At 55.6% G+C, this 55,159-nt stretch carries 63 protein-coding genes and 1 tRNA gene (2 of these 64 only partly in view); 38 read left to right on the forward strand and 26 right to left on the reverse strand.

All coding sequences use genetic code 11. The annotated features are described in order from the left end of the window. Positions 1–213, reverse strand: partial view of a dipeptidase gene (locus tag MWU51_RS09025; RefSeq protein WP_247036542.1) — the start only. The gene continues 849 nt to the left of window position 1, outside the view; the window shows 213 of its 1,062 coding nt (coding positions 1–213); it begins with the start codon at positions 211–213; its stop codon lies off the left edge, out of view. A gap of 115 nt (positions 214–328) precedes the next feature. Between MWU51_RS09025 and MWU51_RS09030 the strand changes: the two genes are divergently transcribed. The 6 genes from MWU51_RS09030 to MWU51_RS09055 all read left to right on the forward strand — a co-directional run bounded on the left by MWU51_RS09030 (position 329) and on the right by MWU51_RS09055 (position 4,888). Next, positions 329–1,237, forward strand: coding sequence for a LysR substrate-binding domain-containing protein (locus tag MWU51_RS09030; protein ID WP_247036544.1), 909 nt, complete (start codon positions 329–331; stop codon positions 1,235–1,237). A gap of 135 nt (positions 1,238–1,372) precedes the next feature. Continuing rightward, a complete protein-coding gene (locus MWU51_RS09035) occupies positions 1,373–2,143 on the forward strand; it encodes a DUF1538 domain-containing protein (RefSeq protein ID WP_247036546.1) in 771 nt (256 codons plus the stop codon). Continuing rightward, positions 2,140–2,922, forward strand: coding sequence for a DUF1538 domain-containing protein (locus MWU51_RS09040; RefSeq protein ID WP_247036548.1), 783 nt, complete (start codon positions 2,140–2,142; stop codon positions 2,920–2,922). Before MWU51_RS09035 ends, MWU51_RS09040 begins: the two co-directional genes overlap by 4 nt. Further along, positions 2,919–3,272, forward strand: a complete 354-nt coding sequence (locus tag MWU51_RS09045) for a P-II family nitrogen regulator (protein WP_247036551.1) — start codon at positions 2,919–2,921, stop codon at positions 3,270–3,272. Before MWU51_RS09040 ends, MWU51_RS09045 begins: the two co-directional genes overlap by 4 nt. Next, a complete protein-coding gene (locus MWU51_RS09050) occupies positions 3,269–3,679 on the forward strand; it encodes a CBS domain-containing protein (RefSeq protein ID WP_247036553.1) in 411 nt (136 codons plus the stop codon). Before MWU51_RS09045 ends, MWU51_RS09050 begins: the two co-directional genes overlap by 4 nt. A gap of 198 nt (positions 3,680–3,877) precedes the next feature. Beyond that, the gene (locus MWU51_RS09055; protein ID WP_247036555.1) at positions 3,878–4,888 is read left to right on the forward strand and encodes a PAS domain-containing protein; all 1,011 of its coding nucleotides are present in this window, start codon (positions 3,878–3,880) and stop codon (positions 4,886–4,888) included. A 28-nt stretch (positions 4,889–4,916) separates the two neighbouring features. On the opposite strand, the gene MWU51_RS09060 is transcribed toward MWU51_RS09055, so the two are convergent. The 5 genes from MWU51_RS09060 to MWU51_RS09080 form a co-directional block, all read right to left on the reverse strand. Continuing rightward, positions 4,917–5,522, reverse strand: a complete 606-nt coding sequence (locus MWU51_RS09060; protein ID WP_247036557.1) for an exopolysaccharide biosynthesis protein — start codon at positions 5,520–5,522, stop codon at positions 4,917–4,919. 138 nt (positions 5,523–5,660) lie between these two features. Continuing rightward, positions 5,661–5,819 carry a DUF1328 domain-containing protein gene (locus MWU51_RS09065; RefSeq protein ID WP_091430782.1) on the reverse strand — a complete coding sequence of 53 codons (159 nt, stop codon included), beginning with the start codon at positions 5,817–5,819 and terminating at the stop codon, positions 5,661–5,663. 64 nt (positions 5,820–5,883) lie between these two features. Beyond that, positions 5,884–6,699, reverse strand: coding sequence for a mechanosensitive ion channel domain-containing protein (locus MWU51_RS09070; protein ID WP_247036558.1), 816 nt, complete (start codon positions 6,697–6,699; stop codon positions 5,884–5,886). A gap of 9 nt (positions 6,700–6,708) precedes the next feature. Next, complete coding sequence (locus MWU51_RS09075; RefSeq protein ID WP_247036559.1) at positions 6,709–7,824, reverse strand: hypothetical protein; 1,116 nt, start codon at positions 7,822–7,824, stop codon at positions 6,709–6,711. A 94-nt stretch (positions 7,825–7,918) separates the two neighbouring features. Further along, positions 7,919–8,383 carry a CreA family protein gene (locus MWU51_RS09080; protein ID WP_247036560.1) on the reverse strand — a complete coding sequence of 155 codons (465 nt, stop codon included), beginning with the start codon at positions 8,381–8,383 and terminating at the stop codon, positions 7,919–7,921. A 172-nt stretch (positions 8,384–8,555) separates the two neighbouring features. On the opposite strand from MWU51_RS09080, the gene MWU51_RS09085 reads away from it, so the two are divergent. The 4 genes from MWU51_RS09085 to nhaA all read left to right on the forward strand — a co-directional run bounded on the left by MWU51_RS09085 (position 8,556) and on the right by nhaA (position 12,926). Continuing rightward, positions 8,556–9,944, forward strand: coding sequence for a mechanosensitive ion channel family protein (locus MWU51_RS09085; protein WP_247036564.1), 1,389 nt, complete (start codon positions 8,556–8,558; stop codon positions 9,942–9,944). Between the two features lie 3 nt (positions 9,945–9,947). Beyond that, positions 9,948–10,754, forward strand: coding sequence for a formate/nitrite transporter family protein (locus MWU51_RS09090; RefSeq protein WP_247036565.1), 807 nt, complete (start codon positions 9,948–9,950; stop codon positions 10,752–10,754). A gap of 95 nt (positions 10,755–10,849) precedes the next feature. Next, positions 10,850–11,026: a PLD nuclease N-terminal domain-containing protein gene (locus tag MWU51_RS09095; RefSeq protein WP_247038783.1), complete on the forward strand. Its 177-nt coding sequence runs from the start codon at positions 10,850–10,852 to the stop codon at positions 11,024–11,026. 64 nt (positions 11,027–11,090) lie between these two features. Then, a complete protein-coding gene (gene nhaA / locus MWU51_RS09100; protein ID WP_247036567.1) occupies positions 11,091–12,926 on the forward strand; it encodes a Na+/H+ antiporter NhaA in 1,836 nt (611 codons plus the stop codon). 22 nt (positions 12,927–12,948) lie between these two features. On the opposite strand, the gene MWU51_RS09105 is transcribed toward nhaA, so the two are convergent. Further along, the gene (locus MWU51_RS09105) at positions 12,949–13,728 is read right to left on the reverse strand and encodes a response regulator (protein WP_247036568.1); all 780 of its coding nucleotides are present in this window, start codon (positions 13,726–13,728) and stop codon (positions 12,949–12,951) included. Between the two features lie 116 nt (positions 13,729–13,844). Here MWU51_RS09105 and MWU51_RS09110 point away from each other — a divergent pair, with 116 nt between their 5' ends. The 6 genes from MWU51_RS09110 to MWU51_RS09135 all read left to right on the forward strand — a co-directional run bounded on the left by MWU51_RS09110 (position 13,845) and on the right by MWU51_RS09135 (position 17,225). Continuing rightward, positions 13,845–14,015, forward strand: a complete 171-nt coding sequence (locus MWU51_RS09110) for a NepR family anti-sigma factor (RefSeq protein WP_247036569.1) — start codon at positions 13,845–13,847, stop codon at positions 14,013–14,015. Then, a complete protein-coding gene (locus MWU51_RS09115; RefSeq protein ID WP_247036570.1) occupies positions 14,012–14,563 on the forward strand; it encodes an RNA polymerase sigma factor in 552 nt (183 codons plus the stop codon). Before MWU51_RS09110 ends, MWU51_RS09115 begins: the two co-directional genes overlap by 4 nt. Then, complete coding sequence (locus MWU51_RS17140) at positions 14,560–16,131, forward strand: histidine kinase dimerization/phosphoacceptor domain -containing protein (RefSeq protein WP_247036572.1); 1,572 nt, start codon at positions 14,560–14,562, stop codon at positions 16,129–16,131. Before MWU51_RS09115 ends, MWU51_RS17140 begins: the two co-directional genes overlap by 4 nt. Positions 16,132–16,232: 101 nt before the next feature. Beyond that, entirely contained in the window at positions 16,233–16,427 is a 195-nt protein-coding gene (locus MWU51_RS09125) for a CsbD family protein (protein WP_247036574.1), read from the forward strand. A 99-nt stretch (positions 16,428–16,526) separates the two neighbouring features. Next, positions 16,527–16,982, forward strand: a complete 456-nt coding sequence (locus MWU51_RS09130) for an MgtC/SapB family protein (protein WP_247036576.1) — start codon at positions 16,527–16,529, stop codon at positions 16,980–16,982. Positions 16,983–17,060: 78 nt separating this feature from the next. Then, a complete protein-coding gene (locus tag MWU51_RS09135) occupies positions 17,061–17,225 on the forward strand; it encodes a hypothetical protein (RefSeq protein ID WP_247036577.1) in 165 nt (54 codons plus the stop codon). Positions 17,226–17,315: 90 nt separating this feature from the next. Here the strand turns inward: MWU51_RS09135 and MWU51_RS09140 are convergent, their stop codons facing one another. The 9 genes from MWU51_RS09140 to MWU51_RS09180 all read right to left on the reverse strand — a co-directional run bounded on the left by MWU51_RS09140 (position 17,316) and on the right by MWU51_RS09180 (position 22,777). Further along, entirely contained in the window at positions 17,316–18,401 is a 1,086-nt protein-coding gene (locus MWU51_RS09140) for an AI-2E family transporter (protein WP_247036579.1), read from the reverse strand. Position 18,402: 1 nt separating this feature from the next. Next, positions 18,403–19,356 (reverse strand): YihY/virulence factor BrkB family protein, encoded by a 954-nt coding sequence (locus MWU51_RS09145; protein ID WP_247036581.1) that lies wholly within the window; start codon positions 19,354–19,356, stop codon positions 18,403–18,405. A gap of 16 nt (positions 19,357–19,372) precedes the next feature. Further along, positions 19,373–20,206 (reverse strand): hypothetical protein, encoded by an 834-nt coding sequence (locus tag MWU51_RS09150; protein ID WP_247036583.1) that lies wholly within the window; start codon positions 20,204–20,206, stop codon positions 19,373–19,375. Beyond that, entirely contained in the window at positions 20,196–20,588 is a 393-nt protein-coding gene (locus tag MWU51_RS09155; protein ID WP_247036585.1) for a phage holin family protein, read from the reverse strand. The genes MWU51_RS09150 and MWU51_RS09155 overlap by 11 nt, the downstream gene beginning before the upstream one ends. Beyond that, positions 20,588–21,031, reverse strand: a complete 444-nt coding sequence (locus MWU51_RS09160) for a hypothetical protein (protein WP_247036587.1) — start codon at positions 21,029–21,031, stop codon at positions 20,588–20,590. The genes MWU51_RS09155 and MWU51_RS09160 overlap by 1 nt, the downstream gene beginning before the upstream one ends. A gap of 117 nt (positions 21,032–21,148) precedes the next feature. After that, the gene (locus tag MWU51_RS09165; protein WP_247036589.1) at positions 21,149–21,328 is read right to left on the reverse strand and encodes a PLDc N-terminal domain-containing protein; all 180 of its coding nucleotides are present in this window, start codon (positions 21,326–21,328) and stop codon (positions 21,149–21,151) included. Between the two features lie 96 nt (positions 21,329–21,424). Then, on the reverse strand, positions 21,425–21,883 hold the full coding sequence (locus MWU51_RS09170; RefSeq protein WP_247036591.1) for a host attachment family protein: 459 nt from the start codon (positions 21,881–21,883) through the stop codon (positions 21,425–21,427). A 98-nt stretch (positions 21,884–21,981) separates the two neighbouring features. After that, a complete protein-coding gene (locus MWU51_RS09175; protein WP_247036593.1) occupies positions 21,982–22,452 on the reverse strand; it encodes a hemerythrin domain-containing protein in 471 nt (156 codons plus the stop codon). A 76-nt stretch (positions 22,453–22,528) separates the two neighbouring features. Then, positions 22,529–22,777, reverse strand: a complete 249-nt coding sequence (locus tag MWU51_RS09180) for a hypothetical protein (protein WP_247036594.1) — start codon at positions 22,775–22,777, stop codon at positions 22,529–22,531. A 231-nt stretch (positions 22,778–23,008) separates the two neighbouring features. Between MWU51_RS09180 and MWU51_RS09185 the strand changes: the two genes are divergently transcribed. Together MWU51_RS09185 and MWU51_RS09190 are read left to right on the forward strand one after the other, a co-directional pair. Continuing rightward, a complete protein-coding gene (locus MWU51_RS09185) occupies positions 23,009–24,535 on the forward strand; it encodes a phospholipase D-like domain-containing protein (RefSeq protein ID WP_247036596.1) in 1,527 nt (508 codons plus the stop codon). Positions 24,536–24,681: 146 nt separating this feature from the next. Next, positions 24,682–26,298 carry a GMC family oxidoreductase gene (locus MWU51_RS09190; RefSeq protein ID WP_247036598.1) on the forward strand — a complete coding sequence of 539 codons (1,617 nt, stop codon included), beginning with the start codon at positions 24,682–24,684 and terminating at the stop codon, positions 26,296–26,298. Between the two features lie 374 nt (positions 26,299–26,672). Here MWU51_RS09190 and MWU51_RS09195 read toward each other — a convergent pair whose 3' ends face one another. Then, entirely contained in the window at positions 26,673–27,251 is a 579-nt protein-coding gene (locus tag MWU51_RS09195; RefSeq protein ID WP_247036600.1) for a hypothetical protein, read from the reverse strand. Positions 27,252–27,614: 363 nt separating this feature from the next. Here MWU51_RS09195 and MWU51_RS09200 point away from each other — a divergent pair, with 363 nt between their 5' ends. Further along, on the forward strand, positions 27,615–28,214 hold the full coding sequence (locus MWU51_RS09200) for a hypothetical protein (RefSeq protein ID WP_247036602.1): 600 nt from the start codon (positions 27,615–27,617) through the stop codon (positions 28,212–28,214). Positions 28,215–28,544: 330 nt separating this feature from the next. Here the strand turns inward: MWU51_RS09200 and MWU51_RS09205 are convergent, their stop codons facing one another. The 7 genes from MWU51_RS09205 to MWU51_RS09235 all read right to left on the reverse strand — a co-directional run bounded on the left by MWU51_RS09205 (position 28,545) and on the right by MWU51_RS09235 (position 32,805). Further along, positions 28,545–29,066 carry a hypothetical protein gene (locus tag MWU51_RS09205; RefSeq protein ID WP_247036604.1) on the reverse strand — a complete coding sequence of 174 codons (522 nt, stop codon included), beginning with the start codon at positions 29,064–29,066 and terminating at the stop codon, positions 28,545–28,547. 29 nt (positions 29,067–29,095) lie between these two features. Continuing rightward, on the reverse strand, positions 29,096–29,605 hold the full coding sequence (locus MWU51_RS09210; RefSeq protein ID WP_247036605.1) for a helix-turn-helix domain-containing protein: 510 nt from the start codon (positions 29,603–29,605) through the stop codon (positions 29,096–29,098). Then, complete coding sequence (locus MWU51_RS09215) at positions 29,598–29,912, reverse strand: hypothetical protein (protein WP_247036607.1); 315 nt, start codon at positions 29,910–29,912, stop codon at positions 29,598–29,600. The genes MWU51_RS09210 and MWU51_RS09215 overlap by 8 nt, the downstream gene beginning before the upstream one ends. 183 nt (positions 29,913–30,095) lie before the next feature. Beyond that, positions 30,096–30,305: a MerR family transcriptional regulator gene (locus MWU51_RS09220; protein ID WP_247036609.1), complete on the reverse strand. Its 210-nt coding sequence runs from the start codon at positions 30,303–30,305 to the stop codon at positions 30,096–30,098. 120 nt (positions 30,306–30,425) lie between these two features. Then, entirely contained in the window at positions 30,426–31,385 is a 960-nt protein-coding gene (locus MWU51_RS09225) for a hypothetical protein (protein WP_247036611.1), read from the reverse strand. Further along, the gene (locus MWU51_RS09230) at positions 31,378–32,580 is read right to left on the reverse strand and encodes a site-specific integrase (RefSeq protein WP_247036613.1); all 1,203 of its coding nucleotides are present in this window, start codon (positions 32,578–32,580) and stop codon (positions 31,378–31,380) included. Before MWU51_RS09230 ends, MWU51_RS09225 begins: the two co-directional genes overlap by 8 nt. A 135-nt stretch (positions 32,581–32,715) precedes the next feature. Next, positions 32,716–32,805 (reverse strand) — tRNA-Ser (locus MWU51_RS09235). Between the two features lie 200 nt (positions 32,806–33,005). On the opposite strand from MWU51_RS09235, the gene MWU51_RS09240 reads away from it, so the two are divergent. From MWU51_RS09240 to arsJ, 19 genes are all read left to right on the forward strand, one after another. Next, positions 33,006–33,863 carry an SPOR domain-containing protein gene (locus MWU51_RS09240; RefSeq protein WP_247036615.1) on the forward strand — a complete coding sequence of 286 codons (858 nt, stop codon included), beginning with the start codon at positions 33,006–33,008 and terminating at the stop codon, positions 33,861–33,863. Positions 33,864–33,911: 48 nt separating this feature from the next. Further along, on the forward strand, positions 33,912–35,111 hold the full coding sequence (locus MWU51_RS09245) for a D-alanyl-D-alanine carboxypeptidase family protein (RefSeq protein ID WP_247036617.1): 1,200 nt from the start codon (positions 33,912–33,914) through the stop codon (positions 35,109–35,111). Positions 35,112–35,118: 7 nt separating this feature from the next. Then, positions 35,119–35,757 (forward strand): dTMP kinase, encoded by a 639-nt coding sequence (gene tmk / locus MWU51_RS09250; protein ID WP_247036619.1) that lies wholly within the window; start codon positions 35,119–35,121, stop codon positions 35,755–35,757. Beyond that, positions 35,754–36,884 (forward strand): DNA polymerase III subunit delta', encoded by a 1,131-nt coding sequence (locus MWU51_RS09255; protein WP_247036621.1) that lies wholly within the window; start codon positions 35,754–35,756, stop codon positions 36,882–36,884. Before tmk ends, MWU51_RS09255 begins: the two co-directional genes overlap by 4 nt. A 15-nt stretch (positions 36,885–36,899) precedes the next feature. Continuing rightward, positions 36,900–37,703, forward strand: a complete 804-nt coding sequence (locus MWU51_RS09260) for a TatD family hydrolase (protein WP_247036623.1) — start codon at positions 36,900–36,902, stop codon at positions 37,701–37,703. Next, entirely contained in the window at positions 37,703–38,515 is an 813-nt protein-coding gene (locus tag MWU51_RS09265; protein WP_247036625.1) for an MBL fold metallo-hydrolase, read from the forward strand. The genes MWU51_RS09260 and MWU51_RS09265 overlap by 1 nt, the downstream gene beginning before the upstream one ends. Continuing rightward, a complete protein-coding gene (locus MWU51_RS09270) occupies positions 38,512–39,453 on the forward strand; it encodes an AEC family transporter (protein ID WP_247036627.1) in 942 nt (313 codons plus the stop codon). The genes MWU51_RS09265 and MWU51_RS09270 overlap by 4 nt, the downstream gene beginning before the upstream one ends. 154 nt (positions 39,454–39,607) lie before the next feature. Then, a complete protein-coding gene (pcaF, locus tag MWU51_RS09275; protein WP_247036629.1) occupies positions 39,608–40,810 on the forward strand; it encodes a 3-oxoadipyl-CoA thiolase in 1,203 nt (400 codons plus the stop codon). Positions 40,811–40,812: 2 nt separating this feature from the next. Beyond that, positions 40,813–41,805: a 1,2-phenylacetyl-CoA epoxidase subunit PaaA gene (paaA, locus tag MWU51_RS09280; RefSeq protein WP_247036631.1), complete on the forward strand. Its 993-nt coding sequence runs from the start codon at positions 40,813–40,815 to the stop codon at positions 41,803–41,805. An 11-nt stretch (positions 41,806–41,816) separates the two neighbouring features. Further along, the gene (paaB, locus tag MWU51_RS09285) at positions 41,817–42,101 is read left to right on the forward strand and encodes a 1,2-phenylacetyl-CoA epoxidase subunit PaaB (RefSeq protein ID WP_247036633.1); all 285 of its coding nucleotides are present in this window, start codon (positions 41,817–41,819) and stop codon (positions 42,099–42,101) included. Beyond that, positions 42,101–42,862, forward strand: a complete 762-nt coding sequence (paaC, locus tag MWU51_RS09290) for a 1,2-phenylacetyl-CoA epoxidase subunit PaaC (protein ID WP_247036635.1) — start codon at positions 42,101–42,103, stop codon at positions 42,860–42,862. The genes paaB and paaC overlap by 1 nt, the downstream gene beginning before the upstream one ends. Beyond that, positions 42,862–43,323: a 1,2-phenylacetyl-CoA epoxidase subunit PaaD gene (gene paaD, locus MWU51_RS09295; protein ID WP_247036637.1), complete on the forward strand. Its 462-nt coding sequence runs from the start codon at positions 42,862–42,864 to the stop codon at positions 43,321–43,323. The genes paaC and paaD overlap by 1 nt, the downstream gene beginning before the upstream one ends. Before the next feature lie 20 nt (positions 43,324–43,343). Next, positions 43,344–44,408, forward strand: coding sequence for a 2Fe-2S iron-sulfur cluster-binding protein (locus MWU51_RS09300; RefSeq protein WP_247036638.1), 1,065 nt, complete (start codon positions 43,344–43,346; stop codon positions 44,406–44,408). A 23-nt stretch (positions 44,409–44,431) separates the two neighbouring features. Beyond that, a complete protein-coding gene (locus tag MWU51_RS09305; protein ID WP_247036639.1) occupies positions 44,432–45,190 on the forward strand; it encodes a Phenylacetic acid catabolic protein in 759 nt (252 codons plus the stop codon). Positions 45,191–45,227: 37 nt separating this feature from the next. Continuing rightward, a complete protein-coding gene (gene paaZ / locus MWU51_RS09310) occupies positions 45,228–47,255 on the forward strand; it encodes a phenylacetic acid degradation bifunctional protein PaaZ (protein WP_247036641.1) in 2,028 nt (675 codons plus the stop codon). Between the two features lie 6 nt (positions 47,256–47,261). Beyond that, on the forward strand, positions 47,262–48,047 hold the full coding sequence (locus tag MWU51_RS09315) for a hypothetical protein (protein ID WP_247036643.1): 786 nt from the start codon (positions 47,262–47,264) through the stop codon (positions 48,045–48,047). A 69-nt stretch (positions 48,048–48,116) separates the two neighbouring features. After that, positions 48,117–48,962: a helix-turn-helix domain-containing protein gene (locus MWU51_RS09320; protein ID WP_247036645.1), complete on the forward strand. Its 846-nt coding sequence runs from the start codon at positions 48,117–48,119 to the stop codon at positions 48,960–48,962. After that, complete coding sequence (locus MWU51_RS09325; protein ID WP_247036647.1) at positions 48,959–49,957, forward strand: ArsJ-associated glyceraldehyde-3-phosphate dehydrogenase; 999 nt, start codon at positions 48,959–48,961, stop codon at positions 49,955–49,957. Before MWU51_RS09320 ends, MWU51_RS09325 begins: the two co-directional genes overlap by 4 nt. Continuing rightward, positions 49,954–51,228: an organoarsenical effux MFS transporter ArsJ gene (gene arsJ, locus MWU51_RS09330; RefSeq protein ID WP_247036649.1), complete on the forward strand. Its 1,275-nt coding sequence runs from the start codon at positions 49,954–49,956 to the stop codon at positions 51,226–51,228. The genes MWU51_RS09325 and arsJ overlap by 4 nt, the downstream gene beginning before the upstream one ends. Positions 51,229–51,283: 55 nt before the next feature. Here the strand turns inward: arsJ and MWU51_RS09335 are convergent, their stop codons facing one another. Together MWU51_RS09335 and MWU51_RS09340 are read right to left on the reverse strand one after the other, a co-directional pair. After that, positions 51,284–54,661 carry an error-prone DNA polymerase gene (locus MWU51_RS09335; RefSeq protein WP_247036651.1) on the reverse strand — a complete coding sequence of 1,126 codons (3,378 nt, stop codon included), beginning with the start codon at positions 54,659–54,661 and terminating at the stop codon, positions 51,284–51,286. Continuing rightward, positions 54,658–55,159, reverse strand: partial view of a DNA polymerase Y family protein gene (locus MWU51_RS09340; RefSeq protein ID WP_247038785.1) — the final stretch only. Its footprint extends 977 nt past the window's final position; the window shows 502 of its 1,479 coding nt (coding positions 978–1,479); its start codon lies off the right edge, out of view; its stop codon occupies positions 54,658–54,660. The genes MWU51_RS09335 and MWU51_RS09340 overlap by 4 nt, the downstream gene beginning before the upstream one ends.

Genomic DNA, 55,159 nt, shown 5'->3' on the forward strand with positions numbered 1-55,159 from the left:
CTCCTCCATCTTGAAGTCCGCATCGACCGGAGACGGAATGTAAACGGCAAAAAACCCACCTCCAAAACCACCTGCTCGGGCGCGTGGAATGTCGATGGCACCATCGCGACCAGTCAAGAAGGTTTGTGCAGCGGCTTTACCGCCACCGCGATAAAGCTTCAGCAAAACGTCGTTATGCCCATCAAACACCAAAGGTGTGGTTTGGCCGCTCACGTGTGATTTCCCCCAAGGCAACACCGCGCCAGCTTATGTCAGAGTTTCTCATAGACGAGAGAAATCTTCATGATATTTTCTCATAAGGTGATTACACTTATGAAGAGAGAGCCTTATGCCGACCAAATCCTGGCATAGTTTGCCCGAATATCAGGCCCTTCGCGCCTTGATGGAAAGCGGTACGACATCAAAAGCGGCGGTCAGACTAGGCTTATCGCAATCCGCAGTCAGCCGTTCCATAGCCAGCCTTGAAGCCCGCACAGGCCGAATCCTTTTTGAGCGTGAGGGGGGACGTTTGCGCCCCACCAGCGAAGCAGTGCAGATGAACCGGCGGCTGGATCCGTTGTTCGAGGCGTTAGACCGGATCGACGGCCACCCCGAAATGGCCCGCGAAACCCTGCGCCTGATCGCGCCCCCGACTTATGCCCACCGCTTCCTAGTGCATCACATTGCGACCTTTCTGAAAACCAACCCGCATTTCTATGTCAGCCTTGATGTGGCTCCGTCCGAAGATGTCATTCGCGGCATCCTCGACCGGCGGTTTGATTTGGGTGTCAGCGGGGTTGAGCTGTCGCGGAACGGTGTGAAACTGACCCCTTACCGGTCTGCCAGCGCGGTTTGTGCAATGCCACATGATCACCCACTGGCAGACAGGCCGATCATCCACCCTGCCGACCTGCATGAACAGTCGGTTGTGGCCTTGACGCACCGCCACGCCCGGCGCGCGCAGCTGGATAAGGTGCTGCAAGCACACCGCAGCACGCCCCGCATTGTGGCCGAGGCCTCAACGTCGTTTGCGGCGGTTGATCTGGCAAAAGAAGGGCTGGGGCTAACCATCGTGAACCCGTTCCCCATCGTGCAATACCGATCCGATGATGTTGTCTTTCGCCCTTTTGCCTCGCAGATCGAATACCGCAGTTATTTCGTGTCCTCAGACGACAGACCCACCTCCAGCGTCGCACGCGCCTTTATGAGGCACCTCAGATTGCACACTGCAAAGGACCCCTTCTCGAAAAAGGCGTGAATGCCGAAATTGGGACACACCAAGCTGATCGCAAACCACTTGGGCGAGAACCGAATTGTATGCCGGTTGGCTTGGTTCTAGTATTAGGTCAGCATGAAACGGTGACAGAGGTCGCGGTCTGACAGGCCCGCCTGCTTGATCCACGCATTTGGCAGGAACCCGTTGCTGGAAGAAATAAAATCCCTTGCGTATCTGACACTTGGCACCGCCCGTGATCTGGCGCCCATCGTTGGCGTCGTGGCAATGTTTCAATTTCTGATCCTGCGGCAACCCATGGATGATGTGGGCGAAAAGCTAATTGGGCTTCTGTTTGTCATGGCCGGGCTGGCAATCTTCATTCGGGGGTTGGAACTTGCGTTGTTTCCCATCGGAGAATCTCTTGCAGATGCCTTCGCCAACAAAGGCAGCCTGTTCTGGCTTTTGACCTTTGCCTTCTCGTTGGGATTTGGCACCACAGTGGCAGAACCAGCCCTGATCGCCGTCAGCCGCGAAGCGGCAAGGGTCATGTCCGACATCGGGGCCGTTGGCCCAACCAAGGGCGAGCAGACCAGCTATGCCGATGCGTTGCGATATACGGTTGCTGCGGCTGTTGGATCGTCCCTTGTTATCGGCGTAATGCGGATATTGCTGGGCTGGCCGATCCATTATCTGATCATCGGGGGTTATGTTCTTGTCGTGATCATGACCGCTTTTGCCCCGGCCGAGATCATCGGCATCGCCTATGACAGCGGCGGCGTAACGACATCGACTGTAACCGTGCCCCTGACCACCGCGCTGGGGGTCGGTCTGGCCAGCGTCATCAAGGGTCGCAACCCGATGATCGACGGCTTTGGACTGGTCGCTTTTGCCAGCCTTCTGCCCATCGTTTTCGTGCTGGGCTTCGGGATCGTGGGGTCAATGCGATGATCCACGAATTGCTGATCACTTTCGTTGCGACCATCAAAGATGTGCTGCCGATCCTTGCCGTCCTGATCTTTTTTCAGGCCGTCGTGCTGCGCAGGCCTGTGCCGCATCTGCGCAATGTTCTGGTGGGTGGTGTCTATGTCGTGCTGGGTCTGGGACTATTCCTGTTTGGCTTAAAAGAGGCGCTGTTCCCGCTGGGCGAAGCCATGGCCCGCCAGTTGACCGACCCTGCCTTTCTGGTCGATCCCACGGATTGGACCGCACATGGCTGGACGTATCTGTTCGCCTTCGCCATTGGGTTTTCCACCACGATCGCCGAACCATCCCTGATTGCCGTCGCCATCAAGGCTCGCGAAGTATCTGGCGGAACAGTGAGGGAATGGGGACTTCGTATCGCGGTTGCGACCGGCGTGGCCCTGAGCCTTGTGTTCGGTACCTATCGGATCGTCACGGGAACCCCGCTCTATATGTATATGATTGTGGGCTATGCGGTCGTTATCGTGCAGACCATGTTTGCGCCAAAGAACATCGTGCCACTGGCCTATGACAGCGGTGGTGTCACGACATCGACTGTAACTGTGCCGTTGGTGGCAGCCCTTGGACTTGGGCTGGCCTCGACCGTGCCGGGCCGCAGTCCGGCCCTTGACGGGTTCGGATTGATCGCGCTGGCCAGCCTGTTTCCGATGATCACGGTTATGGGCTATGCGCAACTGGTGCAATGGAATGACGCGCGGCGGGCCGAACCGTCTGCGCCAGATGCCAAAACGGAGGACATCGAATGAAGTTCAAACTGATCATCTCGCTGGTGCAGGATGCCTATACGGACGTCATTGTTGACGCTGCCCGCAGTGCTGGCGCCACCGGGGCCACGGTTATCACAAGCGTGCGTGGTGAAGGGTTGGAGAAGAAGAAGACCTTTCTGGGCCTGACGGTAGCCGGGCAGCGGGATATGGCGCTGTTTTTGGTCGAGGAACACCTTGCCGCCAATATCCTTGAAACAATCTGTGTTGCGGGCGAGTTCTTAAAGGAACCCGGGCGCGGCGTGGTCTTCCAGATCGACATCGAAGACGCAATCGGGCTTGAAACACAGGTGAAAGCCCTGAAAGCATCGTTAGAGAAGGACGAATTATGAGCCAGCCGGAAGAAATCCGCGTCCGCGACGCCGTACGGCAAGACCCACATATCATCAACGGCTTGGCATCGGTTGCTGAAGCCTTACAGATCATTGAAACATCCGGACATAACACGTTGGTCATCGAAAAGCGGTCGCCTGATGACGAGTTCGGCGTCCTGACAATCAGCATGATCGCGCGTCAGGTTTTTGCCAAAAACCGCGCACCTAAACGGGTCAGTGTTTACGAGGTGATGGAGAAGCCCGCGATCAACATCTCTGGGAACATGCAGGCTCGATATGCCATCCGATTGCTGACACGGCTAAACATTGATGTCGCATTGGTGGTTGAAGATGATGTGCTGCTGGGCACGGTGGGCCTGCGCGAACTGACATTGGCCGAGGCCGCTTCTGTGGTATCCAACTGACCCGACTGAAAGGGTTGACTCGACGAAGTGATTGACCCAATAGCGATTTCCGGCACAACTTCTAACACGGGAAATTTCATCCACACCGCAATTAATCGCGACGACGTTGAGTGATACGCGTCGCCTTGTCTTACACAATTTTGCACACCGCTTCCCAATTGGGAAAAGGTAAGCATTGCAAACAGAACAGGCCGTTTGATGTCCCGAACATATGATGATTCCTGGTTGCGTAAGAACCTGTCCGAACTTCCATATGCCACTTGCCTGACCGACCCGAACCTGCCGGACAATCCATTGGTGTTCGTCAACGATCTGTTCTGCGATCTGACCGGATACTCTCGCGAACAGTTGCTTGGAAAGAACTGCCGTCTTCTGCAAAGCCTCGCAACTGACCAAGATGAAATTTCACGCATGCGCGACGCAATTGGAAAAGGCAGAGAGATTGCAGCTGACCTTCTAAACACTCGCGCGGACGGCAGCACCTTCTGGAACAGATTGTCGATCAAACCCATCTACGACGATGACGGCACATTGCAGCGGTTCACCGGCGTTCTTATGCAGATCGAAGACAGCCCCATCGAAACGCTGCTGGAAGCACAGCGCCAATCCGAAACTGCCATCACCGAACTGCACCACCGGTTGAAGAACCACCTGTCACTTATTCACTCGTCCGCGCGGCTTCAGATCCGCGAAAGCGGCGAGAATGAAGGGTTGCTGGCGATCATGAACCGCATCCAATCCCTCCAAACACTCTATGCCGGGATGGAACAGGGAAGCGAAGCACCGGCCGAACTCGACCGGGTCGATCTGTTCGCCCACCTTTCCACGATTTGCGAAGCGATTACTGACCTTGAGGAGCGCATCAATTTTGAGTGTGACATCCCTGCGGAGCCAATCGAAGTCAGCATTGATACAGCCACGCAATTGGGAATGATGGTTGCGGAGCTTGTCACCAACGCGATGCAACACGCCTTTGGTGACACCGAGGGTACGATCACGTTGCTAGGTCAGGTCACAACGAATGGTGTCACCATTACAGTCGCCGATGATGGTCGCGGCATGACCGGCACTGAATCCGATGCTCTTGGTTCAGGTTTGGGCGGCAAAATACTGCACCAGATGGCAAAATCCCTGTCAGCCGAATTTTCAACAGAACAGCGCGACACCGGAACGGCCATTCGGTTGAGCCTTAGTTTGAACGACACATAACATCGCTCGAATAGACCCCGAAGCTGCCTCAGCTAATTAATTGACCGATGGTGATCACCAACACCGCCGTGGTCACCAGCCCGGTCAACCCCAGCAAAGCAAACACGCCATCCTTGCTGATCAGTGAGATGGACAGCAACGCGACGACCGCCGCCAGCAGCGATGATGTCATTGGTACCAGCTCAAGAAACGGCATGGCGGCGCCACACAGAAAGCAGACCGAGTAAAGCAGATAGGAAAACGGTGGAAGTGTCAGCACGGCCATCCGGCGCGTGGTGACGTTTTGCACCCATCTCATTGGTCCCTCAAGGCTAGACAAGGCCGTGTGGAGTTTTTGGCCCGGCATATGACGGCGCAGGATGTAGTCAGGCAGCCATAGTTGCTGACGACCAAGAAGCAACTGAGCCGAAACGATCGAAATCAGCAGGCCACAGACCGACGACAACCCCGGCACACCACTTAATGGCGTGACAATGACCAAACTGACAAACAACAAAATCGGCGTGAAAGACGCCACACCCAAATGGTCGATCATTGCCCCGATCGACCTTCCCTTTTGATCACGCAGATCAAGAAGGGTGTCAACAATTTCTGCGATCTGGTTATCGGGGTCAACATCGGGATCGTTTGTCATGCAGCCCCCTGCCTTGGCCGAGCATTTGCGATATCTACAGTGCGATTGCGCGACCACTGACAACAAAAAGCTGCGCACCCAACATGGTTTGAACCGTACCAGAAGACAGGGGCGCGCAGTGTTATTGAGCCGTTTGATTTAGCTGGCCGCACGGCGAAACAGCGTGATCACGAACAAGATCAGGAAGACAAAGAACAATATCTTCGCGATACCAGCAGCCGTACCAGCAATACCGCCAAAACCAAGGAACGCGGCAATCAGGGCGACAACGAGAAAAGTAATGGACCAACCTAGCATGATGTTTCTCCTTTATGTGTTTTCACTTGAAAGAAGAACGTGTGAAAGTCCGTTTGGTTCCCGACTATTCTGGCACGGCCCCAAAATCCGGCGTTGAGATGATCTTGATATCGGCATTGATCAGGGCGTCACGCCCACGTGTCGTCAGGTCTGTCGTGAAGTTGAACTGGTCCCGCAACTCGAACGGATAGGCTTTCAATCGCACACGGGTGGCGTAAACCTCATTGTGCATGATCACCTTCACAGGCCGCGCCCAGTCAAGATAGGGGCTGGTGTGGGCGACATCCGTCAGAATTTCGATGATCCCAGCTGTCGACCGATCCGGTGCAACCATGAACTCGGCGATGCACATCAGGGTTTTTGACCCATCGTTGGCGTTAGAGATGTTTTCGGACCAGATACGGGAATGTGGAATGGTGACAACGTCATCATCAGCGGTTCGAATCTTGACCGAGCGGGTGTGAATATCAATCACTTCGCCATAATCACTACCGATGAGTATCCAGTCACCGGAACGATAGGGACGCTCGAATATCGCCACGATACCCGCCACTGCACTGGTGGCCCAATCCTTGATTGCAAACCCCAACGCCACACCGACAGTGCCCAACACCAGCACGAAATTCTTCAGCGTGACATTGAAAACCATCGGAATGATCAAGACCACAGCGACGGCGAACAAGGTAACCCGTGCCAACGGGATCAGGTTCAAGGCCAGCAAACGAAACTGTGCAGGCAAATGCTCGGCGACGCGCGGCACAACAGAGCGCAGTGTTTGATAGAGCAGAAAACAAAGGACGATGACCAGCGCGATCTGCACAAACGTCCAGCTGGTCACTTCGTTGAACAGTCGGGTCAGATCGTAATTCTCAGCGTTCATCGCAACATCCTAAATCTGATCAAGAGGCAAGCCGGCTTCGGACAGAATGCGCCGCACATGCGGATAGGCCGACTGCCGGATAGATATCTTCCCCGCATCGTCGTCCACCAAACCGACCCGGCCCAGTGCAGAAGCAAGCCCCACCGGCAACGTCATCGGAAGCACCGCGGCCAGGTCTTTTATGGTTAGCGGGCCATGGATCAGTAACGCATGTAACATGAAGTGGCTGATCCGCTCGATCCGCGCGGGCAATTGAGGCAAGATCGGGTCCTGCAACCAAGTCGCTGTATCTTCTGCTTCGCTACCGTCTGCATCGTCATCAACACCTTCCGCGGCGACCTCGCGATTCACTGCGGCATCCAGCAGCCCGATCGCGGCCCATGGACAGCCGCACGCCCGCGCGGCAAGAGTTTTCAGATAAGGATCCTTGATCTCGCCTTCGGCATCTTTGGGCAGGATGCTTTCACCTGACTCGGCAGACTTAAACTCAACCTCGCTCATGTAGGTTCTCACTAGTTCTGCCAAGGCTTTGTCATTGAACGGTGCAAAGCAGCGCGCATCCGATACGACCGCCTCGATGTCAGAGGTCTGTGAGAGATAGGTCCAGGTCCAACTCGACACCCCCAGGAGCACCTTGCGTGACGTGCCATTCAGCTCTGACAAATATGCGCGCATCGCGGCCCGTCCTTCAAGGTTCCGCCGAACCAAAGATGAAATGTCCGGGACGATCAGAGCGCCCTTCCCGGCTGGAACTGCGGCCGCCTCGGCCAATTCCAAACCCCGATCTGTCGCCCAATCGCCGAGCAGGTTTTGCGGCACACTTGGCTGCATCACGAAAGCATATACGGGATGCGATCCATCCGTATGCCGCGCCCAATCCAAATAGAACTTGTCTAAACAATCGAACTGATGTGTCCGCAAGGCGTCCCAAAGCGCATCAGGGATCAAGGTTTCTGAAACAAGTTCCAGATCGTCCGGCAAGAGGTCGGATTTCCCCTTGTCCAGCACTCGTAGCCTTTCCAAAATCCGACGATAGCCGTCCTTCAACGAACTGGTAGCAGGCGCTCGCGGCCAGTCATACCTGCCAACGGGCACAAGTTCAGTGGGAAGCAAGGATGATGTCATTCGGCAACCTGTGAGACTGGGATCGGGGCGCACTTGATGAGTGTGCGATACGTGCTTGAAAATGCAAGGCCTTCCTGGGCAGGTATGATGAGTCTCACGGACTGTAGAGCGGCACCGTTGAGATCGACATTTTTGCTGATCCACTTTCGACCTCGCGCGCGTGTGCGATGTAGATCAGAACCTGATTGGCATCATCAAAGATGCGTTTCACGCGCAGACTTTTCAAAATAATCGACATGCGTTGGCTGAAAACGTCTTCGCCTTCGTCACTGCGATCTATGTCACCAACTATAATTGGTCCCGTCTGACGGCACGATATTGCGCTGTTTGACGGGTCTTCGAACCAATTACCATTCGACAAACGATCAACCAACCCACGTTCGAAATAGGCGATATGGCAGGTAACGCCCTCGACATCCGGGTCTTTGATCGCTTCAATAATGATGTCATTTCCCAGCCAATCGACGTCGACATTCCCCACCTGATCAGCGCGTGCAGGGGAAATCTCTGCAAGGCTCAACAGACACAGGCAAAGCAGGACGTATCTATACAATTTCATGGGCTTGGTCACCTTTTTTAATGCACATCTTTCACTACACCTGGAAAGAGTTTAACCGAAAAGCAACCAAGACCCCACAACGTAGCGAACGTTAACTCCAAAAAAGACATCGCCCTTGGGAACCATTCAGGTCATCCTGCGTTCTTAAACGAAGGAAATTTTAGGATATTCCATGGGGAAGACTTTCATACGGGTATTGGCCTTTGCTCTGATACTGGGCGCCTCATTGCCCGCCGGTCCTGTGTTGGGCCAAGCCAGCAGTGAAGGAATAGATGATGGGATTGAAACCGAAGTCGTCGATACAGACCAGACCATCTCGGTCATCGAAAGCGTACGTGATGACCAGATTGCCGCGCGCATTCAGGCTATCCTGAAAGCGACCGGATGGTATGAAGGCGTTCAGGTCGAAGTGCAGGATGGGATCGTCTTTCTGGACGGCACTGCGACCTCGTCCAAGCGGCAGGACTGGGCACGTGATCTTGCAGCAAAAACCGACGGCGTGGTTGCTGTCGTCAACCGATTGGCAGTGGCGCAGGATACTGATTTCTCGATAGATCCGGCAATCTCGGAGCTGCGCAGCTTGTGGGATAAAACAGTCGCTGCCGCACCGCTGATCCTTTTGGCGTTCTTGATCCTGCCCCTGGCGTTGTTTCTATCAACGGGCGTCGCACGGTTGGCGCGATGGGTATTGAAAAAACGACTGGGATCGCCCTTTTTGCGCGACGTGACCGCGCGGTTCATCGCTTTGCCGGTGTTTCTTGTCGGGCTGTACATCGTGCTACAAATTGCCGGGCTGACGCAGCTTGCAATCTCGGTTCTTGGGGGGGCAGGTGTGATCGGGATCGTCATCGGTTTTGCCTTCCGCGACATTGCCGAGAACTTTCTGGCCAGTTTGTTGCTAAGCCTGCGACAACCTTTTCGGCGCGGAGATTTTGTGGATGTGGCGGGACACCAAGGCATCGTGCACAGTATGAACACCCGCAGCACAGTTCTGGTGTCTCCGGAAGGAAACCATATTCAGATCCCCAATGCCGCCGTTTTCAAAGCGACTATCGAAAACTTCTCGGCCAGCCCCAGTCGGCGTGGGTCGTTCGAAGTAGGCATTGGTTATGACGCCTCAATCAGCGATGTGCAGGAAATCATTTTGCGTGAATTGGCAGAACATGAAGCCATTTCGAACGAGCCAGAGCCGATGGTTCTTGCCGATACGCTGGGTGCATCCACGGTGATCATCAAGATTTACTATTGGTTTAACGGGGAAACAATTTCACCACTGAAACTAAAATCTGTTCTGATCCGGCGCGTGATGAAAGCACTGACTGATGCGGGTATTAGCATGCCCGATGAAGCCCGCGAGATCATATTCCCGGAAGGCGTCCCGTTGGCACCCCCTCAGACCCCTGACCAATCCACGACGCCCACCGCCGCGATGCCCAAACCCAAACGCGAGCCAGAGCGCACCGCGATAGACGAAGATCTATCGAACGAAGTGGACAACCTTGAACCGCAGATGCAGGTGCAAGTCGAAGGCGACAAAAACAGCAACTTATTGGACAGTTGACACATGACCGAAGAAGAAATCGTCAAAGAGCAGGCCATCGAAGACGCCAGCAAGCTGACCGCAACAACGGTTTACGAAGTGATCCGGCGCAGTGGTGATGAAGAATTGGAACGCAGCAACGGGTCTCTGTTCTGGTCGGGTGTGTCCGCAGGGATCGTTATCAGCTTCTCGGTTCTGGGCGAGGCCGTCTTGCGCACTTATCTGCCGGATACATCCTACAGCTATCTGATCGAGAACCTCGGATACTCACTAGGGTTCGTGATGGTGATCATCGGACGTATGCAGCTTTTTACAGAGAATACGATCACGACCGTCCTACCCTTTCTGCACAGCCCAAGTTGGCACATATTCAACAGGATCGTTGTGCTGTGGGCGATCGTTTTGTTTGCCAATGTGATTGGAGCTTTTGCGATCGCGACCTTCTATGCCTACAGCGGCGCTATCACAGCTGAAATATTGCCCGCAATCGAAGAGCTGTCACGCCATGCCACGGGAATGCCCCCTGCCGAAAGCTTTGCTCGGGCAATTCCGGCGGGCATCCTGGTCGCAGCAATTGTCTGGATGCTACCCGAGGCTGGCGCTTCATCCGTGTCGATCATTGTGCTGTTCACATGGCTGATCGCGGCAGGAGATTTCACCCATATCGTCGCCGGGTCGGTGGAAATGGCTTATCTGATTGTTACCGGCGGGCTTGGGCTGCAACAGGCTGTATGTGGCTTCTTTCTACCGGTTTTGGCGGGCAATGTAGTGGGTGGAACAGTCATTTTTGCAATGCTCGCGTGGGGGCAGGTTCGCCGCGATATCAACTGAATCCTCCAACCCTTGAACTCTGACGCGATGATCTTAGCAATAGGTCATCCCTCTGGAACAGCGCGCTAACAACGAAAGGCCAAGCTATGAACAACATGACCATGAGCCTGGGCGGAGCCGTCGTCTTAGCCCTTGATATATATGCAATATACAGTATCCTGAATTCTCGTTCGTCGTCGCTTTCCAAGGTGCTTTGGACGGTCACTATCTTGCTGCTGCCGATCCTGGGCTTCCTTGCCTGGTTGCTGTTTGGCCCCCGCAGCGTGGATTAACGCAACCGGCAGGATGTTTCATTCTCAGTTGGGTGCTTCACCACTTTAGGATTTAGGCAAAACGATGGTGCTGAACAAAGACTACGACCCTACCCGTGATTTCGTCATCGGCAACGAAACGGCTGCCCGAAGGATTGTCTGGTTCGTTGACTTTACCGACAAACCTACTCGGCGTCTTCGGGACATCATCCTGCGGTTGGCAGATCGGCTATCCCCTGATCAGGTCACAGTTGCCATTCGCTTCACCTATCCTGAAGGCGACAAACGGGCAGATATTGCAGCACGAGCCGCCATCGCAGCCGGGCAGCAAGACCGCTTTTTCGACATGTTCACAACCCTGTTTGAAGCGTCGCCGAAATATACGCGCGCATCTGTCATAAAGCTGGCAAACAAGCTTGGACTGGACCTGCCCCGGTTTGAAGCGGATTTGGACGCGCCTGACGTCGCCCAGCGTATCCAACATGACCGCAATTCACTGTCTAAAGAAGTTCCACCCTCCGCGCCTTACCTGTTCATCGACGGGACGCTCTATCAGGGTGTTTGGGATGAAGTAGCCCTGCTGGAAGCGATCGAGCGTCCACTGGGTGTCCGGCTGGAAGTCGCCGCGTTCCGTTTTATCGACTGGGCCGCATCCGCCGGGATGACGTTGATTGTAGCGACAGTGGCCGCGTTGGTTTTCGTCAATGTCGGGTTTTACGACTTTTTCGACACGCTCAGAAACACATCCATCGGCCTGTTTGCGGGAAGCTGGCGATTGGACCTTAGCCTGCTGGCATGGATTAATGATGCCTTGATGGCTCTGTTTTTCCTTTTGGTCGGGATCGAGATCAAGCACGAGTTCGTCGAGGGCGAATTGTCAAATCGCTCGGCTGCGGCCATGCCGATCATTGCCGCATTGGGCGGCATGCTTGTGCCCGCCGGGGTCTATGCGGCATTGAACTGGGGCACGCCCGAGGTGCACGGTTGGGGCGTCCCGATGGCAACGGACATTGCGTTTACCCTTGGTATCCTGGCGTTGCTTGGCAACCGGGTTCCAACGTCGCTGAAAATATTCGTGTCAGCATTGGCCATCGTGGATGACCTTGGTGCGATCCTGGTGATTGCTGCATTTTATGGGCACGGCTTCCACCTGGTGGCCTTCATCACGGCGTGCGTCATCTTTGCAGCAATGATGGCGATGAATGTCGGTAAAATCTATTGGCGTGCGCCCTATCTGATCCTCGGTGTTGTTCTTTGGTATTTCATCCACGAAAGCGGTCTGCATGCGACCTTGGCGGGTGTTCTGACTGCCGTCGCCCTGCCAAGCCGTGCAAAAGCCAACCGGGCCGCTGTGGCTGCCCAGACCGCCAAATTGTTCGAGCGTGACAAACAGATCGGATCAGAAAACATCGTTGCTGCCCCGACTTTCATGCAGTTGCAGACCATCATGGACCGGCTTGGGGCACCGGGCGTTCATGTGCGGCACGCCCTGGAAAACTGGATCAACTTCCTTGTTCTGCCGCTGTTTGCATTCTTCAACACCGGGCTTCTGATCACTGCAAGCAGCGTGAACTTCACGGCTCCCGAAAGCCTTGGCACGATCCTGGGGCTGGTCGTCGGCAAACCGCTGGGCATCTTTCTGTTTGTCTATGCGGCCGCAAAACTGGGCCTAGGTCGGCTTTCATCAGAAATCAATCTGGTACAGGTTCTGGGTGCAGGGTGTCTGGCGGGGGTCGGCTTCACCATGTCGATTTTCATCGCCAACTCGGCCTTCGCGGGCACTCAGTTGGAATCCGTAAAACTTGCGGTCCTGCTTGCCTCATTGATTGCGGCGGTTCTGGGCAGTGTCATCCTTATCTATGCACACCGCGCGGTTCAGAAAAGTGCCGTAAATGAACCTAAGGAGGCCCCAGCTCCTTGATATCCAGAACGCACTTGACCGGTTATGCCAGCGTTTCGGTTGACGAAAAGAACATCGCCTGAGAAATGGCCGATAGCACCTGTTCCGCGCGGAAAGGTTTTGTGATCAGAAATGCAGGTTCCGGCCGTTCTCCGGTCAGCAGACGTTCTGGAAACGCGGTGATGAAAATCACAGGCACGTCGCCATGCGCAGCCAGCAAATCGTTTACTGCATCAATGCCCGAGCTGTTATCCGCCAGTTGGATGTCTGCAAGGATCAGATCAGGGCGACCGTTTGTGCCAATCTCCATCGCCTCATCGTGCGTTTGCGCCACGCCAAAGATCCGGTGGCCTGCGTCAGATACAATCCCTTCCAGATCCATCGCAATGATAGGTTCATCTTCGATGATAAACACCGCACCGCGTGCGGCTTTGGCCAGCTCGGCCTGACCTATGCGGATCAAAGATTCTGCTTCGGCAGTATCTACGCCGAGAACCTTGGCGACATCTTCTGCCGGAAAGTCCTCCAGTGCGTTCAGCAACACAGCCTCGCGCGCATTTTCGGTCAAAGAAGCCAACCGTTTTTGCGCCTTCGCAGCCGCGCCACGATCAGCATCCGAGACAGGCGCACCCGAGCTTTGCCAGATGGTGTGAAACAACTGATACAGCGCCACTCGCGCGCCTTTCTGGGCGGGGATCGTGTCGGGGTTTGCGATCATCGCCTCTAGCACTGCTGCGGCATAGGCATCCCCGGTTGACTGGCTGCCGGTCAAGGCACGGGCATAGCGGCGCAGATAAGGAATATGTATCGCGATGTGGTCCATTTTTTCACCTTTGCCTGTCTTGTCGAACTTTATTTTCCAGAAACGGGAACCCGTTGGTGTTTTGATCGTTGTGTTTATACTAGGCCGGTAAAATCCGAGATAACAGAGTGAAATCAATGTCCGCTAACAACGCCAACAAAAAACGGTCACAAGAATTGATCGACGAGAACCTCAAGATGGCGTTCAGCGAAACGTTGGATGAAGGCATACCGGATCGGTTCAAGGATTTACTGGCGAAACTGAAAGACACCGCCTCTGACAAATCCTCGGAGGAGCCAAAGAAATGACCCTTCCGGATCCCCGCGATGCTGTGTTGGAGCATATTCCCGCACTGCGCGCCTTTGCTCGCAGTCTGACCAAGGATGCCGTCCGTGCAGATGATTTGGTTCAAGAATGCTTGGTCAAAGCCATTGGCAATTTTGACAAGTTCAAAACCGGCACCAACTTGCGTGCCTGGATGTTCACCATCTTGCGCAATACCTTTTATTCCGAACGTCGCAAAGCCGTGCGGGAGGCTGAAGATCCCGAAGGTGAGATTGTCGGGGCTTTGTCTGTGAAGCCAGATCACGACGGCCACATGCAACTGAACGAATTCAAGATGGCGTTTCAACAGCTCAAGGACGAGCATCGCGAGGCCCTGACCCTGATCGGTGCGCTGGGTCTGTCGTATGAAGAGGCCGCCGAAGCCTGCGAAGTTGCCGTAGGGACAATGAAATCGCGCACCAATCGCGCGCGAAAAGAGTTGGCCCGGTTGATGGAGCTGGACGACGACAAACCAACCGAGCTTACCGACAGTCAAACCCTTTCAATTGTCAATCAATCAGGACACATGTGACCCGCGATCCCCGTATCTTGCTTGGCTCTCTTCGAAGTCGCTTTGTGGCGGTTTACATGATCGTCATGGCGCCGATTGCAGTATTGGCCAGCTATTATCAGCTTAACATCCTGACAGACCGACATGAAGCGCGCGAGATCGCGGCACTTGATGCTATTGAAAGCGCGTTTGCGCCGGTGATTGCGATATTGGTGCAAACTGATCTTTTTCTTGACCTGCTGGGTGGATTAAGCAGTCGCGGCCTATCCGAAGGCGGCGAATGTGACATGGTAATAGACGCCATTTTGCAGGCAAGTTTTCCAATTGCGGCAGTCGGAATTTATTCGGAAGACGAGCAACCGCTTTGTGCACAAGCCATGCAGCGGTCCGGCGTGGGGACGGAAGTTACGTCCGCTCGCATCGTACAATCCCCTCAGATCACAATGACCGACAGCGATATTCTTGCCACAAAGAAGATCGAAGACAACATCATTGCAATCAAAGCAAGTTTACCCAAGGTCGACTTGCCCGACGTCGCCACGGGTTATCTTTTCGTAAACAGAACACCCGACACAGCAACAGGTGCCGATCAAGCCGTCTACCAAGACCTTGGCAATCGTCTTGCAACAGATGCACGCGACATTCTACGCGACCAATCTGACCACGATGTCGCAGCCCTTCCGGTGGCGGCATTCGGTCTACGTCTAATTGCGACGCTGCAACCCGGTGTCGCTGCACCACCCGTTTGGCTGATCATCGTCAACGCTGGTTTTGTGCCATTGCTGTTGCTTACGCTTAGTCTGCTGTTGGCCGATCTGTTGATCCGAAAAATGGCTCTGAACGACATCACTCGTCTGACGCGCGACATGCGGGCTTTTCGGCAAGACCGCGATCTTCCAAAGCTCGGACTTGGCCGCTGGGCCACAAATGAGACCGCAGCCATGCAGGTCGAGTTTTCGGCACTGTCTGATCAGTTGCTACACGAAGAAGCGGAAGCGCAGAACCGACTTCACAACGCCAACATCCTTCAGCGCGAAATTTTTCACCGGGTCGGAAACAACCTTCAAATCATTCAATCCATCCTGCGTCTTTACGAACAGGATACACACACACCTGAAGAACAACAGCTGGTCAATCGGCTGGCCGCCCGCATCCGTGTGATAAATCTGGTTCACAACGCAATGCACCGTACAGTTGACGCACCTGTATTGCCGGTTGGCCTAATCATCAGCAAATTGATACAGGGACTACGACATGAAGGAATAATAGACGCCGATATCGAGATCACGGAGGACTTTCAGAATATCGAGCTTCGTATCAATCGCGTCTATGCACTGTGCTATCTTCTGGTTGAGAAGTTGAAGCGCCTATCCCGATCCGGTGCTCAGCATATACAGATCAGTCTTCTTGAGGATGGCGATCAGGCTGTTTTGACAATCTCGGCTAATGTCAGGGAACTGGCGCGCCCTGATCCCGTCAGCGCACGACTTCGACATATCTATGCCCACGACCTTCAGGCGACAGCGCATTGGCATCACAACGTCAACTCGGTGATCTACAAAGCTCAAATGCCCCGACAGGTGAAATAAATCAATGCTGAGTTTCGAATAAGATTTCTTCGGCCAATGGGAACCAAATCCCGTCTGTCGCGTTGATTTATCAGAAACCGCAACACGTAAGGAGGCACCGCATGAATTGGGACGAAATTCAAGGTAAGTGGAAACAAATCAAAGGGCAGTTGAAGGAACAGTGGGGCGAACTGACCGACGACGAGCTTGATCAGATCGACGGCAATCGCGAGCAGCTTGAAGGCAAGTTGCAGGAAAAATACGGTAAAACAAAAGAAGAGGCGCGCGATGAAGTTGACAAATGGCTGTCGGACTGACGCCCATTGAAAACTCTGCTGCTAATGAACGCTTAAGACAACGGGCGCGGTTTAGACCGCGCCCGATCTGTTTTCAACCCAATCTGCAAGGACGCGTCGATGATTGATTATGAAACATTTGTAATTCGAAGCCTGGTCGCGATGGGGCTTGGGCTGGTGGTGGGCCTCGACCGTGAATTCAAGCACAAACCATTGGGGATGCGTGCTTACATGCTGGTCAGCCTGGGGGCAGCAGCGGTTTGCATGGTGTCACTGAACATCGCATCCGAGGCCGACGCAAAAGGTGTCTCGTTTGATTTGTCACGCGTGGTCAGCGGGATCGTCGGAGGTATCGGCTTTCTGGGTGCCGGCGCGATCATGTCCAACAGAAGCAATGGAAAATTGCGCGGTGTGGGTAGCGGATCGTTGATCTGGGTGGTTGGAATAATCGGCCTTGCCGTCGGATTCGGGTTCGTGATTGAAGCTGCGACCGTCACCCTTTTGTCATTTCTGATCTTGACGCTGGTGGGCTTGCTGCGCGACCGGTTTGACCTGCAAGACCACGAAGACGACTGACATATGGAACAATTTGGCCTGACACACGTTGTCTCTACACACACCGGCGCCGAAAGCGTCAACGCGAAGGAGAGACACATGGCCAAGATCAAACCATCTTACAATCCGCTCGACCTGAAAGGGTCCGAGCAACACCATGACCTGAAGAACCAGCCTGGCGAAAAAGGCGAAAAAGATCATCAGGAGAAGTCTGACATCACGTCAGAAGAGCTTGAAAAGACTGATGACGAAGAAAAGGATTGAACCCTTTCGATTGGACAGATTTACAACAGTTTTATGGGTCCGCATTCAACATGCGGGCCTTTTTTGTTGTGCGATGCTTGTTGCGAGGTCTCAGCTTTCTCGGTCGACGCGCGGATCATCGCTCCGCACATCTTCACCGCCTAGGAAAACACCAATCGCACGGGTTGACGGTGTTTGATCAAGGATCACCTTTGCAGTTATCAAGACTGGCACCGCAATCACCATCCCAACCACCGACCAGATCCACGCAAAAAACGCCACAGCGACGAACACGACGGTCGGATTGAGCTTCAGTTGATTTGAAATCACATAAGGGGTCACAAGCTGCCCCTCGATCGACGTCAGCGCCATATAAGTTGCAAAAATCATGATTGCCGTCCAAGCGTCATCATACACGTTGAAACCCACGATTGAGGCCAGGAGCGCACCAAAGATTGCACCGACATAAGGAATGAAATTCAGCGAGAACGCGATCACCGCGAACATGACGGGGTTGGGCAAACCCCAAGCAGCCATCGCAGCCCCGATAACAATGCCAAGGGTTAAGTTGATCAAGGTGATCCCACCCAAATATTGGCCAAGCTTTCGTTCGATCTGCTGAACCATTGCCACAGCTGCGCGCTTGTCCGAGAACCGTGGCAGGCTTTCCACCAGTTTACGCACGAAAGATGAACCCGACGAAATCAGAAAAAACATCAATACAATGGTCAGTATGATCTGCCCCAACACCACCGGGGCTGACGCCACCAGCGAACTGACAAAATTCGTGCTTTCGACCACTTTCACAGCCATCGCCGGTTCGTCCTCGGCGCTTGCAACGGCGTCCTCGGCGGCTTTGGCAGCTTCACCCAGTTTATCCAGCGTCTCGGCCGCCGCACTTGGCATTCTGCGAATGTCATTGATCATATCCGGCAAGTCTTCTGCCAGTTGCGCGATCGGGTGGCTGAAGTTCCAGGCCGCAAAGGTCAGACCGATCCCTGCCACCGCACAGACCAGAAATGCGGTGATTACGCTCGGAACACCCAATTTGGACATGCTTCGTTCCACCGGGCGCATGATCAGAAAACCCAAAAGTGCCGCAACAATTGGGATCAGCAGATCGCTGGCCCAATCCAGAAAGAAAAGCGCAAGGCACAGAAAGATGCCAATCTGCGCCCAGTTTGCTTTTTGTCTCACTTCATTCCCCTTTAGTCTCGGCACGGCTCTGGCCGAGCGTATCGGCCATAACGGCACCTCGTTCGCCCATCGGCTTATCGGGTCCGGTCGTGGTATCGGTGCGAGTCTGGTGTTCCATTTCGGCATTCACCTTGCCACCGACCAGAACAACCATCGCAGAAATCCACAACCACATCAGCAGGATGATCACACCGGCAATCGCCCCGAAGCTTTCATTGTAGCTGGCAAAATTTGAGACATAGACCGTGAACGCAAAAGATGCCGCCATCCAGCACAGGCAAGCAAAAACTGCTCCGGGTGAAATCCACGCCCAGCGCGCATCGCGACGACTGGGTCCGAACCGATAAAGCACAGAGATCCCCGCGACAGTCATCACAATCAGCAACCCCCAGGTGCCGATACGAGTTGCCAAATCAGCGATTGGGTCAAGCGACAGAAAGCTAAGCACCAAGGGTAGCGCGACAATGACCATCACCGCCAACAGAATGCCCAGCATCAGCAATGCCGTAAGCGCAAGAAAGGTGGTGTTCCTTTTGAAAAAGCCCCGCTTTTCTTCTTCGGCATAGACGATGTTCAAGCCGTCACAAAGGGTCGCCACCCCGCGCGAACTGGACCAGAGTGCAAGTGCGACACTTAGGATCAAAGTCAACTCCAGCCCATTCGCTTGAGCAACCGATGTGGCCTGCGCACGGATGATAGACAGGGCATCGGCTGGGACAACCCCCTGAAAGCGATCCATCTGGGCGACAATGATTCCAGGGTCCAAAACCAGCCCGCCTACCGCCAAAAGGGCCGTGATGGCTGGAAAAAGGGCAAGTATTCCGAAAAATGCCACGCCGGCCGCAATCAGGCTGATGCGATCACGACCGAAGCGACGCGCGATCCGCGTTGCAATATCGATCCATCCGCTCCGGGGGATGTCTGTTGGGGTGCGGGCATCGCGACCTCGGGCCATCATGAGCCTCCTGTTCTTAGCCATCAGGTATGCCCTGAACGGCGGTATTCCGCACGGCTCGGGCTTGTGCAAGTTCTTCTTCGAAAACGCGGTCGGCTTCCGAAAAGGCGTCGAAATCGTCGGTACCGTCTTCGTCAGTCCGAGCCGAATTGCGCAGGTAGAGCGCACCGGCAACCGCGGCCCCCAGGGCAAGCGCGACCCCGCCAACAACCAGAGGGTTCTCTTTCGCGAAATCAGCACTAACGTGACCGGCTTCACGTATTTTTCGACCCGAGGTCTGAGCGGCGGTCAAGGCTTTCTCGCGGGCGGCAATGACGCGCGCACGCGCCTCTGTTGATAGCTCCTCGGTGCCTTCTGCAATGCGACTGCGTATGTCGTTGGCTTGCCGGCGAAGTTCATCCAACTGATCTTGTGCTGCACCCAATGCGTCCTTTGCGTGGTCCTGCACGCGCTCTGTAATGTCAGGCGAGCGTTTCGTCGAATGCGTCGCCACCATCACTGGCGTATCACGATCGGGATCACCGTCTGCTGGCTTGGGTCCATTATAGGCACCCATCGAACGACGAACGGTCGGCTCAGGCGTCGACGACGACCCCGCCCCTGCCCCAGACAACAGCCAGCTTATGCCCGCACCCACAGCAGCCACAGCCAGCGGGTGTGCCTGTGCATTCTGGCCAAAACGCGCCAGAAGCTTCTGGACAACATCACCGCTTGCGGCTCGCAAGTGCTGTCCTGCTTCTGCGGTCAAGGCTTCGACGGAAACGTGGTCGTTCAACGCCGATAACTTTTGTTCCAACTCGGCACGCTCAGTTTCAATTCCATCTTGAATTTGGTCTATTTCATTTCTCATGTGCGGCCTCCTTCAAGGCGTTTGCGTCGCGTCGAATGCGGGCAGCGGTGCGCGATGGTGCACGGCTGGCCATCTTCAGATCACTTTGTGCTTTCAGAACCATGATCAGGGCAAAGACAGCAAAAAAACTGGCCACGATCAGAGAGGACCAAACGACCGAGATGCCGGCAGTCGCCAACGCGGCGACAAGGGTACCCGCGATCAAATTCAATGCGATCATTGCCAGAATGGCCGCACCGACCAAAAGGCCAATGGCCACCCCAGCCCGGTTGATGTTTTCACCCAACTCGGCCTTAGCCAGTTTAATCTCTTTCTGGATCAAGCCCGAACTAAGCCGCAGCACATCCGAGATTAACGATAAGGTTGATTGTTCGGTTCTCATCACTTTTCTCCTGACTTGGTCATCATGCGCGCAATCGCGAACCCGACTAGCGCAGCACCACCGGCAAACAACAACGGATTGCGTTTGGCAAAGTCCGAGACATCACGCGAAATCTGGCCCAGATCTTTGTCACGGATCGCGTCCGAGGCATCCGCCAGACTTGCGGCCAATTGGCCAAAGCTGCGTTCCTGAAACGAGCCGTCGCGCAAAGACGCCGCGGCGCCGCGCAAGGTCTCGGATGCACGTGACGCGCTATCTGAAATGGTGTTTGCAGTTGTTTCGGCAGTGTCACGAGCCGACGAGGCAATATCTTCTGCCCCTGATTTCAAGTTTTCGACAGAAGATTTGACCGCTGAGGTTGTCTCGTCCACGGCTTTGTCGATTTTCTTGGCAGCTTGCGTTTTCTTCGCTGTCGATTTGGCGGATGTAGTTGTTTTGGCCATCGTTTTTTCCTTTTCAACAAATGTGAGCGGAGATTCCATCCTGACCCACATGGATTCAACAGCGTTCGACATCGAACGCGACAGTGAGATAATTGGAGACAGGATGCAAAGGGGTCGTTATGCGCCTTTCGGGCCTGCAACGAACCAGATGATAAAGCCGATGAACGGCAGGACCAAAATCAACAAGATCCAAAGCACCTTGTTCAATGCTGGCACACCCGATTGCAGCACTGAAACAATCGCCCAGATATCCAGAATCAAGATGATTAAACCACCTATGCCAGACACGAAATCCATTCTGCTTTCCTTTCATTGTGGTGCAGCCACACTGCTGCTTTTCACTAGATCAACGCAGCGCCGACCTTTTGGTTCCCAGCAGATAGGGTTGGGAGGTTATGATTGCGTCTCCAGCTCGGCACGAATGATCTTTGCCACCTCGTCGATCGGGTGATTTGTCAGCGTTTTTGGAACCTCAGCAATCACGCGATTGCGCACCTCTTGATGAATTTCATCACGCAATATCGCCAAAACATCTGGCGCGGCGCAGAGAACCAGATGAGTGTACTGGCCTTTGTGAGCCTGGCGATACAGATACTCTGCCAAATCCTGCGCAAAGCGTTCTTTCCCCAGTTGGTGCCAATCAGTATCTTCATATGCTGATTTCCCGTGATTGGTACTTTGATGTACACGCCCTCGCCGATTGGCGGCCTGTTCGCGATTGGGTGGATTATCCTGTTCTTCCTTTCGCAGCACCTGCAAGTCCGTGTTCTGCACATCGCCTTCGTTGATAAGGAACAGTGCTTTCTCACCGTCAGCAATCAATACCCAGGTTCCATTGAGCAGTTTCTTCATCGAGCACTCCTTTCAGGTCAGGTGATCATTGTCATGATGCCCAAATGTGTTCAGCACTCCAACAGTGGTCGGAAGCGTAAAACACCTATGATAAGGTCTTAATCCTCAAGACTGTCTTCGCGCTTGTCGTCGATCAGCTCACGCTCTTTCTTCTTGCGCGCTTCGAACCGGGCTCCAAAGCCTTCGATCTCTTTTTCATTTATGGTTTCCTTGGCACGTTCAAACACCTCGTTTTCTTCTTCGTCCATATGGTGGTTATAGTCATGCGCCAGTTGTTCGAATGTCTTCATCCACATATCCGACGTTAGTTTCAGGGCGTTGATCTCCTCCATCAAATCATCAAGCTGCTGATGCTCGTGGACCGAATGTCGGGCTGCATCCTGGCCCCAGGTTTTTGAGATCAGTTTCGAATAGAAAGTTTCTTCTTCCGCCGCTGCGTGGCTTTTGACGTCCTCATAAAAGGCGCGCCACAGTTTGCCGCGGTCATGAGTGTTGCTGTTCTTGATCTTGGTCAGCATCTCGCGATGTTTGTCGTGATCGTTCTTGATAGCATCATAGATATTGGTCATTCTCGTATCCTAGTGTCGATCAATTTGTCATTGATTTACAGAAATGAAGGGCGAAGTCCGGTTTGGACGAGGGACCCTATTGAACGTGCGCGTCAATACGGGGCGCTTGGCGTTGCACAGAAATCTGAGGCGTTTCGGCGGTCAATCGTTCCAATCCGGCCGAAATGGCACAAACCGTCGCGGCGCGTGCACCTGCTGGTCGATCATCCATATGTGACAGCAAACGCTGATAGATCTCCAAAGCCTTTTTCAGATTCTGTTCGGGATTACGGGCAAATAAATCTTTGAACACCCGATCTTTCGATGGAAAATTAAGTGTTTTCATGTCCGCCTTCCACGTATTGTCATTACAACGATGCGCCACTTGCGCTTGGGTAAGAAACGCAGTCGTGCCCTCATTGGTTCCAATGTTTTTGAAATCGATGTTGAAAGGCGTAGGCGTTGGAAGCTCGAACGAAAGTGGTACTACGCTCGTCACGAGGGAACGTTTGTCGGGCCAGTAACGTTAAGTGCGTGAAGATACGAATTCACGCCAGTGCAAGGATACCGGAAAGCTATGTCAGATCATCAGCCCGCCCCCGAAAGCTGCAGCCTGTTCGAGCCGGGAAGAAATTGCTGGAGGGTCAATACTGCCAAAAAGTTCGAACTTGTGGTCGATGGCGCCGCCTATTTCCGTGCATTGCGCGAAGCGTTGATAGCTGCTGAATGGCAAGTGCTATTGATCGGTTGGGATTTCGATCTGGAGATCGAGATGCTTCCGGGTGAAAGCGATGCAGACGGCGACGCACCAGATGGACTCCCCAACAAGGTCGCAGATTTCATCAAGCTCCTGGTCAATCGTTCCCCAGAACTGAACATCTATATTCTGCGTTGGAGTGGGTCGGCCGTCATCGCGCCGGGTCGACTTGTGCCTGCAGTGCGTCTGAGCATGTCAGGACCGGACCGGATCAAACTGGCATTGGACGGGCGGCATCCGGTCGGTGCTTGTCATCATCAGAAGATTGTCATTGTGGATGATCGGCTGGCTTTTTGTGGTGGTATTGACGTCACTGACGCCCGATGGGACACACCCGATCACACCCCCGAGGATCCGCGACGCGTGCTGCGCGATGGATCCCCTGCCGACCCCTGGCATGATGCAACCACAGCAGTGACTGGCCCGGTCGCCCGCGACTTGGCAGATTTGGCCCGGATGCGGTGGAAGCGGGCAACCGGAGAAGCTCTAAATGCACCAGACCTTCCAGATCATGACATCTGGCCAGCATCACTAGATATCAGTTGCCGTAATATACCTGTGGCGATCTCTCGCACCGTGCCGCCCGACGAAGATCATCCCCTAGTCAACGAGATTGAGGAGATGATTTTGGTTGAAATAGCATCAGCGAAGTCGTCGATTTACATTGAAAGTCAATATTTTGCGTCGGACGCCGTCACAGAAGCACTGTCCCGACGCCTGCGCGAGCCAACCGGCCCTGACATTGTCGTGATCAATCCGGTTAATGCCGAAAACATCATCGAGGATAGCGCCATGAACGTCACCAGAACGCGCATGGTAAAAGCGCTTCAGAGAGTTGACCATGACAACCGGTTTTGCATTCTCACTCCGGTCAATGCAGCGTCCCAGTCAATCTATGTCCATGCCAAAGTTTGCGTGATCGATGACCGGGTTTTGCGCGTTGGATCCAGCAACATCGACCGAAGGTCTATGGGGTTCGACACTGAATGCGATCTGAGCATCGAAGCGCGGGATGATGACGTCAGTCAGATCATTGCCGACCTGCGCAATCGCCTGTTGGCAGAACATCTTGGATGCAGTCAGAAGACTTTGGCAGACAGAATTGCCAAGACAGGTAGCATTCTTGCGGCGATCCACGAACTGAACGCATCAGAGGGACGCAGATTGCAACCCCTTGACCTAAACACGGATACCGGTGTTGGGGCAGTTCTTGCCGATACTCGCCTTTTGGACCCGAGATTTAAACGCGGCACCCCGAAGCGGCGTGTCATGACTTCGCGTCACATTGCAGTGGGAGTAGCCATCGTGGCGATCGTGGGCACAGTTTATCGCTATCTGATCGGGTAAAGGCGGCGGAGTTCACCGCGCACGACAGGATAGCATTGCGTTTAATACAACCATCAGAGAGGGTGGCCTACGAAAGATCAGGCAGAAAAGTGGGCGTTCATGGCGCGTTTTGGAAACAGGTCTATCTGCCCAGGGGAGCGGTCTGAATGACGCAGGTTGAAACACTGGATGGCAGTTACGACTACGTCATCATCGGCGCAGGAACAGCAGGCTGTGTTCTGGCCAATCGCCTCACCGAAGACCCAAACACACGCGTTCTGCTGTTGGAGGCTGGCGGCAAAGATAACTATCATTGGGTTAAAATTCCGGTTGGATATCTGTATTGCATCGGCAACCCGCGCACCGATTGGATGATGAAAACTGCAGCAGAACCGGGCCTGAACGGTCGCGAATTGGTTTATCCGCGCGGTAAAGTGCTTGGTGGCTGCACTTCGGTGAACGGCATGATCTATATGCGCGGGCAGTCGTCAGACTATGACAATTGGCGGCAATTGGGAAATGTCGGATGGGGGTGGGACGATGTTTTACCCTACTTCCTGAAGTCCGAAGATCACCACGGCGGCGACACCGACATGCACCGCAAGGGCGGCGAATGGAAGGTTGCGAAGCAACGTCTGCGATGGGACATTCTTGCAGCGATCCAAGAGGCTGCCAAAGAGTTCGGTATTCAGCCACGTGACGATTTCAACGACGGCAATAACGAAGGCTCAGGCTTTTTCGAGGTGAACCAGAACAATGGCATCAGGTGGAGCACTGCCACCGGCTTTCTACGTCCAGCCATGAAACGCCCCAATCTTCGAGTTCTGACGCAGGCGCACACCGAACAAGTGATCCTGGACGGAAAAACCGCGAATGGGGTCCGCTTTCGCTGGAAAGACAAATCTTACAAAGCACTTTGCACCTCCGAAGTGGTGTTGGCGGCGGGTGCAATCAATTCTCCCAAACTCTTGGAACTGTCTGGCATTGGCCAGGCGGAAAGACTGTCTGATCTAGGCGTCACACCCGTCCATGAAAGCCTGGGTGTCGGCGAGAACCTTCAGGATCACCTTCAGATCCGAACAGTGTTCAAGGTGCAGAATGCAAAAACCCTGAACACGATGGCCAACTCGCTTTTGGGGAAAGCGCGCATGGGGCTGCAATATGTGCTGACCCAAAGCGGCCCTTTATCCATGGCGCCCAGTCAATTCGGCATGTTCACCAAATCCGATCCGTCACTGGAAACGCCCGACTTAGAGTACCATGTTCAGCCTTTGTCGACCGATCGATTGGGTGACCCGCTACATCCATTTCCTGCAATCACAGTGTCGGTCTGCAACCTACGGCCCGAGAGTATCGGCAGTTGCCATGCGCAATCGTCAGACCACACAGTCCAACCGGATATCCGCCTGAACTATCTTTCAACTGAAAACGACAAACGGGTAGCGGTAACTTCGATCCGGCAGACGCGCCAAATTATGTCTGCGTCTGTGTTGAAGCGTTATCACCCCGAAGAAATCCTGCCAGGCCCTTCCCATCAAGCCGAAGCGGACTTGCTGAGACAAGCTGGCAACATTGCCACAACCATCTTTCATCCCGTCGGGACCTGCAAAATGGGCGATGATCCCACCGCTGTTGTGGGATCCGATTTGCGTGTTCACGGATTGCAGGGACTTCGGGTGGTTGACGCGTCAATCATGCCAAGGATCGTTTCCGGCAACACCGCCTCACCCGTCGTTATGATCGCCGAAAAGGCCGCCGATATGATAAAACGCAGCGCTAAGTAACTGCGCCCTTCGGACGGGCGCTATCATACCATCAGGTCGTTTTTAATGATGGCGGAGGAGGTGTCTTTAAAACAATTTACATAATTAATTGTTTTTAAATCATTAAAACCAATGGCGCCCGATAGAATACCACAATAAATACCACGCAAGGCTCAGAGATTGCCGATTTTAGGAACTAACTGACCAATCATTTTAGATGGGCTATTTTGAGCAACGTAGCAGATGCGCTCTGAGAATCCACTGATTGTTGAACGCCTTTTCCCTTTCATACTGGCAGTGCAGAAAAGTAGTAAACCAGAGCGGCTTTCAATTGGCCTGCACCATGTTTTGCCCCGCCCCCATCACATTAGTTGCAATTGGCGAAAGTCACCTTGTCATTTTACTATGACGCCGCGAGCTAATGCGACACCCCAAGACCAACAACTGTTTTGTTCGCTGGCATCGTTACAATGCGGCATCTCGCCAAAGTCTTCAGGTTTTAAACCCTCTAAGATAGCCTTAAACTCATAGGTAGTATCAGGTTCCACCCAAATTCTGCTCTGTGCCGAGTAAAAGCTCTCAGTTCCGATTTCGTCTTTGACACCGAGTTTTAGTTCAACCCACGTGAAAATCGTATCTTGGTGCTTGTTTTGGAGTGAAGCCACCATCGTAACGTCCAACTTATCTTTCCGAGGTCCGCCACGACCATTTAGATCGACGGGTCGAATGTCCACTTCATGCTTGCTGGCGCAAACTTTCTTTGTAGCTTCACTGGATATCAAGTCACTTGAGCTCAACTCTACACACTTGACCACCCCAGAAAGGGTGCCATGTCTGACACTGCTGTTATACGCTTGTAGAATTGGCTTGAAGCCAGACAGGGATAGAGCCAGCGCGCAAGCAAGCGCTAGAATTACATAATTTTTCAAACGGATAACCCAAGCCTTTACTTGTTCAATTCGATACGGCGGCATTCAAGCTGTTCAACTTTAAGCTGTCAAATGATTTGCACGATAAGAGCGGTTACTTCTTACAATCACCAACAATTCAGCCTTTTGGTTTCAACAAGGAAGGCACATTGCAATCCATGCCGATGATTTGGATGCAGGATTGAGTGCGACGTCAAACTTGCCTTGATTGCATTCAGTTTATACAATTTATTTAGAGTTTAATTGACTAGATTTATTGACTAGAGATTCTGGAATTTTTTGAGGAGTAATACCATGCTTTTGAGGGTGTTTTTTGCGCTGATTTGCACAACACAGATGGCGTTTTCGTCAACCGTTACGATACTCCAGAAGTGGGAGGAATATCAGGGGGGCTCTAAGGCGTTTAACGTGACGGAGAAAGGCTTCAATTACCAGACAAGCGTTGCCTATGCTTCCGGTTTTTACTTGCATCATGATGGTGGCATTTCGACTTCAACAGTTAGCCCAACTAGCTATCAATACTTCACACCTACAAGTATTGATCTCTATGGCTACTCACGTGCTTACAGAACTGCTTCTGACCCAGCCCCGCTGTTGGGCCAACCAGGATACTGGGAATGGGCCAAAGGTGGAACGGCTCCAATTCCCAAGTTGACGATTGAGGGAATGCGTTACGGAGAAGTGATTGCGACAAAGACGGTCGGGCCTCAAGACTGGACTACGCATTCTTTTGATGACCAGTTCTTTGGGATTGACGCACTCAAGTTCACTGTAATCTATCCCAGCGTTGACCGCTATTGGCTTGCTCTTGGGTCTGACGTGCCTCCGAACACCGCATGGTGCGATCTATGGTGTGCCGGGTTCAAAGCGGACAATCTTGTTCTGCAAACCGACCTAGTCGCACCTGTCCCAATGCCCGCAAGCGCGCTTCTTTACCTGTCTGCCCTTGCCGGAGTTGGGATTAGGTTCGGACGTAAAAAGCGCAAGGACGGCCATTCGCCTGCGTGATCTAGGTGGCAATCCACTAGCTTTCAGATAACACCTTACAACGGTCTGGATGACGTTACTGAGCGTCCAGACTGAAACCACATCAGGCTCTGCTGCAAAGCGACGCGACCAGCTTCTTGACGTCCTTGATCTCTAGCGTCCGCAACCCATGCTGATAGTTGGGATGCGCCTGCCCCCTAGGCGCACCTCCACCCGCGCCGTGCAAGCGGCACACCGTCCACCCATGCTTAGAAGGACATCGGCACCGCTTACCTGTGCTTTTCGCCTTCGCAGTGCAACGTGGCGCGTTTCTGAGCCTCTCGGCGGGGTCTATGGGGTTATCGTCGCTTTTCACTCTGACCGCCCCCCTGCGTGGCTTACATCGCCCACAATAGCCTGCCCTCCTTCATGGACTGACACACGCTCGACTCTGACGGTCTGTTGCGCCTTCGCCCGGTATTTCTTAAGCGCGTCCATCTGGGCCAGATAGGTCCGGCTTAGGCGCGTCACAGAACGCTCATAACTTTCGCGGACTTTGTAAGACGATTGCGAGAAAACTCGTTCACTCAAAGACGTCATCGCTACATGGGTTGCGGTCATTTGCGCAATCAGCATTGCCTCGACCGCGTCGCTCGGTTCAAGCTCTGCAAACATCGCAGATGCGAGTGAGCCAAGGCGCTCCGCAGAACCACCCAGCGCGCCGATGGCGGTCGAATAAACCCCATTGGCCCCGTCGGTCGTTTTCATACCCATCAGATCTTCCATGCGCATGTCCGATGACACGTCAGCCGTAAAGCTGTTGTCTCCAGTCTTTCGTATTTTCGGGTGCTTTCGCACCTCGCCTTGACCTTGTTTCTTATCGACCTGCCCCATGTGCTGCCCTTCCCTGTGAGTGGTTACTATTAGTGTTCCGATTTAGAACCGTGCGCCATGCCGTGAATGGCTCTGACGGGTTCTCGTTTGGAACCGGAAACCCCGCTAGGGTTTTCAAACCGAACCACCGCGCCTTGTGACGGTTCGGAACCAGAACCGCGATTTGTTTTTTCCCTGTAAGATCGCCAATCAAGCGTCGGTGGCTCTTTGCCCTTCGCCCTCTGCATCGGCTTTGTGGTCAATCGCCATTCATGCGCGCGCCTGTGATACCAGTTGCCTTCACGCTCCAGCGCAAGAAACCCCTTTTCGACCAATTCGGCATAAGCACGCTTCACAGTCGCTTTACCCATGCCCAGCGCCTCGCCTGCCTCAGCAAACGACAATATCAGCTTGCCGTTATTGCCGCCGTTGTATCGCGTGTGCAGCTCCAGCCACACGCGCACCGCAGCACCGGACAAGCTACGCCAAGCCTCGCTTTTGAGCTGGGCGTATGGGAGGGGCACATACTGCCCCTCCTTCCCTTTCTTGGCGCTACTCATCGGTGCGCCCTTCCTTGGCTTCCTGTGCGGCTTTCAGATCGTCGCGTACACCGATTGCCGATGGCGGGAAGCTAAAAGCCTGCCAATCGTATCCTGGCTTCAGGAAATAGTACGCAATGCGTTCTGGCCCTCGGTAGTCGGTTTCTATGGGCCATTGGTATTGATGGCGAAGCGTGTGAACAATCGCGCCTAGTCGCCACCCTTTCACCTCGCCTATTTCGTCCATATGGTTGATGGTCCGGCCCTCTGTCAGAGCTTTGCAGGTCCAGTAAACTTGTGTGCGGTTGCTATGCCAATGTTCAGTCATGGATGATGCGTCCCTTCTGAATTTCCAGTCGCTCGACCGAGTTTGTCAGGCGTGAAAGAAAAAACCTCTGGCGGTTTCCCCTTGTCGGGCACAGGCATCGTGTGGCATCAACTGAACTTGCTACGGTGGCAGTTGATGTCACTCGAAAAGCCTCAGCCCCGCGTGCGGAGTTGGGGTTTTTCATTATGCGGCCTCGCCATTTGGATCGACGCGCTGGGCTTTGAGATAGGCGTTAAGGTCCGCGCCATGATAGCCGATGCGGCGTCCGATACGGATAAAGGCAGGTCCAGTCATGCGGTGCCGCCATTGTGCGAGCTTTTCGCGGTCGCCTAACACGCGCAGCTCTGGGTCTTCGGGAAAGTAGATACGGTCGTCGTCATAGATTTTAGCCATCGTGAAATCCCTTTGTTGGGTTGGTTGCGATGGCTCTGAACAATATTCAGATTAATTACAGGGTCACTAGTGTTGTTCACTAGCTTAAGGGTTTTCCGTTTTAAGGAAACCGCTCAAGCGTTATCCGAAAATAGCGTAGTATCTTGTTTTGAAAGGCTCCTCGCTTCGGAGGATTACTTCGTACTCAAAGCGTGTTTTTTTCGTTTTGGGCATTGATTCATGTGTTGCGATTACGTTCTCCCACGCCTGCGCCAACACGCGCTCCTCTGTAATGCTTCCTACGATGTCCTTTAATGCCTCTATCGCTTGCATAAACACTTCTAGTCGTTCCTGTTTCTGTCGCTGAGATTTCAATCCAGATCCCTTAGTTCGGCGCGCTTGAGCAGCAAGTGCTTTGCTTGCGACACCTTCCACTCCACCCGCTAGGACCTCTAGTTCTCGTGAAGCATATCCAGCATCGAAATCACTTTCTGCAACAAATTCGGACATAAAAATTCTTGCGGCGATGCACGCCATGGACGTCGAATGAAAGTTACGAACGCAGTATTCCATAGCGGCCACCGCCTCCCAATTCTCTCCAAAGTCCGAGCGCAGCCAATCCTCGCCCTCACTTCCAAGCCACTCCAGAACTTCTTTGCTTAGCTTGTAGTTCTCGTACACACCGGCACCATGAAGGGCCTCATAGGCCAATCCATAGGCACCCTCGCCACGCCCCCAAGACGACAACCTTGTCTCCACGCTCAGCTTTCCTAGCTCAAAAGCTCGGCCCTCATTCGAAGGAAAGCCAAAGTTGTCAATGTATGTGCCGACCGGAAAACTCGCAGACTTTTCTTTTGCCTGTTCAAGTGATGCAAAAATATAGAATGTGGATCGCGCAGCATTAAAGCCCTCTTGCGAAACAACGTGGAGGCTCCACAGCGGAAGCCCTTGTCTGACTGCAACTTTGACATCCTCAGCGTCACCCTCACTAAGAGACTCTAGTTTAGGGCGCATAAGGTCACCAACAGGTAGTTCCACAACTGTCACATTCAGTACTTTTTCATTACGATTTGCGCGGCTCCATTTGTTTTCCTTAATCATTTTCAATCGCCTTACTCGCACAAAACTTTGACCAATATCCTGACAGTTCGCGCCGCCTCTCCAACAAATCCGACCGCGCATAAGCGCGCTCAACATCATTTCCGACCTGATGTGCCAACGCGGCCTCTGCCAGCTCACGCGGCGCGTTTGCGGCCTCGGACGCCCAATCCCTGAACGAGCTACGGAAGCCATGCACCGTGAAGCCCTCGCGCCCCATACGGCGCAACAGCATCAGCATCGACATATTGGAAAGCGGCTTGTGCCGTTTTTGCCCCTCAAAGACATAGGTGGACGCCATCGCCTTAAGCGGCTCAAGGATTGCCAGCATTTCATCAGTCAGGGGAACACGGTGTTCCTTGCCGCCCTTCATGCGCTCAGCTGGCACCGTCCAAAGGCGCGCGTCCAAATCCACCTCGGGCCACGTCATTTCCAGCACCTCAGTCGTGCGCGCGGCTGTCAGGATGGTGAATTGCAGCGCCTTTGCGGCCATCGCAGACCGCCCTGCGAGTTCGGCATAGAACGCTGGCACATCGCGCCACGGCATCGCGTCATGGTGTTGCGGCTTGGCTTTGACCTTGGGAAGCACGCCAGCTTCTTTCACGCCTGTCACGGGGTTCTCACCAGATCGGAACCCTTTGGCCTTTGCGACATCAAGAACAACCTTCATGCGCTGGGCCAGCCGTTTGGCAGTTTCGTGTTTGTCGGTCCAGATAGGGGAAAGGCACATCAGCACCTCGGGTTGACCAATGCTATCCACTGGCATCCGACCTATCTTGGGAAAAGCATAATCGCGCAAGGTGTTCAGCCATTGCTGCCCATGCTTGGCGTTCTTCCAAGTGGGTAGGCGTTCAATGTGAACTTGCTGGCTTAGTTCTTGGAATGTCGGAACCTCGCGTTTTGCGTTGTAGCGCGGGTTCAATCCCTGCTTTGCCATCCGGCGATATTCCAACGCACGCTCACGCGCTTGGTTCAAGGTGACGACATCTGCGCCACCAAGTCCGAAGTCAGTGCGAAGCGGTGCGCCCTTGCTATTCTTCTGGCCTTTGACCGTGACACGCACAATCCAGCGCCGCGCGCCTGATGGATCGACCACCAGATAAAGCCCCGCGCCATCGCCATGACGCCCTGCCCCAAGGTTCTCAACCAGCTTCTTTGTGAGTTTGCCGCCCAGCGCCGCCATTCCAAAATACCACATTCTATACCACGCAACGAAAGTATAGCAAGGTAATCGGGTGAAGCCCAATGAAATTGAATAACAGGGCTAAAACCTTAATATCAAGGCATTTGAGCTACTTCAGAGCATCTAGGCCAATCCAGAAAAGCGTGGGGATGGCGGAGGAGGTGGGATTCGAACCCACGGTAGACTTTCACCTACGTCGGTTTTCAAGACCGGTGCATTCAACCACTCTGCCACTCCTCCGACGAGGTGAAGGGATAGCGGCGGTTTTGCGATTCTGAAAGCAGGTTTTCGCGGGCTGGTTTTTGCCCACGCAAAGATTGCGTTACGCGAGAGCCTTTCCACGCGCGCGATGTATCGTTAGACTACCGCATAATCGGGACCTATACCCGACAGCAGAGCAGTTCCGGGCGATACGCCCGCATGACAATTAGGGGCGAGACATGGCAAGCAAGACCACTCTGAAAGTGGCCATTGTATTGGGCAGCGCACTGTTTCTTTCTGGTTGCGACGATGCAAAGCTTCCTGAATTTCTGAAAAAGAATGACAAGGGTTCGGCATCTGCCACCGCTGGCAAAAGCGGGCGCACCAAAAGTGGAGAGCAGGATGTTGAAGCGCCAGAGATCTTTCAGCTGGCGGAAAAAGGATTGTGGGACGGTCGTCCCAGCCTTGGCGGTGTCTGGGTGGCCCATCCGGATGCCAAAGACCCAGAACGCGTGATCATCCGCAACCAGGCCAACGGGAAATCAGTCGTCGGCGCCTTGTTCCGGCGCGAACGCGAAGTTCCGGGCCCACGTTTTCAGGTATCGTCAGATGCCGCAGAAGCGCTTGGCATGCTGGCGGGCGCTCCAGCCGAACTGAGCGTGACCGCCCTGCGCAAAGAAATCATCAAGGAAGCACCTGCAGCGCCAGATGAAGAGCTGGATGCACCCGAGAAGATAGAGCAATCGTCACTGGACGATCCGATTGCAGCGGCTTCTGCCGCGCTTGCTAAAACCGAAGCAGCTTCCGCGAAATCTGCCCCTCCGCCCAAACCAACCGCTCCGAAGGCCGCCGCTGCCAGTGCCTTGTCTAAACCGTATATCCAGGTTGGAATTTTTTCGTTTGAAGCCAACGCAAAACAATCCGCGGCAGAGCTGCAAAAGGCTGGCTTGACCGCGACCATCAAACCGGGATCGACCGGTGGCAAGTCGTTCTGGCGCGTGCTGGTCGGCCCGGCAGGCACTGAAGCGGAACGCGCCGCGGCGTTGAAGAAGTCCAATGCGATGGGCTTCACCGATGCTTATCCTGTATCAAATTAACGCCCAATTGGGTAAAACAGAAAAATCAACAAAGGCCACTGACCTGCGATGCTATTCCGTCTGACCGTGTTCCTCACTGCTTTGTTTTCCTTGCTGGCGGCTGCTACGCTGCCCGCTCGCGCTTTTGAGACCCGTGCAAGTTCGGCCTATGTGCTGGACATCAACACTGGCACGGTTTTGATGGAAAAGAGTGCCGAAGTACCCCTGCCACCTGCGTCGATGTCGAAGCTTATGACTGTGAACCTGCTGTTCGAAGCGCTTGCGGACGGACGCGTCACGATGAGCACCCCGTTTGGTGTGTCGGAACGTGCTGCTGCCATAGGCGGATCGACCATGTTTCTGGAACAAACTGACCGTCCGACGGTCGAGGATCTGATCCAAGGCATCATCGTCCAGTCAGGCAATGACGCCTGCGTTGCGGTCGCCGAGGGTCTGGCCGGAACGGAAGATGCCTTTGCACGCATGATGACTGAACGGGCACGCGATCTGGGTATGGAAAATTCCAGCTTCGGAAATTCGTCAGGCTGGCCGCATCCGATGCAGCGCATGTCGATGAAAGACCTTGCCATTCTGGCACGCCACATCATCGTCGAGTTTCCGGACCTGTATCATTATTTCGGCCAGTCCGAATACCACTACAAGGGCCGCGCGCCTGACAACCGTTTCAACCGAAACCCGCTTCTGGACCTTGGCATCGGTGCAGATGGTTTGAAAACCGGTCACACGCAGGAAGCCGGGTACGGACTGGTTGGCTCGGCCCGTCAGGGCGATCGACGCATCGTCTTTGTCGTGTCTGGTATGAACTCGGAAAAGGAACGCGCGGAAGAGGCTGAAGCCATCGTCAACTGGGCGTTTCGTCAGTTCACAATGAAAACCACGGTGAAGGCCGGAGAGCGCGTGGCCGAAGCGGATGTCTGGTTGGGGGCTGCCGATACAGTCGGCCTTGTCCCTACGCAAGACGTTGATCTTCTGATCCCTGCCGGGCAACGCGAAGGTATCTCGGCCACGATCAACTGGAATGGTCCTATTGCCGCCCCGATTGCGCAGGGCCAGGAACTGGCGGAAATGGTGATCAGCCGTGACGGTCTCAGCGATACCGTAGTGCCGCTGTTTGCCGAGGAAGGCGTTGGGAATGCCGGGTTTGGAAAGCGCCTGACCGTGGCCGCCGAACGCGTTCTGGCGTTACTTATGGGCAATGACGCACCGCCTGCCGCGATCCAACCCGAAGCGCCGACCACAAGCAACTGACGCAGGAATGGCCGGACTTTTTATCAGTTTCGAAGGCATTGATGGCTCGGGGAAATCGACCCAGGCCAAACTGTTGGCCAATGCGATGGAACGGGCGGGTCATGATGTTGTCCTGACCCGTGAACCCGGCGGCAGTGCGGGGGCCGAAGAAATCCGGTCGCTGGTTCTGGAAGGTGACCCGGATCGCTGGTCGGCCGAAACCGAGCTTCTGTTGTTTACCGCCGCCCGTCGCGACCATCTGGAACGGTTGATCATGCCAGCACTGGCAGAAGGCAAGATCGTGATCACCGACCGTTTTGCCGACAGTACTCGCATCTATCAAGGCACCCGGTCTGGCGATCTGCGACAGATGGTGGATCAATTGCATGATCTTGTCATCGGGCACGAACCAGACCTTACCTTTCTGATCGACATGGATCCCGACATCGGATTGTCGCGCGCCAAAGGGCGCGGCGGCACTGAGGAAAGGTTTGAGGATTTCGGCGCCGATTTGCAGCACAAGATGCGCGCAGGTTTTCTGAACCTCGCTCAACAATATCCTGACCGCTTCCGCGTCATCGACGGAACTCGCGACATCGACACCGTCGCTGCGGAAGTCCTGCGCATCGCCTACGAAGCCGTGAAAAACCGCAAGTCGAACGCATGAGCACAGATCTCGAAGATATTCCTGAATCCGATCGGATCGATGGCGCACCGCATCCGCGTGAGGCGTCCCGACTGATCGGGCAGGATGCGGCCGAGGCGGCATTCTTGAGAGCTTATACCTCGGACCGTTTGCACCACGGGTGGCTGATCACCGGGCCGCGTGGTGTGGGCAAGGCAACGCTGGCCTGGCGTATCGCCAGGTTCCTGCTGGCCACCCCACCGGATGATGGCGGCATGTTTGCGGCCCCCACACCCACAAGCCTTGATGTGCCCGACGACCACCCCGTGGCCCGTCGGGTGCGTGTTCTGTCAGAACCCGGCCTGTTTCTGTTGCGCCGTCCATGGGACGAGAAGAACAAGCGCCTAAAAGGCGATATCACCGTGGATGAGGTGCGCAAACTGAAGCACTTCTTCGCGATGTCTTCTGCCGGCGGCGGACGTCGTGTCGTGATCGTCGATGTGGCAGACGAAATGAACACATCCGCGGCTAACGCACTTTTGAAGCTTTTGGAAGAGCCGCCAAAAGGCGCTGTGCTGCTTTTGATCAGTCATCAACCCTCGCGCCTGTTGCCGACGATCCGCTCGCGCTGTCGCGAGTTGCGGCTTGCCCCTTTGGCCCCGGAAGATCTGGCGCAGATCATGGCTGGGCTAGATGAAACCCCATCAGCCGAGGACACGTTGCGGTTGGGAGAACTGGCAGTAGGATCGGCGGGGGATGCGCTTCGACTTCAACATCTTGACGGTCTGGCGATCTATGCCTCGCTCATCGATATTTTTTCGACGAGGCACGAGTTCGACCGCCCGCGCGCCCTAAAGTTGGCAAACAGCGCGGTGGGCAAAGCCAATGCCGACAAATTCAAACTGATCCTGCGCTTGTTTGAGTTCTTTTTGGCCCGCCTGGCGCGCCACGGGGCCGGTTTCTCTCCCTCCGCCGAGGCCGCACCGGGCGAGGCCGCGTGCCTTGCCCGCCTTTCGCCCGGCCCGGATGCCGCCCGCGCCTGGGCCAGTCTGCAGCAAGAACTATCCGCGCGCGCCAACCATGGTCGGGCGGTGAACCTTGACCCTGCCGCGCTCATCCTTGATATGGTTTTCAGGATCAACGATACGGCGGCGCGTCAAGCCGCCTGAGGCAAGGACGCCCTTATGAGCACGCCCCAGATTACCGACAGCCATTGCCATCTGAATTTCCCGGATTTCGAAGGCGAATTGGACCAGGTGATTGCCCGGGCTGCCGAAGCTGGCGTCACACGCATGGTGACGATCTGCACCAAGATGTCGAACCTTGATCAGGTCCGAAATATCGCCGAAGCGTATGAGCCGGTGTTCTTCGCCGCGGCCACTCATCCGATGAGCGTGGCATCCGAACCCATGGTAACGGTCGATAAGTTGGTCGCGCTGGCCGAGCACCCGAAATTTGTCGGCATCGGCGAAAGTGGTTTGGACTATCACTATACAGCAGACAGCCGTGAGGCGCAGATTGAAAGCTTGCGCGTTCATATCGAAGCGGCGCGTCAGACGGGTCTTCCGCTGATCATCCATTCGCGAGACGCGGACGAAGACATGGCGCGCATCCTGACCGAAGAACACAAGATCGGCGCTTATACTTGCGTCATGCATTGTTTCAGTTCGGGGGCGGAGCTTGCAAAGGCAGCGCTGGACCTTGGCTTCTATTTGTCCATGTCCGGCATCGCGGCCTTCCCGCGCAGTCAAGAGCTACGCGACATTTTCGCAACCGCCCCGGTTGATCGCATTCTGGTCGAAACCGATGCGCCCTATCTTGCGCCGCCGCCCCATCGTGGCCGACGCAATGAACCGGCCTACACAGCCCATACTGCCAAGGTCGGGGCCGAGGTGTTTGGCCTGCCCTACGAAGACTTTGCAGAACAAACGCAAGCCAATTTCGACCGGTTGTTTGTAAAAGCAGCGGCCTATGCGGCGGGGGCGTGATGGCAAAGATCGACTTCACCATATTGGGATGCGGATCGTCCGGCGGTGTGCCCCGACTGGGCGGTCACTGGGGCGATTGCGATCCTGACGACCCCAAGAACACCCGCACCCGCTGTTCGGCACTTGTCACCCGCACCAGCGACGATGGCGGCGTCACACGCGTCCTGATCGACACATCCCCCGACATGCGCCACCAACTTTTGGCAGCAGGTGTTGGCACGCTGGACGGGGTCGTGTTCACCCACAGCCATGCGGACCATACCCATGGCATCGACGACCTGCGCATGGTGGTTTTCAATATGAAAAGGCGCCTGCCTGTCTGGGCAGATGGTCCGACACAAGAGGCCCTTTTGGCCCGGTTCAGCTATGCATTTGTGCAGCCCGAAGGATCGAACTATCCGCCCATCCTTGATCTGCATTCGATCAGTGTTGGCAAGGGCGATGTTGTTGTTGGCGGCGCGGGGGGAGATATCCATATGACCGCGTTCGAAGTGCGCCATGGAATGATGGACTCACTGGGATTCCGCATTGGAGGGTTGGTGTATCTACCCGACGTGAACGAGATCCCGGACGACGCACTTCCGCTGCTTCAGGATTTGGACGTGTTCGTACTGGATGCGCTGCGTCGATCTCCGCACCCCACGCATTTCCACCTGGACGAGGCGCTGGAATGGATCGACCGGGTCAGTGCTAGGCAAGGTGTGCTGACCAACATGCATATCGACTTGGACCATGCCACGGTCGACGCCGAAACACCCCCGCACATCACCCCAGCCTACGACGGAATGACGATCAGCGTCCCGCTGAAATGAGCACGCTGGTCAACATCGTCCTGCCGGTCTTTCTGGTGATCGGGTTTGGCTATCTGGTGCGCTGGCGGCAAATGCTGGACGATGGGGCGATTGACGGATTGATGCGCTTTGCACAATCGGTTGCCATTCCTTGTCTGTTGTTTCTGGCCATCGCCCGTCTGGACCTGAGTGCCGAGTTTGATCTGGCGCTTCTGGGCAGCTTTTACACCGGTGCGATATCCGGATTTTTTGCTGGTCTTTTGGGCGCACGGCTGCTGTTTGGGCGTCCGTGGCCAGACGCTGTGGCGTTTGGCTTTGTGACGCTGTTTTCCAACTCGCTTCTGTTGGGGTTGCCCATCACCGAGCGCGCGTTTGGGCCGGATGCACTGGCCGGAAACTATGCCATTATCTCGATCCATGCGCCGATTTGCTATGCGATTGGCATCACTGCGATGGAAATCGCTCGCGCTCATGGTGCAAGCGCGTGGGATACCGTGCGTCAGATCACCCGCGCAATGACGCGCAACATGCTTGTGCTGGCGATTGCCGCTGGGTTCGTGGTGAACCTTCTTCATCTTCCCATGCCGGGCGTGTTGGTCGAGGCGCTGAACCTTCTGGGTCGCGCGGCACTTCCCACCGCCCTATTTGCTCTTGGTGGCGTTCTGTACCGCTATCGCCCCGAAGGGGATATGCGGATCGTCAGCTATCTGTGCCTGATCTCGCTTTTCGTGCATCCGTCGATTACATGGGGACTGGGTCTTGTGTTTGGTCTGAACGTGGACCAGTTCCGCTCTGCCATTGTTACGGCGGCTTCTGCACCGGGCATCAATGCCTACATTTTTGCCAATCTTTACGGTGTGGGCAAGCGCGTTGCCGCAACCACGGTACTAGTGGCGACCGGACTGTCCGTGCTGACGGTGTGGGCATGGCTGACATTGCTGGCAGCCTCTGGCTTCTAAGTTATTGTGCTACCAACCCCGGTCGCACGTTACAGATTCAGCTGAGAACTAACGATGCCTGTAACATATCCACTTGCTTCGAATCATTGCCAGACGTATTATCGACCAAACGGTCAGCTTTAGTTGAGCGCGCTTTTGGGTTTGGGAGGACCACATGGACGCATTGATCTGCGACGCAATTCGCACCCCAATCGGACGTTACGGAGGTGCCTTGTCGCAAGTGCGGGCCGATGATTTGGCCGCCCTTCCCATTGCTGCGTTGATGGAACGAAATCCAGATGTGGACTGGGCATCAGTTGACGACGTGCTGTATGGCTCGGCCAACCAAGCTGGCGAAGACAACCGCAACGTGGCCCGCATGGCCGCCCTTTTGGCAGGCCTTCCGGTTGACGTTCCCGGCACGACCATCAACCGGTTGTGTGCCTCTGGCATGGATGCTGTCGGAATGGCCGCCCGTGGGGTCAAGTCGGGAGACTATGACCTGTGCATCGCTGGTGGCGTGGAAAGCATGAGCCGCGCGCCCTTCGTGATGCCCAAAGCGACCTCCGCCTTCACCCGCGCCAATGCAGTCTATGACACCACAATCGGCTGGCGCTTTATAAACCCAAAAATGGACAAGCTACACGGCACGCATTCGATGCCGCAAACGGCTGACAATGTAGCTGAAGATTACGCTGTAAGCCGCGAAGATCAGGACATTTTTGCCGCGCGCAGCCAAGCCCGATGGGCTGCAGCACACGAAGCGGGCGTCTTCGCCGACGAAGTTATTCCGGTCACCATTCCGCAACACAAAGGCGATCCAATCATCGTCGATACAGACGAACACCCACGCCCCGGCACCTCAGCTGAAAAGCTGGGTGGTTTGCGCGGTGTGAATGGCCCCGACCTGACCGTCACGGCGGGCAACGCGTCTGGCGTCAATGACGGTGCGGCGGCAATGCTGATCGCATCGGAAGCCGCAGCCGCCAAGAACAACCTGACCCCAATGGCCCGCGTGGTGTCCATGCAAGCTGCTGGTGTCGCCCCAAGTGTGATGGGGATTGGACCCGTCCCGGCCAGCCGCAAAGTGCTGGAAAAAGCCGGGCTGAAAATCGACCAGATCGACGTGATCGAATTGAACGAAGCTTTCGCCGCGCAAAGCCTTGCCACGCTGCGCGAACTTGGCGTCGCGGATGATGACCCCCGCGTAAACCCAAATGGCGGCGCAATCGCGCTTGGTCACCCGCTGGGCATGTCGGGTGCGCGCCTTGTTTTGACCGCCGCATATCAACTCAAACGCACGGGCGGGCGCTATGCGCTGTGCACCATGTGCGTGGGCGTGGGCCAAGGTGTGGCCCTCATTCTGGAAAGGATCTGACGATGTATGCACAGTTGGTGAAAACCGCAGGCGCCGGTGTGAAGACCCGCGAAGAAATGTCTGACGAGGAACGAAATTTTCAAGATCGTGTTGATCGCGATGAAAAGATTGAGCCCAAGGATTGGATGCCGGATGATTACCGCGCCACGCTGATCCGCCAAATTGGTCAACACGCCCACTCCGAGATTGTCGGCCAACTTCCCGAAGGCAACTGGATCACCCGCGCACCCACGTTGGAGCGCAAGGCGATCCTGCTTGCGAAGGTTCAGGACGAGGCTGGTCACGGGCTCTATCTTTACTGCGCGGCTGAAACGCTCGGCGTTACGCGGGATGAGCTGACGGAAGAGCTTCTGTCAGGCCGCATGAAATATTCGTCGATCTTCAATTATCCCACCCTCAATTGGGCCGATATTGGCGCGGTTGGCTGGCTGGTGGATGGCGCAGCGATCATGAACCAGGTTCCGCTGCAGCGGACATCCTATGGCCCCTATTCCCGCGCGATGATCCGAATTTGCAAGGAAGAAAGCTTCCACCAGCGCCAAGGCTACGACATCATGATGAAGATGGCCGCAGGCAACGACGCCCAGCGCCGCATGGCGCAGGATGCTCTGAACCGGTTCTGGTATCCGTCGCTGATGATGTTCGGCCCGTCCGACAAGGACAGTGTGCATTCGGCCCAATCGCTGGCGTGGAAGATCAAGATCGACACCAATGACGAATTACGCCAGCGCTTTGTCGACCAGACCGTGCCACAGGCGAAATACCTCGGTCTGACCATTCCGGACGAAAACCTTAAATGGAACGAAGACCGCGGCGCGCACGATTTCTCGGAACCCGACTGGACCGAGTTTTTCAACGTCATCAAAGGCAAAGGCCCCTGCAACGTCGATCGGATGGAGGCTCGCGTGTCCGCTTGGGAAGACGGTGCATGGGTGCGTGATGGCCTTCTGGCCCATGCCCAGAAAAAAGCCGCGCGCAAGCACGCTGCTGAATAAGGAGATATCAGATGTCCAAAGAATGGCCCCTCTGGGAAGTTTTCATCCGCGGCCAGCATGGCCTGAGCCACCGTCACGTGGGCAGCCTGCACGCCCCTGATGAAGAAATGGCGATCAAGAACGCTCGCGACGTCTATACACGCCGCAACGAAGGCGTGTCGATCTGGGTGGTCGAAGCGCGCCACATCGCGGCCTCAAGCCCCGAAGAAAAAGGGCCGCTTTACGAGCCGTCGAACTCGAAAGTTTACCGCCACCCGACCTTCTTCGACATTCCTGAAGACGTGGGGCATATGTGATGAATGATCAGCAAGCTCTGTTTCAATTCCTGCTTCGGATGGGCGACAACAGTCTGATCCTTGGCCACCGGGTCAGCGAATGGTGTGGCTTGTCGCCTGTGTTGGAAGAAGACATCGCACTGGCCAACACCGCGCTGGACCTGATCGGTCAGACGCAATTCTGGCTGGGTCTGGCGGGCGAGGTTGAAGACAAAGGCCGCACGGCTGATGATCTGGCCTTCCTGCGCGACGCATGGGATTTCCGCAATGTGCTTATGGTCGAACTGCCCAACGGCGATTTCGGCCAGACCATGATGCGCCAGTTTCTTTACGACGCATGGTCGTCGATCATGGTCGGTCGCCTGATCAAAAGCAGTGATAAACGCATCGCTGATATCGCCGAGAAGGCCTCGAAGGAAATTGCCTATCACGTCGAGCGGTCGGCTGACACCGTGGTTGGTCTTGGTGACGGGTCCGAGGAAAGCCACGCAAGGATGCAAGCCGCGCTCGACTACCTCTGGCCTTATGTGGGCGAGATGTTTGACGGCGACGAGGTTGATGCGGCCATGGTCGCCGCCGGCATTGCCCCCGATCCCGCGTCCTTGCGCGAAGAATACGACGCGCTGGTGAACAAGGTGCTGTCCGAGGCCACCCTGAAAGTGCCGACAGACGTGTTCTACCACAAAGGCGGGCGCACGGGCTATATGCACACCGAACATCTGGGCCACCTTCTGACCAGCATGCAGTGGCTGCAACGCGCTTATCCCGGTGCGACCTGGTAATGGGCCAGCCCTCGGTTGATACGATCTGGGACTGGCTCGACCAGGTGCCCGACCCCGAGATCCCAGTGATCTCGCTGGTCGATCTTGGCATCATCCGGGACGTGCAGTGGGAAGGTGACATGTTGAATGTCACCGTCACACCCACCTATTCGGGCTGCCCGGCCACTACGATCATCAACCTTGATATCCAAACCGCGTTGAAGAACCACGGGATCGAAAAGCTGACACTACACCGACAGCTTTCCCCGGCCTGGACCACCGACTGGCTGACCGACAAGGGCAAGGCGGCGCTTGAGAAATTCGGCATCGCCCCACCGTCGGCCAAGGGCGAACCGGAACGCTGCCCCAATTGTGGTGGTCACGATCTGGAACACACCAGCCAGTTCGGCTCGACCCCCTGCAAGGCACTGTGGCGATGCCGCGACTGCCTTGAACCTTTCGACTATTTCAAGTGCATCTGACTGCATTGAGGAGACCCAACATGGCGCGCTTCCACAGCCTTACCGTGACCGACATCCAGAAAACCATCCGCGACGCGGTGGTGGTGACGCTGACTCCGGACGATCCTGAGGCCTTCAACTATACCCAAGGCCAATATCTGACCTTCCGCAAAGATTTCGACGGGCAGGAGCTTCGCCGCTCTTACTCGATTTGTTCGGGGCTGGATGACGGCAAATTGCAGGTTGGCATCAAGCGCGTTGATGGCGGTGCCTTTTCGACTTGGGCCAACGAGGACCTGAAACAGGGCGACACGATCGAAGCCATGTCCCCGATGGGCAACTTCTTCGTACCGATCGCCCCGGATATGGACCGCCACTATTTGGGCTTTGCGGGCGGATCTGGGATCACGCCAGTTCTGTCGATCATAAAGACAATGCTGTCGCGCGAACCAAATGCTCAGTTTACGCTGGTCTATGCCAACAAGGCCATCACCACGATCATGTTCCGCGAGGAGCTTGAAGACCTGAAGAACCGCTATATGGGTCGATTCAACGTGATCCATATTCTGGAAAGCGACGCGCAGGACATTGATTTGTTCACCGGTCTGGTGGATGAGGCGAAGTGCGCCCAACTGTTCAAACACTGGATCGACATCAAATCCGTCGATACCGCATTCATCTGCGGACCCGAGCCGATGATGCTGGGCATCGCAAAAGCGCTGCGTGAACACGGGCTGGACGACGCGCAGATCAAGTTTGAATTGTTTGCCTCAAGCCAACCGGGCCGTGCAGCCAAGAAAGCCGCCAGCAAGGCCGCTGCCAAAGGCGAAGGGATTGAAGCGGTGGTCGCATTGGACGGTGCCAGTCGGTCCTTCACAATGGACGCCGAAACGTCGATTCTGGACGCAGCTTTGGCCAACGACATCGACGCGCCTTACGCCTGTAAAGCGGGGGTCTGTTCGACCTGTCGCTGTAAGGTGATTGAGGGCGATGTTGAAATGCTAACCAACCACGCACTTGAGGATTACGAAGTCGAGAAGGGCTACGTCCTGTCCTGCCAATCCTATGCCAAGTCAGCAAAAGTTGTTGTCGATTACGACCAGTAAACCCAAATGGAACGGAGACAGCAATGTCTGAGATGAGCATCACCGACTATCTGGCCCAAGGGGGCGTTCTGACCTCGCCGGGCAACGTGCCAGCACGCTATCGGGCCGAGCTTATGCGTCTTATGGCGACCTTCGTGGACAGCGCGCTGGCCGGAGCCGCGGGCTTTGCCGATATCGTCAACCAAGGACCCGGCATAAAAGAACGCATCGCGGCATCCAAGATCGTGCTGGAAAAGACAGACAACGCTGACAAGGTCCTGTCGATCATGGGCGAGTTTGGTGCGAACACTGAACGCTATGCCAACCACCACCCGTGGACTGACCGGCTTGCCCGTGATGCCGATATCGGAACTTCGCGAACGGATACGGATATGCGTTTGGCCGTGTTTAACTACCCGCTGGAAGGCTGGATGGATGCAGTTGTGATGAACTTGCTGATGGGTCTGGCGGTCGGTGTCCAGATGGGCGAGTTTACCCGTGTGTCCTATGCTCCACTGGCAGACGCGTTTCGCGCGATTGCACCTGTTGAGGCGCGCCATTCTGAACTCGCAGCCGAGGGCATTTCGAGGCTTCAGGAAACCGGAACTGACAGGGCGGCGCTTCAGTCTAGCGTCGATTACTGGTGGCCGCGGGTCGCCGCAAGCTTCGGCAAAGATGTTTCGACCCGTGCCAGCCAATTGCAAGCGTTTGGGTTGCGGCACTCGACCAACGCCGAACTGCGTGAAGAATGGGAAGCCGCCGCGGCAAACGCATTGAAAAAACTGGGCCTAAGCGCACCCTAAGCGCCGCCTATCTGAAATTGCGAATTAAGGACAGAGCATGACCCTGATGAAAGTCTCCAGCTTCGCGGCTGGTCAATGGATTGCACCGGGTGCGAACGCCCGCCCCATCGCGTCGGCCATCACAGGATTGCCTCTGGCTGAAGCTGGTGGCGCCGATATCGACATGCAAGCGATGATTGACTACGGGCGCAATGTGGGTGGCCCTGCTCTGCGCGCCATGGGCTTCCACGACCGCGCCAAGATGCTGAAGGCTCTGGCCGTGCATCTGGGTCAGCACAAACAGGCACTCTATGACCTAAGCTTCGACACCGGCGCCACGCAATCCGATCACATGATCGACATTGATGGCGGTGTGGGTACCGTGTTCGTCTTTGCCTCCAAGGGCCGACGTGAGATGCCTGATGGGCAGGTCTATATTGACGGCGAGATAGAACAGCTTAGCCGCAATGGCACCTTCCTTGGCATGCACATTGCGACCCCGCTGCAAGGCGTGGCCGTGCATATCAACGCGTTCAACTTCCCGGTTTGGGGGATGCTGGAAAAGCTCGCCCCGACCCTTCTAGCCGGCGTCCCTGCCATTGTGAAACCTGCAACGGCAACGAGCTATGTAACCGAGGCCGCTGTGCGCATCATGCTCGACAGCGGTATCCTGCCCGACGGTGCTCTGCAGCTGATTTCAGGCGGTACGGGCGACCTATTGGACCGGCTTGGCCCACAGGATATCGTCAGCTTTACGGGGTCTGCACAGACAGCATCCATGCTGCGATCCAACCCGAACATCCTGAAAAACTCGGTTCGGTTTGTGGCCGAACAAGACAGCCTGAACGCGTCAATCCTTGGGCCGGACGTCACCCCAGATGCTCCGGAATTTGACCTCTTTATCAGAGAGGTACACCGCGAGATGACCACCAAAGCGGGGCAGAAATGCACCGCGATCCGCCGCATCATCGCACCAGAGGCACAGGTGGCCAATGTGATCAAGGCGCTGTCGGCCCGTCTGGACAAAACCGTCATCGGTGACCCGCGTGCCGAAGGCGTGCGCATGGGTGCGCTTGTGTCTGCCGGGCAGAAAGCCGACGTTCTTGAAAAAGCTGCGGCCATCGGGTCGGAAAGCAAGCTGGTCTACGGCAACCCCGACGACAACGATTTCACTGGTGACGTGGATGCAGGCGCTTTCGTGAAGCCGATGCTGTTTCATTGCGAGACCCCCGATAGCGCCACAATCGTGCACGAGACCGAGGCTTTCGGACCGGTCTCGACCATCATGGGATACCGTGACATTGCGCACGCGATCGAGCTTGCGAACAAAGGTGAAGGGTCGTTGGTTGCGTCAGTGATCACCGGATCGGGCGACGTCGCGCGTGATGTCGCGATGGGCGCTGGTGCCTTCCATGGGCGGCTGTATTTCAACAACGCCACGTCGATGAAGGAAAGCACCGGCCACGGATCGCCCCTGCCCCATATGGTACACGGCGGTCCCGGCCGCGCGGGTGGTGGCGAGGAAATGGGCGGCGTGCGTGGTGTTCTTCACTATATGCAGCGTACCGCCATTCAAGGTAGCCCGGACATTCTGACCTCTGTTGGTGGGAGATGGGTACCGGGCGCAACCGAAGTGCAAGGCCCCACCCACCCGTTCACGCGTAAGTATGGCGAGCTGTCGATTGGCGAAACACTGAACACCGCATCGCGCGAGATCAGTTTGGACGATATCGAGAAGTTTGCCCATTTCACCGGCGACACTTTCTATGCCCATATGGACGACGCCGCCGCCAAACGAAACCCTTTCTTTCCGGGACGCGTGGCGCATGGTTATCTGCTGATCAGTTTTGCGGCAGGATTGTTTGTGTCGCCTGATGAAGGCCCGGTACTGGCAAATACCGGATTGGACAATCTGCGTTTCATGAAGCCGGTCGAAGCCGGTGACAGCATCGCAGTGCGCCTGACCGTCAAAGCCAAGACCCGCCGCACTGATGATTACGGCGAAGTGCGTTGGCACGTCACGCTGACAAATCAGGACAGTGATCTGGTGGCTGAGTACGAGCTTTTGACCATGAACGCCTACTGACAACACATGGACGTGTCCACGATCCCTGACGACGTGCAAGGTGTCCTGTCCCAAATCCGGGGCGATGGGGATTTGCGGGTGTGGTCGGTCATTGTGACCATCATGGGAGATATGGCGCGTGGGCCGGGCGAAACCGTTTCCGGCACCACGTTGGGCGCGTTAATGGGGGCATTTGGCATCAGGCCCGAGGCGACACGTGTCGCCTTGCATCGGTTGCGAAAAGATGGCTGGATCACCAGTCAGCGTGCGGGTCGCGGGTCGTTCTATTCGCTCACCGATCACGGACGCGCGCAGACCAATTCGGTCGCCGACCGCATCTATGGCCCCAGCATGCCCAGCCCGAACCAGTGGTATCTGGCCGTGACCCTTCTGTCACCCGATCGGACGAAATGCGAACATGGGCTGACGGCGCAAAGGTTCACGGAACTCGCCCCAGGTGTCTTTCTTGGCCCTGCCCATCCGAAAAGCACTAAAGGATTGGTCCTTTTCTCGGACAACACTCCCACGCTGCCTGACAACATTCAGCACCTGTTGCTCCCTGATGCCATCCGGACAGAAGCGCATTGCTTTGCAAAAGCTCTCAAGGTCACACGGGATATGGATCCTGCCAGTCTGGCAGCACTGTCCCGTGCTGCGATCCGCCTTCTGATCCTTCATCGCTGGCGTCGCATCGTCTTGCGCCTGCCCCCCCTTCCATTGGAACCGCTTTGGCCGGACGCACATTTACGCGCCGAGGTGCAGTCGCAGTTGGCAAAGCTCGGCACTATCCGCGCAAACGACCTATCCATGTAAGGACACCAGTGTTGTCATTAGCTCATTTTGGGATTGTTCTTTTTTTCTTTATACAGTATTTCCAGAATTATGGAATTAATATACCCACATCGCTTGTCCACCCTAGGACACCCTCAGCGGTTGGCCGTGTTCAGGTTGCTGATGCGCCGCTACCCGGATCGGGTTCCAGCGACCGAAATCGCGCGTGCGCTTGATCTGAAGCCGAACACCCTGTCCGCCTATGTAAACGCGCTTATGCAGGTCGGTCTGGTAACGCAAGAACGCGTTGGCACGTCGCTGCGTTACGCAGTCGATACAGAAACAATGCGCGAGACGTTCGATTTTCTGATGAAGGATTGCTGCCGTGGTCGCCCGGATATCTGCCTACCGCGCCATTATATCGCCGCCCCCTTGGAACGTCCGGCGGCGGATCGAAAATTCAACGTATTGTTCATCTGCACTGGCAATTCCGCCCGTTCGATCTTTGCAGAAACCATTCTGATGACGTTGGCGGGCGATCGCTTTGTTGCCTATTCTGCGGGCATTGCTCCGCGTTCTGAACTGAACCCGATTGCCATCGAAGTCTTGATGCAGAAAGGGCACGATGTATCCGGTCTCAGATCGAAGAATGTCGCAGAGTTTCAGACCCGATACGCACCGACATTCGATTTTGTGTTCACGGTTTGCGATCAGGCCGCAAACGAAGAGTGCCCAACCTGGAGAAATCAGCCGGTTAGCGGCCATTGGGGTATGCCAGACCCCGTGAAAGTGGACGGAACTGACGCTGAAAAACACCTGGCCTTCCATCAAGCCTATGGCGCGCTTCACAACCGGATCTCGGCCTTGGTTGCACTGCCGATGGCGTCATTGGACCAAATCTCGTTACAGAAGGCCGTCGACAACCTTGGACAAATCGACAAAGGAGCCGTGAATTGACCGTTTACGCACTAAATGGACTTGGCCGGATCGGCAATCTTGCCTTAAGGCCGCTGCTTGAGCGTGGGGCGAAAATCGCATGGATAAACGATGCGGTTGGTGATCCCAAGATGCACGCGCACTTGCTGGAATTCGATACGGTACATGGCCGCTGGGATGCTAAGTTTGACTATGATGCAGACAGCGTCACAATCGACGACTTACGGCTTCCCTTCATCGGGACGCGCGATATTGCCGACCTTCCCCTTGAGGGTGTTGATGTCGTGATCGACTGCACCGGCGCGTTCAAATCCGAAGCCAAACTCGCGCCGTTCTTCAACGCGGGCGTAAAGAAGGTGGTGGTGTCAGCGCCGGTTAAAAACGGCGATGTAGCAAACATCGTCTATGGCGTAAACGACGGCACCTACGAACCCGACCGCCACAACATTGTGACAGCAGCGAGTTGCACCACCAATTGTCTGGCGCCGGTCGTCAAGGTCATTCATGAAAGTCTGGGTATCAAACATGGGTCAATTACCACGATCCATAATGTGACCAACACGCAAACCATCGTGGATCGCCCCGCGAAAGATCTGCGTCGGGCGCGGTCAGCCCTGAACTCGCTGATCCCGACCACCACCGGCAGTGCCACGGCAATCACACTGATCTATCCAGAGCTCAAAGGACGTCTGAACGGCCATGCTGTGCGGGTACCCCTTCTGAACGCGTCACTGACCGATTGCGTGTTCGAAGTTGACCGCACCACCACCGCAGAAGAGGTCAACGCACTGTTCAAAGCCGCTGCGGAAGGTCCGCTTAAAGGTATTTTAGGTTATGAAGAGCGCCCTCTTGTGTCGACCGACTACACCAATGATGAAAGGTCTGGAATTGTCGACGCGCTATCAACCATGGTGGTGAATGGCACGCAAGTTAAGGTCTATGTCTGGTATGACAACGAAATGGGGTATGCCCACCGCTTAGTTGATGTGGCTCTGATGGTTGGGGCTTCGATGTGACCAGCGCCCCTGCCCGCCCGGAAGGGTTTTCGGCGTATGTTGCAGTTACGGCAGCCTATTGGGCCTTTATGCTCACCGACGGTGCGCTTCGAATGCTGGTGCTTTTGCATTTTCATGGGCTGGGGTTTTCACCCGTACAATTGGCCTATCTGTTCGTGCTCTACGAAATCGCGGGCATGGTGACAAATCTGAGTGCCGGATGGATTGCTGCGCGGTTTGGGCTGACCTCGACCCTCTATGCTGGGCTTGGTCTGCAAGTGCTTGCCCTTTTCGCGCTGGCGCAACTTGATCCAACTTGGGCCATCGGTCTCTCTGTCGCCTATGTCATGGCGGTTCAGGGCGCGAGCGGAGTCGCCAAAGACCTTGCCAAGATGTCGTCAAAGTCGGCTGTCAAACTGCTGGCGCCGACTACGGAAGGCGGTTTGTTCCGCTGGGTCGCGCTGCTGACCGGTTCGAAAAACACGGTGAAGGGGATCGGCTTTTTGCTTGGTGCCTGCCTGCTTGCCACCATTGGATTCGTGCCAGCGGTGCTGGGTATGGCCGCCATTCTGGCTGCTATCCTTATCGCCGTGTTGATCGCCATGCCACCCGGCCTGCCAAAAGGGCGAAAAGGCGCGAAGCTTTCCGAAGTCTTCTCGAAATCATCGAACGTGAACTGGCTGTCCTTGGCGCGCGTTTTCTTGTTTGGCGCACGCGATGTCTGGTTCGTGGTCGGGATCCCCATTTACTTCTACGCGGTGCTGTCGGATGGCAGTGAACAAAGCAACCGTGCGGCGTTTTTCCTGATTGGCTCTTTCATGGCGTTGTGGACCATCCTCTACGGTATAGTGCAAGCCACTGCACCCCGACTGCTGCTGGCCACGATACGCGTAGAGGCAGACCTGATCACCAGCGCACGGCACTGGGCTTGGGGGCTTTCAGGTGTTCCTGCCATCCTAACCTTGGCCGCCTTTACCTTCCCGCAACCTCAAGCATGGCTGACTGCGATGTTGATTGCAGGACTGCTCCTGTTCGGTGCCATCTTTGCAGTCAATTCATCGCTCCATTCCTATCTGATCCTGACGTTCACCCGCTCCGAACGGGTTACGATGGATGTCGGATTCTATTACATGGCCAATGCCGCTGGCCGCCTGCTGGGAACCGTTTTGTCCGGTCTGACCTATCAGATTGGTGGACTTGCCCTGATGCTGGGCACCGCAACCGTGATGATTTCGATATCCGCCATCGCGGTTGGGTTTCTGAAACCACCGTCCCAGCCGGGCACGATTTAGCGGTAATTGATCGGCGTTACACGTTGGGACGAAATGTAGGCGATGACCGCCTTCCCTAATGGAAATCCCGACTGGGAAAGAGCCGTTTGGCCTGATCGCGCGGGTGCATGGCACGCGGTGCAGGCAGAGATTTCGGCGCGTTGTCCGCTTGCGGTGTCGTTTGCCCCACGACATCCCCCATCGGATGACCAAGTTCACCTAGTAGGTGCGAGACATCCTCGATTTTCTGGGCAATCAAGTGAACGACGATGCCCTCGCGTTGAAGTTTGCCTGTGACGCGCAACAGACGTCCACTCATGACCGCCCGGCGGAAGCGTTCGAAGGTCTTTTTCCAGACCACGATATTGGAAACGCCCGTTTCATCCTCCAACGTCAGGAAAACCACGCCCGACGCCGTGCCGGGACGCTGACGGGTGATGACAAGACCGCAAACCGTGGTGCGGCGAAGCGGCACGTCTTTTAACGCGTCATGGCGGGTCAGGTCAGGCATGGAGGGGCGTAGCAATTCCATCGGATGGGCACGAAGCGTCAGGCGCATGGCAACATAATCCTCGACCACTTCCTCGCCAAGATGCATGGCGGGAAGTGTGATCTTCGGTTCGCGGATGACCTCGCCGTCGATCATATCATTGAAAAGTGGCAGCGGTTCGCGGCCCCGAATGGCACGGACCTGCCAAAGCGCATCACGCCGCGTAAGACCCATGCAGGAGAACGCATCAGCCTCGGCGAGACGCTCAAGCACCCCCGGTCGAACCCCGGCGCGCTGCCAGATGCTTTCGGGATCAGGATAGCCATTGCCTCGTGCGGCTACGATCCAGCCCGCATCCTCTTCCTTAAGGCCCTTGATCTGCCGGAAGCCAAGTCGCAGGGCGAGCGCACCATCAGCACGACGTTCCAACATATTGTCCCACGCGCTGTGGTTCACGCAGATTGGGCGAACCTCGACGTGATGTTCGCGAACATCGCGAACAATCTGGGCAGGGGCATAAAACCCCATCGGTTGAGAGTTGAGAAGCGCACAAGCAAAGACGGCCGGGTGATGGCATTTGAGCCAGGCAGAAACATAAACGAGAAGCGCAAAGGCGGCTGAATGACTCTCTGGAAAACCGTAATCGGCAAAACCCTCGATTTGGGAAAAGCAACGCGTGGCTATTTCCTGCGAGTAACCGCGCGCCAGCATACCGTTTACGAACTTATCGCGGTGCTCGCCGATCGTGCCCATACGGCGAAAAGAGGCGAGCGACCGGCGGAGCTGGTCGGCTTCCTCGGCGGTGAAACCCGCCCCGACCATGGCAATTTGCAGAGCTTGTTCCTGAAAAAGCGGCACACCAAGGGTGCGGCGGGTGACAGCTTCGAGTTCCGGGCCGAAAGGTTCGGGTTCCTCCAAACCTTGCCGCCGCCGGATATAGGGCTGAACCATCCCCCCTTGGATCGGACCGGGACGAACGATGGCGACCTCGATCACGAGGTCATAAAACTCGCGCGGCTTCATGCGCGGCAAGAAATTCATTTGCGCCCGGCTTTCCACTTGGAAGACCCCGACCGCATCGGCGACGCAGAGCATATCATAGGTGGCGGGGTCTTCGGGCGGCACAGAGGCAAGGGTCAGATGCTGGTCCTCATGCATCTTCAGCAACGAAAACGCCTTGCGAATACAAGTCAGCATTCCCAGGCCGAGCACATCAACCTTCAGGATGCCAAGTGCGTCGATATCGTCCTTGTCCCATTCGATGACGGTGCGATCCTCCATCGCGGCATTTTCGATGGGGCAAAGCTCGTCCAGTCGGCCTTTGGTGATGACAAAGCCGCCCACATGCTGCGAGAGGTGGCGGGGGAAACCGATCAGTTCACCGATGAGGTGCAAGGTTTGGGCAAGACGGCGATCATCGGGGTTCAGGCCAAGCTCGCGGACACGGTCCATGTTGGGGCCACCATTTGAATACCCCCAGATTGATCCCGAAAGCCCCGCCGTCACGTCTTGGCTTAGTCCCATCACCTTGCCAACCTCGCGGATCGCGGCGCGGGATCGGAAATGGATCACTGTGGCGCACAACCCCGCCCGGTGGCGGCCATACTTGTGGTAAATCCACTGGATAACCTCTTCGCGCCGCTCATGTTCGAAATCGACGTCGATATCAGGCGGCTCACCCCGGTGCCGCGAGACAAAGCGTTCAAAAACCATGCCGATCTGTTCGGGGGCAACATCCGTAATACCGAGCAGGTAACAAAGGACCGAATTGGCCGCCGAACCGCGCCCTTGGCAGAGGATGCCTTGGGAACGGGCATATTGCACGATGTCGTAAACGGTCAGAAAATAGGCTGAGAACTTTAACTCATCGACCACGGCAAGTTCCTTGGCCATAAGCTCTCGTGGCCGCTTTGGCGCACCGTTCGGGTAGCGTCGGCTCAGTCCCTCCTCGGCCAATCGCTTAAGGCGCGCCATCGGGGTTTCACCGCCCTCAGCGATTTCATCTGGATATTGATAGCTCAGTTCACTGAGGCAAAAAGAGCAACGCCCGGCGATCTCAAGGCTTCGGCGCAGCGCCGCAGGGTGGCGATGAAACACCCGCTCCATATCAGCGCGCCCCTTAAGTCGCCGCTCGGCATTCAGCAGCGCGCGGGTGCCGATATTGTCGATGGTACAGCCTTCCCGCATACAGGTCAGCACATCAGCGAGCGGACGACGCGACGCCCGATGCATAAGCACATCGCCAACGGCCACCATCGGGGTTGAACAGCGCTGCGCAAGCCAGGCACAGGCGTCCAGATACCCCTGATCCGATCCGTCATACCGCGGCGCGGCCCCAAGAAAAACATAACCGGGGAAACGACGCTGGACAGGTTGGATATCAGGGGCGGACCTGCGCAAATCCGCCTGCGGCAGGGCAATCAGGATCATGCCGGTGCAATGGTCCAGCATATCCTTGAGATCGAGATGACATTCCGCCTTCTCTGCGCGCCTTTTGCCCAAGGTGAGCAGCCGCGTAAGGTGTTGATAGGCGGCCATATCGGTGGGCAGCGCAATCCATTCTACCTTGCTGTCCCTCAGCACCAAACGACAACCGGTGATCAGTTTGGGGATATGCGGCGTGTCGGGCCGGGCGATATCTTCCGGCGTGCCGACTTCCTGCCGCGAGCAATTGTCCACCCTGTGCTGCGAGCGGATGCGCACTGCCTCATCAACCTCGCGCCTAAGCTCTTTGAGCGCGGAATAAGCCCGCACAACGCCCGCCAGCGAATTGCGATCAGTGATGGCGATGGCCGAAAGGCCAAGCTCTGCTGCACGGGTCACGAGTTCTTCGGGATGCGACGCGCCGGTCAGGAAGGTGAAATTTGTGGTCACACAAAGTTCGGCATAGCCACCCGCCTGCGCACGCTGGTTTTCGCGGCGTGGTGGCTCAACCGGTCGACGCTCATGGCTGGTTTTGCTCATGGGAATTCCCCCTGCACAAACCAACCGGGGTTTTGCGGTGTATAGAAAAGCCAAAGCCGCCGCCCCTGATGGGTCTCTACCCGCCAGTAATCGCGCATGGCGTGACGCCAGATTTCATCTTCCAGCCACCATTCGGGCATAATCCGCTCTGGGCCGGTGACACGCATGGTGGTGAAAGACATACGCCGCCAACGGAAAGATTGCGGCGGGCGCGCACCAATGGCGGTGATCGACTCGGGTGGAAACATAAGAAGCGGCCGCGGGCGTGGACTGCTCCAACCGCTTGCGGGTTTGGAATAGGCGGCGGACGCGATGATGAAACTGCGTTCGGGAATATGGCTGTCTGCGGGTAAGAACCGCTGGACATTTTCAAGACCAACCCGCGTGCCGATACGGGTGATCAAATCATCAAGCTGGTCCGCTTTATCCGAAACAACATGGCTGACTTGCTCGGTCGGAAGCGGCTCAACCTGCGTTGCCTCCATCCGAAGCTGGTCG

Origin of the sequence: Aliiroseovarius sp. F47248L, assembly GCF_023016085.1 — a bacterium.
Lineage (GTDB): Bacteria > Pseudomonadota > Alphaproteobacteria > Rhodobacterales > Rhodobacteraceae > Aliiroseovarius.

Excerpts from the sequence above, each read along its gene's own strand:
- MWU51_RS09185 (WP_247036596.1), top strand. The coding sequence starts at position 23,009 with ATGTCAGATCATCAGCCCGCCCCCGAAAGCTGCAGCCTGTTCGAGCCG.
- paaB (WP_247036633.1), top strand. The coding sequence starts at position 41,817 with ATGTCCAAAGAATGGCCCCTCTGGGAAGTTTTCATCCGCGGCCAGCAT.
- MWU51_RS09110 (WP_247036569.1), top strand. The coding sequence starts at position 13,845 with ATGTCCGCTAACAACGCCAACAAAAAACGGTCACAAGAATTGATCGAC.
- MWU51_RS09335 (WP_247036651.1), bottom strand. The coding sequence starts at position 54,661 with ATGAGCAAAACCAGCCATGAGCGTCGACCGGTTGAGCCACCACGCCGC.
- MWU51_RS09070 (WP_247036558.1), bottom strand. The coding sequence starts at position 6,699 with ATGAACGCTGAGAATTACGATCTGACCCGACTGTTCAACGAAGTGACC.
- MWU51_RS09150 (WP_247036583.1), bottom strand. The coding sequence starts at position 20,206 with ATGAGAAATGAAATAGACCAAATTCAAGATGGAATTGAAACTGAGCGT.
- MWU51_RS09155 (WP_247036585.1), bottom strand. The coding sequence starts at position 20,588 with ATGAGAACCGAACAATCAACCTTATCGTTAATCTCGGATGTGCTGCGG.
- MWU51_RS09095 (WP_247038783.1), top strand. The coding sequence starts at position 10,850 with ATGACCATGAGCCTGGGCGGAGCCGTCGTCTTAGCCCTTGATATATAT.
- MWU51_RS09255 (WP_247036621.1), top strand. The coding sequence starts at position 35,754 with ATGAGCACAGATCTCGAAGATATTCCTGAATCCGATCGGATCGATGGC.
- MWU51_RS09080 (WP_247036560.1), bottom strand. The coding sequence starts at position 8,383 with ATGAAATTGTATAGATACGTCCTGCTTTGCCTGTGTCTGTTGAGCCTT.
- MWU51_RS09050 (WP_247036553.1), top strand. The coding sequence starts at position 3,269 with ATGAGCCAGCCGGAAGAAATCCGCGTCCGCGACGCCGTACGGCAAGAC.
- MWU51_RS09225 (WP_247036611.1), bottom strand. The coding sequence starts at position 31,385 with ATGATTAAGGAAAACAAATGGAGCCGCGCAAATCGTAATGAAAAAGTA.
- MWU51_RS09090 (WP_247036565.1), top strand. The coding sequence starts at position 9,948 with ATGACCGAAGAAGAAATCGTCAAAGAGCAGGCCATCGAAGACGCCAGC.
- MWU51_RS09125 (WP_247036574.1), top strand. The coding sequence starts at position 16,233 with ATGAATTGGGACGAAATTCAAGGTAAGTGGAAACAAATCAAAGGGCAG.
- MWU51_RS09215 (WP_247036607.1), bottom strand. The coding sequence starts at position 29,912 with ATGACTGAACATTGGCATAGCAACCGCACACAAGTTTACTGGACCTGC.
- MWU51_RS09205 (WP_247036604.1), bottom strand. The coding sequence starts at position 29,066 with ATGGGGCAGGTCGATAAGAAACAAGGTCAAGGCGAGGTGCGAAAGCAC.
- MWU51_RS09130 (WP_247036576.1), top strand. The coding sequence starts at position 16,527 with ATGATTGATTATGAAACATTTGTAATTCGAAGCCTGGTCGCGATGGGG.
- tmk (WP_247036619.1), top strand. The coding sequence starts at position 35,119 with ATGGCCGGACTTTTTATCAGTTTCGAAGGCATTGATGGCTCGGGGAAA.
- paaZ (WP_247036641.1), top strand. The coding sequence starts at position 45,228 with ATGACCCTGATGAAAGTCTCCAGCTTCGCGGCTGGTCAATGGATTGCA.
- MWU51_RS09055 (WP_247036555.1), top strand. The coding sequence starts at position 3,878 with ATGTCCCGAACATATGATGATTCCTGGTTGCGTAAGAACCTGTCCGAA.
- MWU51_RS09300 (WP_247036638.1), top strand. The coding sequence starts at position 43,344 with ATGGCGCGCTTCCACAGCCTTACCGTGACCGACATCCAGAAAACCATC.
- MWU51_RS09220 (WP_247036609.1), bottom strand. The coding sequence starts at position 30,305 with ATGGCTAAAATCTATGACGACGACCGTATCTACTTTCCCGAAGACCCA.
- MWU51_RS09075 (WP_247036559.1), bottom strand. The coding sequence starts at position 7,824 with ATGACATCATCCTTGCTTCCCACTGAACTTGTGCCCGTTGGCAGGTAT.
- MWU51_RS09190 (WP_247036598.1), top strand. The coding sequence starts at position 24,682 with ATGACGCAGGTTGAAACACTGGATGGCAGTTACGACTACGTCATCATC.
- paaA (WP_247036631.1), top strand. The coding sequence starts at position 40,813 with ATGTATGCACAGTTGGTGAAAACCGCAGGCGCCGGTGTGAAGACCCGC.
- nhaA (WP_247036567.1), top strand. The coding sequence starts at position 11,091 with ATGGTGCTGAACAAAGACTACGACCCTACCCGTGATTTCGTCATCGGC.
- MWU51_RS09170 (WP_247036591.1), bottom strand. The coding sequence starts at position 21,883 with ATGAAGAAACTGCTCAATGGAACCTGGGTATTGATTGCTGACGGTGAG.
- MWU51_RS09270 (WP_247036627.1), top strand. The coding sequence starts at position 38,512 with ATGAGCACGCTGGTCAACATCGTCCTGCCGGTCTTTCTGGTGATCGGG.
- paaD (WP_247036637.1), top strand. The coding sequence starts at position 42,862 with ATGGGCCAGCCCTCGGTTGATACGATCTGGGACTGGCTCGACCAGGTG.
- MWU51_RS09105 (WP_247036568.1), bottom strand. The coding sequence starts at position 13,728 with ATGGACCACATCGCGATACATATTCCTTATCTGCGCCGCTATGCCCGT.
- MWU51_RS09060 (WP_247036557.1), bottom strand. The coding sequence starts at position 5,522 with ATGACAAACGATCCCGATGTTGACCCCGATAACCAGATCGCAGAAATT.
- MWU51_RS09195 (WP_247036600.1), bottom strand. The coding sequence starts at position 27,251 with ATGCCGCCGTATCGAATTGAACAAGTAAAGGCTTGGGTTATCCGTTTG.
- MWU51_RS09045 (WP_247036551.1), top strand. The coding sequence starts at position 2,919 with ATGAAGTTCAAACTGATCATCTCGCTGGTGCAGGATGCCTATACGGAC.
- MWU51_RS09265 (WP_247036625.1), top strand. The coding sequence starts at position 37,703 with ATGGCAAAGATCGACTTCACCATATTGGGATGCGGATCGTCCGGCGGT.
- MWU51_RS09245 (WP_247036617.1), top strand. The coding sequence starts at position 33,912 with ATGCTATTCCGTCTGACCGTGTTCCTCACTGCTTTGTTTTCCTTGCTG.
- MWU51_RS09175 (WP_247036593.1), bottom strand. The coding sequence starts at position 22,452 with ATGACCAATATCTATGATGCTATCAAGAACGATCACGACAAACATCGC.
- MWU51_RS09165 (WP_247036589.1), bottom strand. The coding sequence starts at position 21,328 with ATGGATTTCGTGTCTGGCATAGGTGGTTTAATCATCTTGATTCTGGAT.
- MWU51_RS09040 (WP_247036548.1), top strand. The coding sequence starts at position 2,140 with ATGATCCACGAATTGCTGATCACTTTCGTTGCGACCATCAAAGATGTG.
- MWU51_RS09260 (WP_247036623.1), top strand. The coding sequence starts at position 36,900 with ATGAGCACGCCCCAGATTACCGACAGCCATTGCCATCTGAATTTCCCG.
- MWU51_RS09320 (WP_247036645.1), top strand. The coding sequence starts at position 48,117 with ATGGAATTAATATACCCACATCGCTTGTCCACCCTAGGACACCCTCAG.
- MWU51_RS09145 (WP_247036581.1), bottom strand. The coding sequence starts at position 19,356 with ATGGCCCGAGGTCGCGATGCCCGCACCCCAACAGACATCCCCCGGAGC.
- MWU51_RS09065 (WP_091430782.1), bottom strand. The coding sequence starts at position 5,819 with ATGCTAGGTTGGTCCATTACTTTTCTCGTTGTCGCCCTGATTGCCGCG.
- MWU51_RS09305 (WP_247036639.1), top strand. The coding sequence starts at position 44,432 with ATGTCTGAGATGAGCATCACCGACTATCTGGCCCAAGGGGGCGTTCTG.
- MWU51_RS09240 (WP_247036615.1), top strand. The coding sequence starts at position 33,006 with ATGGCAAGCAAGACCACTCTGAAAGTGGCCATTGTATTGGGCAGCGCA.
- MWU51_RS09315 (WP_247036643.1), top strand. The coding sequence starts at position 47,262 with ATGGACGTGTCCACGATCCCTGACGACGTGCAAGGTGTCCTGTCCCAA.
- MWU51_RS09180 (WP_247036594.1), bottom strand. The coding sequence starts at position 22,777 with ATGAAAACACTTAATTTTCCATCGAAAGATCGGGTGTTCAAAGATTTA.
- MWU51_RS09115 (WP_247036570.1), top strand. The coding sequence starts at position 14,012 with ATGACCCTTCCGGATCCCCGCGATGCTGTGTTGGAGCATATTCCCGCA.
- MWU51_RS09030 (WP_247036544.1), top strand. The coding sequence starts at position 329 with ATGCCGACCAAATCCTGGCATAGTTTGCCCGAATATCAGGCCCTTCGC.
- MWU51_RS09230 (WP_247036613.1), bottom strand. The coding sequence starts at position 32,580 with ATGTGGTATTTTGGAATGGCGGCGCTGGGCGGCAAACTCACAAAGAAG.
- pcaF (WP_247036629.1), top strand. The coding sequence starts at position 39,608 with ATGGACGCATTGATCTGCGACGCAATTCGCACCCCAATCGGACGTTAC.
- MWU51_RS09085 (WP_247036564.1), top strand. The coding sequence starts at position 8,556 with ATGGGGAAGACTTTCATACGGGTATTGGCCTTTGCTCTGATACTGGGC.
- paaC (WP_247036635.1), top strand. The coding sequence starts at position 42,101 with ATGAATGATCAGCAAGCTCTGTTTCAATTCCTGCTTCGGATGGGCGAC.
- MWU51_RS09210 (WP_247036605.1), bottom strand. The coding sequence starts at position 29,605 with ATGAGTAGCGCCAAGAAAGGGAAGGAGGGGCAGTATGTGCCCCTCCCA.
- MWU51_RS09135 (WP_247036577.1), top strand. The coding sequence starts at position 17,061 with ATGGCCAAGATCAAACCATCTTACAATCCGCTCGACCTGAAAGGGTCC.
- MWU51_RS09160 (WP_247036587.1), bottom strand. The coding sequence starts at position 21,031 with ATGGCCAAAACAACTACATCCGCCAAATCGACAGCGAAGAAAACGCAA.